This is a genomic window from Nocardia uniformis NBRC 13702 (assembly GCF_001613345.1).
In the GTDB taxonomy this organism is placed as follows: domain Bacteria; phylum Actinomycetota; class Actinomycetes; order Mycobacteriales; family Mycobacteriaceae; genus Nocardia; species Nocardia uniformis.
The window spans coordinates 1-51,831 of record NZ_BDCE01000003.1 but is presented as its reverse complement, the minus strand read 5'-3'; the positions used below and the strand labels follow the sequence as shown (position 1 = coordinate 51,831).

Sequence of the window (51,831 nt, the reverse complement as noted above, 5' to 3'; positions counted from 1 at the left end):
TGGCGGATATCCGCCCGCACCGCCCGGCTGTGGAGCCCGTCGAGTCGGCTCGGCACCCGGTCCCGGACGACCGGCAGCACCGGGCTGCCGTCCCGGTGGCGGTCCGGCCGGTCGCGGCGGCGGGTAGCCGCCGGGACCGGGTTGGGAACCACCACGCTGGGGGCGGCCGCGGGGCGGTCCGTCGTCATAGGGCGAATTCACAGCCTGGATCTCCAATAACTCGACTATTTCGGGTAGCTCGGGCGGTCGCGCGCGCGTAGGTCATTGCCGCTCGCGCGCGTTGCTCCGCGGTCAGCGGTCTGCGTGGCCTTTCATTCGGCGGCGGTACGACGAGTACCAGCGCGTCGACGGCCTGCGGGCGCTGGGGCGCTGCCCAACACATAGGACTGCACCAAATGGTTCCAGCTACAGGTCCGGCATACCTCGACGACGTGTACCGAGAACTCTTCGCGAGATTCGGCCATGCGGACCAGTTCCTCGGGCGTCCGGGCCGAGCCCGCGACAGGTCCCAGCCCGTCGCCGAAGACCCACGATACGAGAGTCAGCTGCTCTTTCCTGCAAATCGGGCATGTGACCTCGCTCCCCCGCCCGTGAAACTTTGCCGCACGCAACAGGTACGGATTGGCATCACACACCTCGGCGACGGCGATTCGGCCCGCATAGACGTCGGCCAGCAGCGACCTACGCCGAAGCGCATAGTCCACTACCTGCCGCTGAATTCGCACGGGACCCAGAGTACTTGCTCTCGACGCCCACTCGCCGGGCCAGTTTGAGACGTCCCTTACCTCGACCCCGCTTGTTCGCGGCCCGCCCCGTTCTGGACTGAGTGGAGCGGGGGAGCGAAGCGGAGGAGCGGAGGGAGGGAAGAACGGGGTTACGAGGGCCGCGAACCGCCCGGAGCGAAGCGGAGGGCAATCTGACACAGCGCTAGATGTATCGGTCCGATATAGTTTGGAATCGCATCCATCGGTTAGGTCTGAAAAGAACAGTCAGGAGGGGGTGAGGCCCGGTGCTCGAGTTGGCAATCCTCGGGCTGCTCCTCGAATCGCCCATGCACGGCTATGAGCTGCGCAAGCGATTGACCGGTCTGCTGGGTCCGTTCCGGGCCTTCTCCTACGGGTCGCTGTATCCGACCCTGCGGCGAATGCAGGCCGACGGTCTCATCGCGGAGGAGACCCCGCAGGGGATGGTCACCCGTCGTGCCAGGCGGGTCTACCAGCTGACTGACGTCGGGCGGGAGCGGTTTGCCGAGCTCCTGGCCGATACCGGACCACAGAACTACACCGACGACGGCTTCGGCGTTCATCTGGCCTTCTTCAATCGCACCCCCGCGGAAGCGCGGATGCGAATTCTGGAGGGGCGGCGGAGGCAGGTCGAGGAGCGCCGAGAGGGACTGCGGGAGGCGATAAAACGAGCCAGCGGGCAGCTGGATCGCTACACCCGCCAGCTCCATCAACTCGGTCTCGAATCAAGCGAGCGCGAAGTGCGCTGGCTCAACGAGTTGATTGCCGCAGAGCAATCGACGAAGGCGGCACCACAGAAAGAGGGAAACACCGGCCATGAGTGACATCAATACGGCTGAGGGCGCCACCGAAGTTCGCGTGGCCATCGTAGGCGTGGGCAACTGTGCATCTTCTCTGGTTCAGGGCGTGCAGTACTACAAGGACGCTGACGAGACCGCGACCGTTCCCGGTCTCATGCACGTCAGGTTCGGCCCCTACCACGTGCGTGACGTGAAGTTCGTCGCCGCGTTCGACGTCGACGCCAAGAAGGTCGGATTCGACCTGTCCGATGCGATCTTCGCGAGCGAGAACAACACCATCAAGATTGCCGACGTGCCGCCGACCGGTGTCACCGTGCAGCGCGGTCCGACCCTCGACGGCATCGGCAAGTACTACGCCGAGACCATCGACCTGTCCGAGGCCGATCCGGTCGACATGGTCAAGGCTCTGAAGGACGCCAAGGTCGACGTGCTGGTCTCCTACCTGCCCGTGGGTTCGGAAGAGGCCGACAAGTTCTACGCGCAGTGCGCCATCGACGCGGGCGCTGCCTTCGTCAACGCGCTGCCGGTCTTCATCGCCTCCGATCCGGTCTGGGCGAAGAAGTTCACCGACGCCGGTGTCCCCATCGTCGGTGACGACATCAAGTCCCAGGTCGGCGCGACCATCACCCACCGGGTGATGGCCAAGCTGTTCGAGGATCGCGGCGTGCAGCTCGACCGCACCATGCAGCTCAATGTCGGCGGCAATATGGACTTCAAGAACATGCTCGAGCGCGACCGCCTCGAGTCCAAGAAGATCTCCAAGACCCAGGCTGTCACCAGCAACCTGAAGAAGGACATGGGCGAGGGCAATGTGCACATCGGCCCGTCCGACCACGTCGGCTGGCTCGACGATCGCAAGTGGGCGTACGTGCGCCTCGAGGGCCGCGCCTTCGGTGACGTGCCGCTGAACCTCGAGTACAAGCTCGAGGTCTGGGATTCGCCGAACTCGGCGGGCATCATTATCGACGCCGTGCGCGCCGCCAAGATCGCCCTCGATCGCGGTATCGGTGGACCGGTCATCCCGGCGTCCGCCTACCTGATGAAGTCCCCGCCGAAGCAGCTGGCCGACGACGTCGCCCGCGAGCAGCTGGAAGCGTTCATCATCGACAGTGTCTAATTTGCCTCCGCTTCGCTCCGCCGGTTCGCGGCCCTCGTAACCCCGTTCTTCCCTCCCTCCGCTCCTCCGCTTCGCTCCCCCGCTCCACTCAGTCCAGAACGGGGCGGGCCGCGAACAACGGGGTTGGGGCGGCGCGGAGAGGGCAGTGAGGCAAGAGTGCGTAAGGGCGGGCCTGCGAGTCAATCGCGGGTCCGCCCTTAACGTTTCGACTGCTGAGTCAGTCGAGAGAGACGTACACCTCGACCGAGGCCGGTCCGGTGTAGCGCTCGATCTCCGCGGTATGCGAGCGCGTAATCGTCCCCGCGCTCTCGGCCTTGGACACCTTGGCCCACGCCGTGCGCAGCAGATCGTAGGGCTTGTCCGTCACAACGAATTTCGCATAGCGACCCGACGGAATCCGGGTCATCACATCGCCGGTGTCGAGTTCGTCGAGGTCGGTCAGTTCATAGCCGAGGACGGCTACCGCGTGGTCGTTCTGCCCGATATACGCGGCGACGCGGGGAACGGCCTTCTCCCGCGACAGATACCGGTCCCAGGTGAAGTTGACCAGATCGAGGTCGCGGGCGGTGACCTCGCGTCCGGCGAGCGGGACGGTCAGACCGCCGACGAGCGATCCGTCCAGGGTCACGATTTCGAAGTCCACAGCCAGCCCCCTACGCCTTATCTCGACTATCGGTCGAGCTCGGATCCAGTGCCACGAACACTTCCACCGTGCGGGAGTCGGGATAGTGCTCGAAATCCCCGGTGTAGGCGCGCACGATCGCGCCGGTCGCCTCCAGATCCCACACCGCCCGCCAGATCGACACAATGGTGTCGCCCACATTGTCGCCGCTGCGGGTGAACCGCGCGAAGAGACCGGCGGGGATGCGGGCCAGCACATCACCGGGCAGTAGGTCGTCGAGGCTCGCGCAGCGGTAGCCGACGATATGGGTGAGGTATGAGCCGATCTCGGGTGCGTGATCGACGTATGCGGTGGCTGGAGGTCCGGGCAGGCTGCGCGTGAGGTTGCGTTTCCACGCCTCCTCGACCTTGGCGCGGCGCGGTCCCTCGACCGCGAGCGCCGGGCTGCGTAGCACCGTTCCGGCTACCAGCGTTTCGTGGCGTTCAACGACATTGAAATCCACCGGCGTCGCCCCTATGTCTCGCGTTGTATCCCACCCGCATCTGCTCCCACCCGCATCCTGCCACCGCCCCGTCGAGTAGCTGGCACCGGTGGCCGGTTCCCACCATATCGGTGGGCGGGCGCGGATGGGTCCGCTAACCGTTATTCATGATCAACAGTAAACCGGGTTTCAGCCGGGAACCGGGATGCTGAGTCCGGGGAAGATCTCCACCTGCCGCGGCGGCGGGGCGGGCGGGATGATCACCACGGGCTCCTGCTGGGCCCCGGGCTGTGGGTTGAGTATGTCGAAACCGCCCGACGACGAACTGTCGCTGACCGGTTCCGGATTCGGGAATTGTTCCACGGGAGTGCCTTCCAACGCACCGTCCATGGTCTGCTTCCAGATATCGGAGGGTAGTCCCGAACCATAGACGCGCGCACCACCCCTGGTCCGAATCGGTTGCGATTGTTCGGTTCCCACCCAGACCGCGGTCGACAGCGACGGGGTGAAGCCGACCATCCAGGCATCCTTGTTCTGTCCGGTCTCACCGAGCTGGGTGGTACCGGTCTTGGCGGCCACGGGCCGACCACCGGCCAATCCGTGGCCGTTGGAGTAGGCCGCGATGGGCAGCATGGCCTGGGCCGTGGTGTCGGCCACCTTGGCCGGGAACCGTTGCTGCGCCGGCTCGGCGCCGTCCTCGCGATCGAGCAGTACCCGGCCGTCACCGGTGATCACCTTCTGCACGAAGTACGGCTTGCGGTAGGCGCCGTGCGCGGCGATGGTCGCGTACGCCGACGCCATATCGATGGGGCGCACCGAATACGCGCCCAGCACGATGGCGGGCAGCGGCAGCCCGTCCTCCTCGGTGAGGGTTTTACCCGGCACCCCGGGAATCCGGTCCGGGATACCGGCCTGGTGCGCGGCGTCGGCAATGCCCTTGGGCCCGGAGAAGAGGGCTTGGGACAGTCGGTAGAAGCTGGTGTTGAGCGACCGTTTGAAGGCCTCGGCGAGAGAACAGGTGCCACACGATTCGTCGTTGACATTGGTGATCCTCTCGCCGTTCACCGTGATCGGCGCGCTGTCGAGCTTGTAGGACAGCGTAATTCCCTGTTGCAGCGCCGAGAGGACCGCGAAAGTCTTGAAGGCCGAACCGGTTTGCAGTGGGGCCTGCGCGAAGTCGAAGCCGATACCGTCCGAGCCGCCGTAGTAGGCGCGCACCGCACCGCTGCGCGGGTCGATGGACACCACCGCCGTGCGCAATTCGGCGGGCTGTCCGCCGAGAACATCGCCGACCGCTTCGAGCGCCGCCTGCTGGGCCCGGGCATCGATGGTCGTGATGATCTGCAGCGCACCGGTATCGAGCTCGTGCTCGGAAATGCCGGAGGCGCGCAGTTCCCGCAGCACCTGGGTTCGGATCAGGCCCTCCGGTCCGCGAGCGGAGTTATCGTCGACGAGCTCGGTGATCGGCCGGATATCGGGGAATACCGCCGCGGCCCGCTCGGTGCGCGACAGCGCGCCCAAGTCCACCATGCCGTCGAGTACGTAGGCCCAGCGGAACTTCAGGTCGTCGAGATGGGTTTCCGGATCCAGTGCCGACGGGGTCCGCACGAGGGCGGCCAGGACCGCACCCTCGGCGAGGGTGAGTTCCGGGACCGGTTTGGCGAAGTACGCCTTGGCCGCCGAGCCGATGCCGTACGCGCCGCGACCGTAGTAGATGGTGTTCAGGTACGCGGCGAGAATGTCGTCCTTGGACCATTCGCGCGCCATTTTGGCGGAGATGATGAGCTCGCGCATCTTGCGGTTCATGGTCCGCTCGGAGGTCAGGAAGGCGTTCTTCACATACTGCTGGGTAATGGTGGAGCCGCCGCCCGCATCCTCGCGCCCGGACAGATTGTCGCGGGCGGCGCGCAGGAACGCCGTCACCGAATAGCCCGGGTTGGTATAGAAGTTGCGGTCCTCGGCCGAGAGCATGGCCAGCCGCACCGGTTCGGGCACCTCGGCGAGCGGTACCGGGATCCGATTACCTTCCGGCGGAACGACCTTCGCGATGACCGTGCTGCCGTCGGCGGCGACAATGGTGGCGATCTGATTGGTCTGCACCGCGGTGGGATCGGGAATCTCCGCGCTCCAGTAGGCGAGCCCCAGAATCAGCGACGGGACCGCCACGAAGATCAGGAAGAGTGACAGCAGCACCCGGCGCAGCCGTTGTGCCCGGGTGCGGGTCGGACGTCGCGAGTCACCGTCGCGATCGGCTGGTTTCGTGCGCTTACGCGGCCGACCGCGGGGTTCGGACTGCCGCGGCAGCGGTGCGGTATCCGACTCGTTCCATCCGGCCATGCTGGAATATGGCGGGGGCTCCGATTGGCGCCGCTTTCGGAACGAGCTCACGAGCATCTCCTTCTGGAGCGTCGACACAGCTTGCGTAGGAAGAAACAGCTTGCGTACGGGCGAAATGCCGGGCCCAACACTCGGTTTTCGCGAGACGCCGGGCGGCGCGACCCATGCTAGTGGAACGACCCCTTCAGACCGGAGAATTGGCCACCGTCGCTCCCGTCATTCCGGCCCCGGGATGACGAGGGCTGAGCGCGCCGGGACGACGAGAATTCAGTGCACCGCGATGACGAGGTTCAGCTCTTGACGCCGCCCGCGGTGAGACCGGAGATGATCCGGCGCTGGAACAGCAGCACCATGATCACCAGCGGGATGGTGACGATGGTGCCCGCCGCCATAATCGCGGTGTAGGGCTGGACCTGCGGGTCGTTACCGGAGAAGCGGGCCACCGCGACGGTGACCGGTTCGGTGCTGTCGGAGGACAGCAGGCGGGCCAGCAGGTACTCGTTCACGGCGGCGATGAAAGCCAGGATGGCCGTGGTGAATACGGCGGGTGCGGCCAGCGGCAGCATGATCAGGCGGAATGCCTGGAAGCGCGACGCGCCGTCGATGCGCGCGGCTTCCTCCAGCTCCCAGGGCAATTCGGTGAAGAACGACGCCAGGATGTACACGGTCATCGGCAGCACGAACGAGATATTCGGAATGATCATGGCCTGGTACTGCCCGATCCAGCCGATATCGGTGAACAGCTGGAACAGCGGCGTCACCAGCACCACCACGGGGAACATGGAGGCCGACAGGATCAGGCCCGAGATGACGTACTTGCCCTTGAAGGTCAAGCGCGCCAACGCATATGCCGCCATGACGCCGATGACGAGCGCGATCACCGTGGTGCAGGTGCCGATGAGCACACTGTTGCCGAGCGCCCGGCCGAAGTTGTTGCCGCGGCTGGTGTCGAAGGCATTGCGGAAGTTCTCGAACGTCACGTGGGTGGGCCACGGTGTGTTGTCGAAGGTGTAAGCCGGATCGCGCAGCGCCGTGACGACCATCCAGTAGAACGGGCCGAGTCCCCAGATGAGGATGATCAGCGCGCCCAGGTAGACGCGCCCGGAGGCGAGTCGTTTGGTCCACGGAATCCGCTGCGTCATGGTCTTTTCCGGCGCGGCGGACGGTTTCGTCGTACCGGTGCTCATCAGTGCGCCTCCCGCTGCTCTTCCTGGGTGCGAACCGCATTGGCTCCCAGCACCTTCACCAGTACGAACGCAACCGAGAAGATCAACAGGAAGGTGAGCACCGACAGTGCCGCGGCACTATTGGAGCCCTGGCGCACCTGGTCCACCACCAGCATGGAGATGGTGCGGGTATTGGGGTTGTTGGCCGTCATGATGGCGGGCAGGTCGTACATGCGCAGCGCGTCCATGGTGCGGAACAGCACCGCCACCAGCAGCGCCGGTTTCAGCAGCGGCAGCGTGATACTGGTGAATCGCTGCCAGGCCGAAGCGCCGTCGACCCGGGCGGCCTCGTACACATCCCCCGGAATGACCTGGAGTCCGGCGAGGATCAGCAATGCCATGAAGGGTGTGGTCTTCCACACGTCGGCGGTGATGACCGCGAATCGGGAGGCCCATTCGTCGGTGGTCCACAGAATGTTGGTGCCGAGCACGCGGTTCACCACGCCGTCGTACTGGAACATGAACTCCCACAGGCGCGCGGTCACCGCGGTGGGGATTGCCCACGGGATCAGCACGGCGGCGCGCAGCAGCGCCCGCCCCTTGAAGGTCTTGCCCATGATCACGGCCATACCCAGGCCGAGCGTCGCCTCCAGGGTCACGGTGATCACCGTGAAGAACAGGGTGACGCCGATGGCCAGCCAGAACTGCGAGCCCAGATTGCCGGTGGGGCAGGCGACCATCTCACCGCCGGGCATGGCGCACTGCTGCAGCAGCCAGTGCGTGTAGTTGCTGAATCCGGCGTTCCCGCCCTCGACGAACATGCCGGTGGCCGGATCGAGTCCGGAGTCCTTCTGGAAGGACATGATCAGCGCCTGGACCACCGGGTAGCCGATCACCACGGCCAGCGCGATCAGTACGGGGGTGACGAACATCCACGCCTTGCCCGACCCGGCGAAGGCGTTGCGGCGGGGCCGCTTCGACTTCGGCGACGGGTCGGTGGGCGTATCGCCGCGAGTCTGCGCCGCGACGTCGGACGCTCCCGAAGGACGTGACACCGTTTCTCTCTCCTACGGGACTGACTGGGGTGGGCGGATCCGTCCGGTGCTACGACCCGGCGGTTTCGATGCCCTTCTGCATCCCCTCAATCGCCTCGTCGACGGAGATCTTCTTGTTGTCGAGGGCAGCATAGGCGTTGTCCTGCACGGCCTTCGAGACGGCCTGATAGTACGGCGTGACCGGACGCGGCACCGCGGAGGCGATGGATTCCTTGAGTGCGGGCAGGTACGGCATCTTGGCGATGAGCGCCGGATCGTCGTACATGGAGGCCCGTACCGAGGGCAATGCGCCGGAGGCGACGATGTGCTGGGCGTCCTCGCTGATCAGGAAGCGCAGGAAGTCCAGCGCGGTGGCCTTGTTCTTGGAGTAGGCGCTGATGGCCGCGTTGTAACCACCGAGGGTGGAGGCGCCGACGCCGTCCTTGCCGGGCAGCGGGGCGACATTGAACTTGCCGGCCACCTGCGAGGCCTCACCGGCGGCGGGACCGTAGAAGGACGGCCAGGTGCGCAGGAACAGCAGCTTGCCCTGGGCAAAGGCGTTCTGCGACTGCGGCTCCTGGTAGCCGATGGCCTCCTTGGGGATATCGCCGCGGTCGTACGCGTCGACGAGCACCTGCAGGCCCGCGCGGGACTGCGGGCTGTCGACGGTGGGGGTCTTGCCGTCCGGACCGACGAAGGTGCCGCCGTAGGCATTGATCACTTCGGCGACATTCACGGTCAGGCCCTCGTACGGGGCGAACTGCCCGGCGTAGCAGCCGAGGTTGTTCTCCCGCGCGATCGGGCACATGGACAGCATTTCGTCCCAGGTCTTCGGCGGGTTCGGCACCAGGTCGCTGCGGTAGAACAGCAGGCCGCCATTGGTATTGCGCGGCGCGGCGTAGAGGGTGCCGTTGTAGGTGGCGCTCGCGACCGGCGGCGACAGCAGCGTCGAGGTGTCGATGGCGAAGGAGTCCTGCAGCGGTTGCAGCCAGCCCTTGGCGGCGAACTCCGCGGTCCACGGCACGTCGAGGGCGATCACGTCGTAGTCGGACGACTTGGCCTGCAAATGCTGCTTCAGGTCGTCCTGCTGCTGGGAGGCGTCGTTCGACTGCTCCTTGAACGTCACCTGCTCATCCGGGTGCGCGGCGTTCCATCGGTCGATGAGCTGCTTGACCGCACCGGTTTCGGTGGTGTCCTTGCCCTCGACATAGGTGATCGGGCCACGCCCCGTGAGGTTTTGAGAGGTGGGGTTGCTTCCGCTGTCGCTGGAGCAGCCGGTGGCGAATGTCGCCGTCAGCAGCGCCGTAGACGCGGCCGCGAACATCGCTCGGGACAGGAGCGACGAACGTAGGGACGTCACCTTCTTCAAAGCCATCGCGGAAACTCCAGGGGTCGAGACGTGAGCGGCAGCACACCCAGCCGGTTGCACAAGGGAAGATACATGGTTGATTGGTCCTGTGCCGGAAGTACCTCGGCGATCTGAGCCGTGAGCACCGGTGATAGCGCCCGCTAGGCTGGGCTGGATGTCTTCCCCAGACAAAATGTTGACGCGTATCGGTGGTTTGCTGCGCCAAGCGGAATCGACCGAGAACGAGCACGAGGCCGAGGCCTTCATGGCCGCCGCCCAGCGGTTGGCGACGCGGTCGTCGATCGATCTGGCGGTGGCTCGTTCGCATGTGGCGGGCCGGGAGCGGCGGCCGGTGCCGGTGCAGCGGGTCATTCCCATCGGCGATCCCGGTAAGAAGGGGCTGCGCACGTTCGTGCAACTGTTCGTGGCGATCGCGTCGGCCAATGATGTGCGCTGCGATGTGGCGCGTACCTCGACGCAGGTCTACGCCTACGGATTCGATACCGATATCGACACCTGCGCGGCGCTGTACACGAGTCTGCTGGTGCAGATGGTGCGGGCGTCGGATCAGTACATCAAGTCCGGGGCGTACAAGACCGGGACCGTCGAAAAGGTTGTCACCGAAACCCGTTGGGGTCGAAAGGTGCAGCGCCGCGTGCAGGCTCCGGTCGCCGCCGTGACGGCGCGATTGAACTTTCAGATGGCCTTCGCCGCGCGTATCGGGCGGCGATTGGCCGAGGTGAAGTCCGAGGTGGAGACCGAAGCGGTGCGGGCCGACGCTGTCGACGCCGCGCCCACCGGTACCGCATTGGTATTGCGCAATAAGGAAATCGAGCTCGTCGACTTCTACAAAAGTACGTCCGAGGCGCGCGGTACCTGGCGTGGTCCGGAAGCATCGGCGGGGTATTCGTCTGCCGCCCGGCGGGCCGGAGATCGTGCGGGTCGGGCAGCGCGACTGGGGAATTCACCCGAATTGGGAGCGGCGCGTGGACAATTACCCGGTGGAGGGTCGTGACCCGAGATTCGCAGCGGGCGCGCGTATATGACGCGGAAGCATTGGTGCGCGGGGTATTCGAGCGTGCCGACGCGCATGGCGCGCGGACCGTCGAGGTGCATGGTTCGCAGCTCACGCTGCCGATCGAGCGAAAGTTCGCCTCGGTGGAATCGGTGCAGACCTATGTGGACCGGGTGCTCGCATTGAATTGGGTTCGCGCGCAGTGGGAATGCGCCGCGAGACCGGTGATCGTCCGTGCTCGGGCCGGTTCCAAGGCCGCGCATTACGAATCCGAAGGCGCGATTCTGGCGGTGCCGCTACATGTTCACGGAGCAGCCTGGGCATTGCGAGAATTAGTGGTTCTGCACGAAATCGCACACCATCTCGACCCCGTTCCCGCCGAATCCGCGCCGCACGGTCCCGAATTCTGCGAACGGTATGTGGAATTGATCGATGGCGTGATCGGGCCCGAGGCGGCGCTGCTCATGCGCACCACCATGCTGGGGTGTGGCGTTCGAATCTGAGGGGTTGCCAGGGGTAGGTACGGCCTGTCATGCTCGGAACATGATCTCCTTCTCTGGAAAGGCGTCCGACGCCTCCAAGCGGTGACCGCCGCTAACCACCCGCGGAAGTCGCATTCCCGCGGGTTTTCCCTGGTAGAACGTGTTGAAGCCGCAGTCCTGATGCGGGATGAATGGTTGCGCGTGGGATTATCCACCGAACCTGCCGATCGGGATGGGGCCGAGGGCGCGATAGCCGAGCTGTACCGGTTGCTCGGGGAACCTCCACCGGAAATCGTCTGGGTGCCTTCACCTACCGCCGCCGTAGAGATACTGCGAAGCGATTCCCATGGTCCTCCCGAAGGATTCGGGCTATTGCCGGACGGCAGGCTGCCTCGGGAATGGCCTTTCCTGCAACGCTTCTCGGCATCGAAGGTCGACTCGCGGCAGCGCCTGCTGGCGCAGTCGGAACCGGATGAACACTTCTGGTCACCCCGCGGTGTCCTCGGAGTCCTCTTCCCCGATCGTGGATGGGCAACCCTGCCGCCGAGCGAACTGCTGGAGGCGGGTGCGCCACCCAGGTGGATTCTCGACGTTCGCGTGCGTCGACCACTAGAGGACTCGTTGCGTGCCAATATGTATCGCCACCTGCGCGATACCTTCCTGAACGATATCGGGGACCGGGCCAGGGTGGCACGTTTCGATCAGTACGACATCTGGACCACCGGCTTCCATCAGCTGCTTCGGACGGCCGGTCTGCTGCGGTGTCGCGGCGATGACGCGCACCAGCTGGACCAGTGGGCGATCCTGGCTCGCTCGGCCGGGTGGTGGTGGCCCGGGCAGCATCGCTGTGTGATCTCCGAGCGGCCGATCGCGGTGCATACCGAACCACAGCCCGGGGCGCTGTACGGCGAGGTCCGTTTGCACAACCCGGATGATCGGGCGGTCGAATTCTCCGACGGAACAGGCATTTTCGCGCTGCACGGGATCAGGGTTCCCGATTGGGTGATGGCTACGCCGACGGTCGACGAGATTCTGGCCGAGCGCAGCGTAGAGGTCCGTCGAGCGGCTATCGAACGTCTCGGTTGGGACTCCTATATCGAGCAGGCGGAACTCACGCTGGTCTCGGCTGCCGCCGACCCCGGTAACCCCGGCGCTGAGCTGCGGCTCTACGACGTGCCGTCCCGGCACTGGGGCTTCGATACCCGAGTCGTACTGGTGGTCAACGGTTCCCGCGAGCGCGATGGCACCCGCCGCCGCTACGGGATCAATGTGCCCGCCGGTATCGACGACCCCCTCGCCGCCGTCGGTTGGTCCTACGGCCTCGACGGCTCGCAGTATGCGCAGTTGCTGCGCCGTACCTGAAACTTCGACCTATCCAAGGTGATTCATATGACTACTACTGTTGCCGAACTGACCGCTCGTACCGGTGTCGACGTACTCGACCACCTGGAGCGCGAAACCGCCATCGCCGTTCTCGACGGCGTACAGGCCCAGGGTGACCTGATCGTGGTGCCCTTCCACCTGCTCACCGATACCCGCTTCCCCGATCTGGGCTGGCATGATGTCCCGGCCCAGGGCATCGAGGTCATTCGCGGTGTGGCGGGCGCGAATCCGCATGTGCTGGTGGCGGATCCGGGCGTTTGTCGTTGGACCACTCGGATGCTCGATCCAGCGGGTCTGGGGCTGGGCTGCCTCGAGACCACCGGTCCGGCCTATCTCTTCCATCCCGAGCACGGTGGTAGCGGCATAGCGCCCGGCCGCTACCTCATTCGCCGTCAACGGGAAATATCGGCGTCCTTCGGTCACTCGAGTTTCGGGCTGGTCGAGGACTGATCAGTCGAGTAGACGGCTGACCCGGAGGAGGCGCTCCCGCCACCACACCGTGCGTTCCGGATCGGGGTGGCGGTAGCGCTCCAGCAGTTCCGGATCGGGCGTCGGCGGCGTCCGGGGGACGGGCAGATACCCGTTCTCCGGACGTAGTGAATCGCTGACCACATCGCCGGTCAACAGGGAGAGAGTGCCCAGACCGCAGGCGAATTCGAGCTCGGGAAGGGCCCCTGCCAAGGCCAATTGGGCGGACAGTCCGACGCTGGTTTCCAGCGCGGAGGACACCACGGTCGGGAGTCCGGCGGCCGCGGCGACCTGCAGTGCACGGCGAACGCCACCGAGGGGAGTGCATTTCAGGACGGCGATATCGGCCGCTCCCGCCACCGCGACCCGCATGGGATCGTCGGCACGCCGGATGGATTCGTCGGCGGCGATCCGCACATCCACCCGGCGGCGCACGGCGGCAAGTTCCTCGACGGTGCGGCACGGCTGTTCCACATATTCCAAACCGCCTGCCGCACGGTCAATCTGCTTGATGTGGGCGACGGCGGTATCGACATCCCAGACAGCATTGGCGTCGACCCGAATCGCGCCGTGCGGGCCGAGTGCGTCGCGGACCGCCTCGACCCGGGCGAGATCCTCGCCCAGCGAGTCGGGGTGGTCGGCGACCTTTATCTTGGCGGTGCGGCAGCCGGAGGCGGCGACGATCTCGCGGGCGCGGTCCGGGCCGACGGCGGGGACGGTGCAGTTGATCGGCACCCGATCGCGGACCGGTTCCGGCCAGCCGATCGTCATCTGCTCGACGGCGGTAGCCAGCCAGGATGCCGCCTCGCGATCGTCATATTCGGGAAAGGCGCAGAATTCGCCCCACCCGAGCGGCCCGGGAATCAGCATGCCCTCGCGAACCGTGATCCCGCGGAATCGAGTTCGCATGGGAATGGCGTAGACAATGGCGGAGTCGAAGTCCGGGGCACTGGGGCGCTCGCTCACCACCGGGAGCCTACCCACCTCATCGGCGCGCTCGAGGTGACGGCGGGGAACGGAGTGGCGACCGAACCCGGTCCCGACCAGAATGCCGGATAGGACAGATCTACCGGGGGGAGCCCAGTAATCATGAATTCGCCAGAAGAGCCGCGACGTCCCGGTCCGGACAGCGGGCCGCCGAGCCCGCAGAATCCGCAGAATCCGCAGAATCCGGGGTACGGACCGCCGCCGCAGCATCCGGGCGGTCCGGGTCGGCCCCCGCAGCAGTCGGCTCCACCCCGAAACCCCGGTGGCCCAGCGGGACTGGACGCGGGACGGCCACCTCATCCCGGGGGCGGTAGGAATCCTCAGGTCGACCCGACCGTGCCCGCGCCGTTCCGCGACGACCGCTCGCTCCCGCCGCGCGGATCCGGTGCGGGAGGACCTGGCGGTCCCAGTGGTCCGGGGGGCCACGGTGGGCCCAATGGTCCTGGCGGGCCGGGCGCTCCGGTCGGCCCAGGGCCGAGACCGGGAGCACCCGGGCCGCAGCGTGATTCGAGTGGGGACCGTCGTCCGCCGCCGCGTGATTCGGGTGGGGATCATTGGCCGCCGCCACCGCGTGATTCCGCCGGGGATCATCGGCCACCACGCGGCGAGTCGAGTGGGGACCACCGGCCGCCGCGCGATGCGGGCACAGTCGTGGACGCGGCACCGCATCCCGGGCTGCCCGGCCAATTCCGTGACGAGCGAGTATTGCCACCACGCAACCCCGGCGGCCCGGACTCGGGGACGTATTCACCCCCGCCCGGCCCGTTCCGCGATGACCGCCCGCCGGGCAATCCCCAGCCACAGCACGGGAATTCAGCCGAGTCAGTGCACGCGCCCGGTGCACCGCTCGATGGCGGCGCGAGCCCGGAGTCATCCGGTGAACCTGCCCCCGTACCACCGCTGCACCGCAAGAACGTGCTCATCGCCGTCGGTGTGTACGCGGCCGGTGTGGCGGTGGCGTTCCTCTGGGCCTTCGACCTGTTCGGCAAGGTATTCGAGCTGATCAGCAATAAGTGCGCGGCCAAACGGGATTTCACCGTGGAGTGCGAGGTGGTCCCGCCACCGAGTTCGGCGCTGTGGGGATTGTTGATCGCCGGTGGCGGAATGACTCTCGCCCTGGTGTGCGCCCTGGTGATCGCCGCTGCGGCCGCCGTAACGCGACGCAATGCCTGGATATGGCCCGCCATCGCACTGCCGGTAATCCTGGTGTCCGGCGCGATCGGGCACTTCCTGGTGAACAGCGCCATCGCGGGTTAGCGCTTTCCGGCATTCTGGAGGTATGGCGGAATACCGGCGTCCGCCGCTGAGCGGCGCGGATCTCCTTGCGACCGTGGTGATCTACGCGGGAGCCTGCGGTATCGCATGGATCGCGGTCGAACTCGTCTCGCTCTACGACTTCGCGGTCCCCGAATCCGGGGACCGCCAATACCTCCCGCTGGCCTACGCCGTCTCCTGGGCGGGAATCGTGCTGGCGCTCATGGTGGTCGCCCTGTGGATGGTGCGCGCCCTGCGCTGGGGCCAGCGCATCTGGTCGGTAGCGCTGGTCGCCTACCCGCTCATCGCGCTGGCCTGGGTCCTGGGCTTCCTGATCGCCATCGCCGCGGGCTAGGTCGCTACCGACTGTCAGTGCGCTGTCAGCCCACTGTCAGTGACCCCCGGCATTGTCATTCCCAGAGCAAGCGCAGGCCCCGAAACCAGGGACAGCCTGCGGAAAGCATTATGGAAAGGGCTACCAGAATGTCGGAGTACACGCTGCCGGAGTTCGTCCAGGCGATCGCCACCGAGTTCGAGATTCCCGGTGTGTCCGTCGGGGTCTGGGCCGACGGACAGGAGAGCTACGCGAGCCACGGTGTGACGAATATCGACCATCCGCTGCCCGTCGATCAGGACACCATGTTCGTGCTGGGTTCGGTCACCAAGCCCACCACGGCGACCGCGATCATGCGGCTGGTCGCCGACGGCCGCCTCGAGTTGGATGCGCCGGTGCGCCGGTACGTCCCGGAGTTCACGCTCCCCGATGAGCGGGCAGCCGCCGAGATTACCGTGGCGCAGCTGCTCAACCACACCGCCGGACTGGATTGGCGGCTGAGTGCCGATACCGGCGAGGGTGACGACGCCCTGGCCGAGAACGTCGCGAAAATGGCGGAGTCGGAGCTGATTTCGGAACCCGGCGCGCGGGCTTCCTACAGTCAGCTCGGCTTCAGCCTGGCCGGACGGATTATCGAGAAGGCGACCGGCCTGACCTATGAGCGGGCCATCTCGGAACTGGTGTTCGAGCCACTCGGGATGTCGCACAGTGCTTTTGCCCTCAATGACGTCATTACCCAGCGGTTCGCGGTCGGCCACAATGCCGGCGAGAACAGTGCGCTGTCGGTGGTACGGCAGTGGAAGGACAACCGTGGCAATAACCCCGGTGGTGGTCTGGTGTCCTCGGTGGCGGATCAGATTCGGCTGGCTCGTTTCCATCTCGATGCGGGTCGTACGCAGGGCGGTACGGAATTGCTGCCCGCCGAGCTGGTGCGTCAGATGCAGCAGCCGACAGTCGAATTGAAGGCCAGCACCCTGGGCGACGCATTCGGCATCTGCTGGTTCCTCCGCGAGGTGAACGGTGTGGCGACCGTCGGGCACGGCGGTTCGGCCAATGGCCAGTTCGCCGACCTGCTCATTGTTCCGGAACGGAATTTCGCGGTCGTTGTCATGTCCAATGCGGGTCCGGACAGTGGACTCGCCGCCAACCAGATGGTGGTGAAGTGGGCGCTGGAGCACTACCTCGGGGTGGTCGAGCAGGCTCCGGAACCGCTGCCCTATGACGCCGCGCTGGCGACGGAGGTCGCGGGGGACTACTCGAACGAGATCATGATCATTGCCCTGCGCACCGACGGGTCCGGGCTGACGATCGAATGCTTCATCAAGCCGGAGGTCCGCGCGGCCTCGGATACCGAAATGGCTCCCGATATGCCGGTCGCGGACTTCGGTCTACTTCCCGACGATGAATTCATTGTCACCAGTGGCGGTTTGGACGGACAGCGGGGCGCGTTCACCCGCGACGAAGGGGGCGCGATCATCGGACTCGATCTCGCCGGACGGTTCTTCGGCAAGGAATCGGTCACCGTCTGATCCCACCCTCACGACAATTCAATCGTTATGACGCGACCGGTTGGCCGGATATCTCGGCCAACCGGTGCAGCACGTCCCGTCGCGGTGTATTCACGCCGCGGTTGTACGCATCCTGGAAGTCCCGCTCGCCGAGACGTGCCGCGAGCGCGTTCCCGAGTTCTCGCAATTCCGGCTCGCCGTCATCGAAGACACCGCGAATGACCGCGCTTGTTCCCAATGCGATAGCCGCGGCGGCCGGATCGTGCTCCAAGAGCAGCAGTCTCGCGAGCAGTTCAGCGGCCTGCGCGATGGCGTCGACGTCACCCAGGGCGAGTGCGCCGCGCACGGCGTCGGGCAGCAGCCGCCGCGCCTGTTCGGCATCGCCCGCCGCCAACCGATTCGCCATGCGAGCGGCCGCGATCTGATCTCTGGCAATCGATTCGGGGTACGGGAGCCGGTGCGCGCGCTGTTCCAGCTGGTCGAGGGTGTGGTCGGAGCCCGCTAGATCGCCCGAGCGGCGTTCCAGTTCAGCGACACTGAACAAGATGACGGTCGCCATCCGGGTGAAGCCCCGCTCCCTCGACTGCCGCCCGGCGGCTGCGATATCCCGTGCGGCGCTGGCGAGATCGCCGCTGCGCATGCGCTCGGATACCAGAAGGACCCGGCTGGTGAAGATATCGTCCTCCATCCCCAACTCGGAGCCGACAGCAACAGCGCGCTCGAAAGTGGCTATGGCACGGTCGTATGCGCCACGCAGTGAGTGGTCCCGGCCGACGGACAACAGGGCCATCCCGATACCCCAGCGGTCGCCCGCCGTTTCGAAGTCGTGCAGCGCCGCCCGCCGATCTGCCGCACCGGACCGCTGATCGCCGCTCTCGACGAGGACATGGTTCCGCGTCCAGTGCGCGCAGGCCCGCACCCACGGATCGTTGTGGTCCAGCGTCTTTCGCAGTTCCTGTTCCCCGAGGTCGGCGTTGCCGGTGGCAGCGGCCAGCATAGGAATCCACAGCGGCAGTGCCGGATGGAATTGCGGTGCGCACGCCGCGATACCGTCCTCGATGAGGGTGCGTACCGCCGCGGAATCGGTATCCGGGCCGGCCGCGCCACTTCCCGACATCGACCGCATTACGCGGAATGCGGCCCGTGCCGCCCTCGGCAGGGCATCGCCGAACCGCTGCACGTCGGCAAGGAAGGTTTCGAACGGCGTGCTCATACCGCGCATACCCCAGTACCAGAACAACGCGCCGATAAAACGGGCGCAGAGTCCGGTGTCACCGGTATCGACCGCGCGCCGTAGCGCGGCGGCCATATTCTCGTGCTCGGCATCGAAAAGAGCTATGGCACTGAGCTGTTGCTGTGTGCGCAGCTGAGGTTCGTAACCTTCGGCCAGGGTTACGAAGTAGTCCGCGAATCGCTCGGTGAACGTTTCCCCCGAGCGGGTGAGCTGTTCGGCGGCGTAGGCGCGGATCGTTTCGAGCATGCGGTAGCGCGGCATCTCCTCGCCCGTGGTTTGCGCAATGGACTTCTCTACCAGCGAACTCAGGACGTACAGGACATCGTCCGCGGGTAGCGAGTCGTCCGAGCAGATCGCTTCCAGCGCTTGAATGCTCGCGCCGCCGGGAAACATCGACAGCCTGCGGGCCAGTATCCTTTCGGGCTCCTCCAAAAGGTCCCAACTCCACTCGACCAGGGCGAGCAGGGTGCGTTGGCGCGGTAGCGCGGTGCGGCTGCCGGACTCGAGCAGCCGGAACCGGTCATCGAGGCGGCGCGCGATCTGATCGACACTCATGGCTCGCAGTTTGGCGGCGGCCAACTCCAAAGCCAGTGGTATGCCGTCCAATTGACGGCAGATCTCGACGACCGGCGTGACGGTGCGCTCATCGAGCGTGAAGTCGGGCCGGATATCGCGGGCCCGGTCGAGGAACAGGTGCACCGCAGCCGACTCCGCCGCCTCCGTCGGATCCGGGATCCCGGTCGGGAGGGTGAGTGGTCCGAGATGAAACAGTCCCTCACCGGTAATCGCGAGCGGTTCTCGACTGGTGGCAAGAATTCTCAAAGACGGCAGTCGGTCGAGGAGTTGCTCGGCGAGTTGCGCGGTGGCTTCGATGAGATGCTCACAATTATCCAGTACCAGCAGCCCATCGCCGATATCCAGCCTTCCGATGAGCCGGTCGACCGCTGTGGCACCGGGGTTTTGGTGTCCGCCCGATCCCTGGAGGTCGCGGCCGTCGAGGGTGCGAGCGACAGCATCCACCAAATGCTCCGGCGTGCGCACCGCCGCCAGCGGCGTGAACCACACCCGTCCACGCTGATATGCCTGATCGAGGCTCACCGCCTCCACCGACAACCGGGTTTTACCCGCACCACCGGGGCCGACAATGGTGATCAGCCGCGACCCGACCAGCAATTGTGCGAGTCGTGCGAGTTCGCCATCACGCCCGATGAAACTCGTGCGCCGCCCGGGCAGTCGACTCGCCATCGGCTCCGGCCGCACAGCGGGACGCTCCAACTCCCCACGCAGCAGCGCCAATTGGGCTTCCCGCAACTCCGTCGATGGGTCGATGCCGAGCTCGTCCCCCAACCGCTCACGCATCTCCTCGTACACGGCCAACGCATCCGACTGCCGCCCCGCCGCCGCCAGCGCCCGCATACGCAATGCCACCAGCCGCTCGTTCAATGGACGTTCCACCGCAACGGCATCCATCGCGCTGAGTACGTCGGCATGACGTCCGCGCCGAATCTCGGCATCGAACAGATCCGCGGTGGCCGCAATCCGCAGATCGTTCAATCTGGTGGCGGTCGATTGCGCGAACGGCGCGTCCAACACATCCATCAGCGCCGGACCCCGCCAGAGCGCCAGCGCCGCACCCAGTGTCGAGGCCGCCGCCCCCAGCCGATCCTCCGCCAATTCCCGCCGCCCCCGCACGGCCAACTCTTCGAAGCGCCGAGCATCCACCTCGACGTCCGACAGCAAATACCCCGCGGTCGTGAGCTCCACGGTCCCCACTCCGTGCAGCGCCTTCCGCAGCCGCGAAACCACTGCCTGCAACGCGTTGCCCGACGGCGGTTCCTCCCCCCACAGCCCGTCGATCAGCGCGTCAGCGGACACCGCCCGCCCACCTGCCAACGCCAGCCGCGCAACCACCATCCGCGACCGAACTCCACCCACCTCGACCGGCACCCCGCCCTCGGACAGCACCCGTACCGAACCCAACACACTGACCCGCACGTTTCGAGTCTTACAGAGACCCCCTGTTAAAGTTCCTCCCGCACCGCCCAGCGGAGCACGCGCCATTAGCTCAATTGGCAGAGCAGCTGACTCTTAATCAGCGGGTTCGGGGTTCAAGTCCCTGATGGCGCACCACAATGTGGCCCTTGACCAGGTATTCCGGTCAAGGGCCACATTTGTTCCACCTGTCCCGCCGGGTGATTCCCAAAGAAACCCCAAGAATTCAGCACTGCCAGGTTCCGCTGGCTGGTAGTCCCGCCAAACCTCCATTCCAGCACCGCAAATGAGCCTGACGCCTGCCCGGGTGACGCCGCCGAGATCGACCCCCGCTGGCGGCCGACGGCAAACTCGCGTTGACCTCCCTCGGCGATATTCTGCCGATTTCCTTCCTTGCGACGGTGAGCGTGGGCGATATCTGCAAAATCGGCGATATTCTGCTGATTTAGGTATTGGTTCGGGTAGTCTGATGGAATCCGCACGGTATCGGCAGAATATTGCCGGTTTATGGAGGTGATGCGATGACCGTGGTATCGAGCATCGGCGACGCCATTCACGCGGCACGCCGCCGCCATCGCCTGACGCAGGAGCAGTTGGCGGAGCTGGCGGGCACCTCCACTCGCACGGTACGCGAGATCGAGCACGGCAGCGGCTCGACCAGTATCGCCACTGTCGCCGCAGTGGCCGACGTGGTCGGCCTCACCCTGGGTGTTGTCGGTTGAAAGATCTCGAGGAGCTTCGGCGGGTCGCCCGAGCGGATGTGTACAAGGCTGGTCGGCGCGCCGCTGTTCTGAAGCGGACAGCGGAAGGCGGGACCGAATTTCGCTACGAGAAGGACTACCTCACCAACCACGGTGCGCCTGTCGCCACGACGCTCCCGCTGGGCCCGGATCCGGTACGCAGCATCGCCGGCGCGGTGCCGCCCTTCTTCGAAGGTCTGCTGCCCGAGGGACATCGGCTCACGGTGTTGCAACGTGCGGTCAAGACCAGTATCGACGATGAATTGAGCCTGCTGCTGGCGGTGGGAAGCGATGTGCCCGGAGATGTGCAGATCATCCCTGCCGATCAGCCACTCACCGAGTTTCCGCCGTTGGTCGAGGGAGACTCGCCCGCCGAACTCGAATTCGCGCGATTCGTAGACGAAATCGATACTCATGCGCTGCCGGGAGTGCAGCGCAAAGCCAGTGCGTCGATGATCAGCGTGCCGTTTTCGGCTCAGTACGGCCGGTTCATTCTCGAGCTCTCACAACCGGAGTACCCCCATCTGGTGGAGAACGAAGGGGAGCATCTGAAAGCGGCGAGGTTGATGAAGATCCCTGTAGCCGAGGCGAATCTGGTGACTGACCGTATTGGCGACACCGGTCTGCTGGTGCGGCGTTTCGATCGAGTGCGCGAGGGTCAGTCGTGGCGACGCTTGGCGTTCGAGGACGCGACACAGGTATTGGGCTTACCTCCGGCGTCGAAGTATCAGCCCGATGCGGCCACCGTGGTCAACGAACTCGCGCAGATCACAGAGGCTCCGACCGTGGCTCGCCGAAACCTGTACTTGCAGTTTCTCTTTGCCTGGCTCACCGGAAACGGTGACCTACACGCGAAGAACGTCGGTGTAGTCGAGGGGCCCGGCGGGAAATGGGGTGTCGCACCGATATTCGACATTCCGTGCACTCTGGTCTACGGAGATGACTCGATGGCACTGCCGATCTCCGGCCGAACCCGCAAGTTACGCGCCCGTGACTGGGCTGCGTTCGCCGCAGAGATCGGACTCACCGAGCGAGCCGCGGTTTCGGCGCGCACTGTCGCACTCCGAGCGGCCGCGGCAGTCGACTATGCCGCCCTGCCGTTCTCTGGATCGCCCGTACACCAAACGGAGTGCGAACTACGTTGGCGGCGCGCCGAACTCGGCCGCTGAGGGCTGAATCGAGCGATTACCGAATGCCGCCACGTCAAGGCCGGGCGCTGACGTTCGCGCCGAAGCTACGAGCGATGCCGACAAGCGCCGCTGGCAGCCTTCGGGGACCTGGCCGGAGGTGAGATCTGGCATCAGTAAGTACTGACCGAAGTTGTCGGGTCGCGGGTGAGGAAAGAGGTCCTGGACGTCAGGGTTCCTGACGTCCAGGCATACGAACCGCGAAATCCCGGTCGCTGGGCCAGAGATCGCCGTTCGGCCGATCGCGACGCTGGTGCGATAGATCCCCGTCTGTCGCGGCGGTCGACGGGGGCTTGGTCGCTGACCCTAGTGGACTGAAGTGCGCGCTCATGCCGAATTCAGGACGTCTCCACCTCGCGTCTTGCCGCCGACTATCAGGTGTATCACCGTGCGCTCTGGCCTAGTTCGCAGCGATGCGACCGAGCCTGCTCGCCGAGCCGACGATCACGCCAGCCGGCAGAGGGTCAGTTCGCACCCGGGTGGCCCGACTGCCGGACACCCCGTCGCCACACGTCGACGATCTCGGCGCTGGAGGCGATGTCTGTGGTCGGGTCGCCCGCGACGAGGACGAGGTCGGCGCGCAGCCCCGGGGCTATGCGGCCACGATCGCGCAAGCCGAAGTGGTGGGCGGGCAGGCTTGTGGCGGCAGCGAGAGCGGCCTCGTTGCTCAGGCCCGCCTCGGTGAGTAGCACCAGTTCCCGGTGCATGGCCCCACCGTGCTGTGGGGCGAACGGGGTGGCGTCGGTGCCTGCCAACAGTGGGACACCGGCGCGATACAGCGCTCGTGCCGCCGCCGTGGCATTCGGGCCGCAGCCCGCCCCGGCACACCGGTCCACCGTCTGCGCCTGCGGGTCATCGAGGGTTTCGAAATAGGCGAGGGTGCTCACCACGAAGACGCCCTGCGCGCGGACCCGCTCCGCCAGCCGCTGCCCGGCGGGGTCGTCGGGAGCCAGGTCGGTCCACACGTGAGCCAGGCCATCGACGCCCGCATCCAGTGCGATCGCCGCCTCCCGTGCAGTGATCGCGTGCGCGATGACCGACAGACCGGCCGCATGCCCCGCCTTGGTCAGCGCTGCCACGGTCTCCGGCGCCAACACCGGGAAATCCCCGCCGTGCACCGACCCGTCATCGACCACGACCTTCAAATAATCGGCCCCCTCGGCCAATCGGGCCGCGACGAATGCCTCGGCCTGCTCGGGACCGGCAACCATGTCGAACGTGGTGCCGGGATCGACGCCGGGTATCCCGGCCTGCCCTACCGCCGCGATCAACTGACTCGGATGCCCATCCGGCGCGGTCGCCAGGGTGCCCGCACTGCGGAAATCGGCCACATCGTCGCGTTCGGCCGCCAGCTTTCGCTGCTCGGCGAGTATGCCCGGTAGGCAGAACATATCGAGTTCGGTGGTCACCCCGGACTGCAGCGCCTGCGCGAGACTGCCCTCGAAGATGTGCGTGTGACCGTCGATCAGGCCCGGTAGCAGGGTCATTCCCGCGCCGTCGATCTCCACCTCTGCCTTTTTGCCGTCGGCAGCGTCGGCGATGGTGGCCCCGTCGAGCAGCACGTCTGTTTTCGGTATCGTCCGCTTCCCGTCGAACACCCGGACGTTGCGAATCAGTGTCCGACTCGAATTGTCCTCTGCCGTAGCGCATCCCAGGGATAAGCCGGTCGCGGCGATCCCCGCCGTCGCCGCGGCGATGCCGAGGAAACCGCGGCGGCTCGTATTGAAGTTCATCGAGTTCTCCTTCGGTGCCATCTCCCCGGGGTTCGGGGTTGCACAACCGAAGAGGGCAGCCTGCGCCAGGCTGTGACATCCAGGCCGCCAAAAGTGATGTGGCTCACCTGGCGCACCCGTTATGTCACACTCCGAGGACTCGGCGACTCTTCGGTCATAACCGATCAAGGAGAGAGCAGATGACAGCTACCCCGCCGGATGCGGCCGACGACCAAGCCACGCAGGTATTCGTCGACCATCGCGAACTCCTGTTCGCTGTGGTCTACAACATGCTCGGCAGCGTCACCGACACCGAGGACGTCCTGCAGGAGGTGTGGCTGTCCTGGTCGCCGCGGCGGCACCGCACCGCCGACGCGCAGCCCATCGACAACGCGCGCGCCTACCTGGTTCGGATCGCGATGAATCAGGCCCTGGCGCGCCGCGCGGCCATCAGCCGCCGCCAGGAAACCTATGTGGGCTCATGGCTGCCGGAGCCGATACTCACTCCGGGTCCGGACGGCGACGACCCCTCCGAGACCGCCGTCCGCACGGAATCGTTCTCCATGGCGGTGCTTGTCGTGCTGGAAACGCTCAGCCCACTGGAGCGGGCGGTCTTCGTACTGCACGAGGTGTTCGGATACCCGCACACCGAGATCGCCGACATTCTCGACCGCTCTCCCGCCGCGGTTCGCCAGCTCGCACACCGGGCACGCGGGCACGTTCAGGCGCGCCGCCCACGTCACCAGACCGATCTGACCGTGCGTGCAGAGGTCACCAAGCGGTTCGCCGACGCTGCGCTCGGCGGCGACCTGCCCGCGCTGCTGGAGATCCTGGCCCCGGATGTGACCCTGTGGACCGACGGCGGTGGCAAGGGCCCCGCCGTGAGCCTGCGGCCCGTGCACGGCCCGAACAAGGTCGCGCGGGTGTTCGGCCTCGTCGCCGCCGGCCTGACCCCCGGGGAACTCGATCTTCGCTACCGCTACGTGAACGGAGACCCGTCCGCACTCCTCTTCTCCGGCGACTGCCCCATCGGCGCGGTGGTCCTCGATCTGACCCCCGACGGCACGCTGATCCAGGGCATCTACTCCGTCACCAACCCCGACAAGCTCCGCGGTCTCGCACCCCACCCGGAACCGCCATCCGCCGACCTCTGAGCCGCACATCCGAACCGACCAGGGGAACTCCGTCCCGCACCGCTACTGGCCGGGACCAGCCCCGCTGACGGGCCACGCGCTGATACGTCGACATGCCCGCGGTGTTCCCGAACAGACCCTCGTCGGCACCTGTCATGCCGTGCCACCTGGTAGCACCGCATGGCACATCGCGCTACGATTGATCTATGTCGGGACAGCCTGAGATCACCCAACGCGACCTGCGGAATCGGTCGAAGGAGATCATGGATGCCGTCCAGCAGGGACAAGCGTTCACCGTCACGCGGGATGGGCATCAGATCGGCGAGTTGATCCCCTTGCGTCGGCGCAGGAGGTTCGTTTCCCGCGCCGAGTTCGCCGCGATGTCACGTAGTGCGCCCGACATCTCGATCGAGGCTTTCCGGGCCGATCAGGACGTCACCGCCGATCAGGAGGCTGACGATCCGTATGCCCGCTGACCACGAACAGGGCCTGCTCGACACCAACATCATGATCCTGCGCCGATGGATCGACCCGGAACAGTTACCGGCGGCCATGGCCATCAGCGCGATTACGCTCGCGGAACTGTCGGCGGGGCCGCACGAGGTGCGTCGAAACGACGAACAACACCAGTACGACGAGCATATCGAGCGTGCTCGTCGCCTGGATGTGCTCCAACGTGCCGAGAACGAATTCGATCCGATCCCCTTCGGCGTGGAAGCCGCCCGGATTTACGGCAGAGTATGTGCCGGTGTCATCAGCGTCGGCCGCAAACCGCAGCGTCGTATCGCGGATCTGATGATCGCCGCCGTGGCCATCGCTGAAGGGCTGCCGCTGTTCACCACGAACCCGGACGACTTCCGCGGCTTGGACGAACTGCTCACCCTGGTTCCCGTGACGCGACCCGACGTGCCGAGATCCGGATAGCGCACCACCGATCGACTACCTGAGGCATCCGCTCGTATCGACGATCGGATCGGAGCGGGCGAAGGCTGCCACCTCGCCCGCCGCGATCACCGTCTATTCCTAGAGCCGCTCGTAGATGGTGGCGTTGGCCAATCCGCCTGCCTCGCACATGGTTTGCAATCCCCAGCGGGCACCGCGCTCCTGCATGGCGTGGACCAGTGTCGTGGCCAGGCGGGAGCCCGAGGCGCCGAGGGGGTGACCGAGGGCGATGGCTCCGCCGTTGACATTCACCTTCGACAGGTCCGCGCCGGTGTCCTGTGCCCAGGCCAGGACCACCGAGGAGAAGGCCTCGTTGACTTCGAAGAGGTCGATATCGGAGAGCTGGAGACCGCTGCGCCGCAGCACCTTTCGGGTAGCGGGGATGACCGCGGTCAGCATGAGCAGCGGGTCGTCACCGGCTACGGCGAAAGTGTGCAGGCGGGCGAGCGGGCGTAGGCCGAGTTGCTGTGCGCGTTCGCTGGTCATGATCAGGACGGCGGAGCTGCCATCGTTGATCTGGCTGGCATTGGCCGCGGTCACCTGCCAGCCGATTTCGGGGAACCGGGCCGCCATGGCGTCGCTGTAGTACGCGGGGCGGAGCGCGGCGAGGGTTTCGGAGGTGCTGCCCACTCGGATGCCTTCGTCGGCGGTGAGACCGGCCAGGGGTGTGAGCTGGGATTCGAAGGAGCCGTTCTTCGTTGCCTGCGCGGCCTTTTCGTGGCTGGAGAGGGAGAATTCGTCCAGTTGGGTGCGGGAGAGGTTCCAGCGGGCGGCGATCAGTTCGGCGCTGATGCCCTGGGGGACGAGGCCGTCGGGGTAGCGCTCGGCGAATGCCACGCCGGTGACATCCTCGGCGCCGACCATATTGGCTCCCATGGGAACTCGGCTCATGGATTCGACACCGCCCGCTACGGCGATGTCGTACGCACCGGCGATGACACCCTGGGCGGCGAAGTGAATGGCCTGTTGGCTGCTGCCGCACTGGCGATCCACGGTGGTGGCGGGGACCGATTCCGGATATCCGGCGGCGAGGGCCGCCCGGCGGGTGAGGTTGGATCCCTGCTCTCCCACGGCGGTGACGATGCCGCCGATTACGTCGTCGATGAGTTCGGGGTCGATCCCGGTGCGCCGCACTACTTCTCCCAGGCTGTGTGCGAACAGGTCGACGGGATGGGTGCCGTGCAGCGCACCGTTGGCCTTGCCCTTGCCGATGGGGGTGCGGACGGCCTCGACGATTACCGCGTCTCTCATGGCGAATTCCTTCCGGGGGCCGCGTCGCTGCGGCTGACTAAGTCTCTCTAAAGCCAGGGTAGGAGCTGGCGATAGTTGGCACAAGTCAGCTTGGGTATGATGAGCGTCATGTCGTTCGTCTTGGAAGGACCGCTCAGCGATCTGGGCGCATGGAAACCCGAGGGCTGCTCCATAGCCAAAGCCCTCGATATCGTCGGCACCCGCTCGGCGATCCTCATCCTGCGCGAGGCGTACTACGGCACCCGCCGCTTCGACGGCTTCGCCACCCGGGTGGGCATAACCGACGCCGCCGCGTCGAGCGCGCTGCGCAAACTCACCGCCGCCGGACTCCTGGAGAAACGCCCCTACCAGGAGGAAGGCCAGCGCACCCGGCACGAATACGTCCCGACCCGCATGGGGTTGGACCTCATGCCCGTCGTACTGGCCCTCTGGCAGTGGGGCGACAAATACCTCCAGGACGGCACCCCGCCCCTGGAACGGGTGGAAGATTCCACCGGCGAACCCGTGCGGGTCGAGGTCGTCAGCGCCTCGGGCAATGAAGTCCCGTTGGAGAACCTCCGCGTCCGCGTCAGCAAATCCTGGCTCGGCAAACAGCGTGCGAGGCCCTGATACTGCCAAGGCCCCGCGGCCCCGCGTCACCATCACCGCGTCACCATCACTGCCTCACCGCGTCACCGTCATTCCGGCGCGCTTTTGGCCGGAATCCACACGATCCGGTGCGGTACATCGATGTGGATCCCGGCCGAAAGCATGCCGGGATGACGAGACGAGAGCATGCGCGACGAGAGCATGCGCGACGAGAGCATGCGCGACGAGAGCATGCCCGGACGACGAATGGTGAGCGGAGTGCCGCCGCAGTGCTAGTTCAGCCGGCTTCCATCAGCCGGGTTGAAGAAATAGATGTGCTCCGCGTCGGCGGTAAGCGTGAGCCGGGCGCCCTTGGCGGGCGGGTTGCGCCAATCCGCCCGCGCGACAATGGTTTCGTTGCCCTTCTTATCGAGGGCGCGGCCGTAGACGTAGGCGTCGGAGCCGAGTTCCTCGACCACGTCCACCTCCATCTCGATACCGGTGGACTCCTTGCTGAGTCCGTTCGCCGCACCGGCGATCTCGAAATGCTCCGGTCGGATACCAACAACCACCGTGCCATTCGAGGCGTCGGTCACCGTGCGCGGCAGCGGCAGTCGGTGGCCGCCGAGGAAAACCCCGTCGCTCTCGATGGGGAGGGTGAAGAGGTTCATGGCGGGGGAGCCCATGAATCCGGCGACGAACAGATTGGCCGGGTTGCGGTACAGGTCGCGCGGGGAGTCGCACTGCTGCAACAGACCGTCCTTGAGGACCGCGACACGGTCGCCCATGGTCATGGCCTCGACCTGGTCGTGGGTGACGTAGACGGTGGTGGTTCCGAGGCGGCGCTGCAACTGGGCGATCTGGGTGCGGGTCTGGACCCGGAGTTTGGCGTCCAGGTTGGACAGCGGCTCGTCCATGAGAAACACCTGCGGCTGCCGAACAATGGCGCGGCCCATGGCAACTCGTTGACGCTGACCGCCGGACAGCGCCTTGGGCTTGCGGTTCAGGTACTGCTCGAGATCCAGCAGTTTGGCCGCCTCGAGAACGCGCCGCTCCCGCTCGTCCTTCGCGACCTTCGCCATCTTCAGCGCGAAGCCCATATTCTCGGCGACGCTCATATGCGGGTACAGCGCGTAGTTCTGGAACACCATGGCGATATCGCGTTCCTTGGGCTCGGCGTGGGTGACATCGCGGTCGCCGATGAGAATGCGACCGTCACTCACCTCCTCCAACCCGGCGAGCATGCGCAGCGAGGTGGACTTGCCGCACCCGGACGGCCCGACGAGAACCAGGAATTCGCCATCGGTGATCTCCAGATTCAGCTGGTCGACGGCGGGCTTGGTGCCGCCGGGGTACATCCGGGACGCGCGATCGAAAGTGACTGTAGCCATGGTGAATAGATCCCTTCACCGGCAGGAACGTGCCGGACGATCCGAGTAGAGGGGTGGTGAACCCTGCGGGTCCCCGGCACGATGCTAAGCGGTCGTCGATCAGAGCGCAGGACCTGTCCGCCGACGATGATCACATGCGTAGGGGTGCATCAGTTCTTCCCGGAGCGAACGCGACCTGGTTCGCCCGGCGTGTTCATCCGGGCATCGGTAGCCTCGGTAAACGACGGGACAGTCACTTCCGCGACGAGGAGAGCCACGTGAGCCGACCGGTTCGTATCGGAGTCCAGCTACATCCACAGCACGCACCGAAATACGGTTTGATCCGCGATGCTGTGCGGCGCGCCGAGGATATGGGCGTCGATGTGGTCTTCAACTGGGACCACTTCTATCCGCTCTACGGCGATCCCGAGGGCGCGCACTTCGAGTGTTGGACCATGCTCGGCGCGATCGCCGAACAGACCGAGCGCGTGGAGCTCGGCGCGCTGGTCACCGGAGGCGGCTACCGCAATCCCGACCTGCTGGCCGATATGGCCCGCACCGTCGACCACATCAGCGACGGCCGCCTCATACTCGGTATCGGTGCGGGTTGGTTCGAGAAGGACTACCAGCAGTACGGCTACGAATTCGGCACGGCCGGAAGCCGACTCGCACTCCTGAAGGAGTCGATGGCCCGCATTGCCGATCGGCTCGCCAAGCTCAATCCACAGCCGGTCCGGGATATCCCCATCCTCATCGGCGGGGGCGGCGAGAAGAAGACGCTGCGGCTGGTCGCCGAGTACGCCGATATCTGGCACAGCTTCGCCGACCCCGACGCGCTGCACCGCAAGTCGGGCATCCTGGCGGAGCACTGCGCCGCGGTCGGCACCGATCCAGCGGCCATCGAGAAGTCGGTGGAGTGGCCGGGCGCGGATAAGGCCGCCGAATTCCTCCCGCTGGGCGCGACCCTGTTCACCGTCGGAGTCGGCGGCCCGGATTACGACCTGGGCCCGGTCGAGGAGGCCATCCGGTGGCGCGACTCGGTCAACCCGGAGTCGGTCGCGGGTATCTCTTGAACTCAGGCTGACCGCAACTCTGGTCCCGCCAAAGGGCCCTACTAGGGTTCTTTGTCATGGTTTGCTTGCGCACGCCCGCGCCCCCACACCCCCGACGTCGACACCGCTTTTTGTCGGTCGCGGGGGTGTTGCTGGTCACACTCATGGGTACGGTTGCCCTGGGCGCGGGTCCGAGCGCCGCGGCACCGGACGATCTGTGTTCGCCGCCGGGCCTGTCGGCCGCCACGGCACTGCCACCCAATCTGACGAGTGCGCAGCAGGGTGCGGCGTCGGACAAGTACACGACGCCCAATACCGAGCCGCTCAGCACGATCGATATCGGCAGGCTCGGGTTGCTCACCCCGGGCAAGCTCAGCGTCGGCACCCTGTCCGATGCCCCGCCGAGTATTTGCGTCAATTCCGAGGGCCGCTTCACCGGTTTCGACAATGAGCTGCTGAAGGCCGTTGCCGCCAAGCTCGGTCTCCAGATCGAGTTCACCGGAACCGAATTCGCGGGTCTGCTGGCGCAGGTGGCCAATAACCGCTTCGACGTCGGCTCCTCGAATATCACCACCACCGATGCTCGCCGCCAGCTCGTCGACTTCACCAATGGCTACGACTTCGGCTACTTCTCGCTGGTGGTGCCGACCAATAGCGCCATCGAGGCGTTCGGCGACCTGAGCGGCGGCAGCCGGGTCGGCGTGGTACAGGGCACCGTGCAGGACGAGTACGTCACCAATGAACTGCATTTGGATCCGGTGAAGTTCCCGGATTACAACACCGCCTACGCCAATCTCAAGTCCGGTCAGATCGACGCCTGGGTGGCCCCGTCGGCGCAGGCCGTGGGCGCGATCAAATCCGGCGACGCGACCCATATCGCGCAGAACACCTTCAGCCTCAACAACTTCGCGGCCTGGGCGGTGCGCAAGGACAATCAGCCGCTCGCCGACGCCCTCAATGCCGGGTTGGACGCGGTCATCGCGGACGGCACCTACGCCGCGCTCTACCAGGACTGGGTCCCGCGTGAACTGCCGCCGGGCTGGAAGCCGGGCTCCAAGGCCGCGCCGCTGCCGCAGCTGCCCGACTTCGCGACGATTGCCGCCGAGAATACGGCGAACAATGGCGATCGGGCCGCGGTGCAACCGAAGTCGACGCTGCAACAGTTGAAGGACACCTTCTTCGATTGGTCGCTGTATCAGAAGGCCTTCCCCGACCTGATCAAGACGGGTCTGCCGAATACCCTGATCCTGGCGCTGGTTTCGGGCGTAATCGGCACCGTGATCGGCATGCTGCTCGCGGTGGCCGGGATTTCGCGCACCCGCTGGCTGCGCTGGCCCGCCCGCGTCTACACCGATATCTTCCGCGGCCTGCCCGCCGTGGTGATCATCCTGCTCATCGGCCTGGGTGTCGGCCCGGTGGTCAAGGGCATAACCGGCAATAATCCGTACTGGCTGGGTGCGGTGGCGTTGGCGCTGCTGGCGTCGGCCTATATCGGCGAGATCTTCCGCTCCGGTATCCAATCGGTGGAGCCCGGACAGCTGGAAGCCGCCCGCGCCATCGGATTCGGCTACCACCAGGCCATGACCCTGGTGGTGATTCCACAGGGTGTGCGTCGGGTGCTGCCCGCGTTGATGAATCAGTTCATCGCGCTCATCAAGGATTCCTCGCTCATCTACTTCCTGGGACTGCTCGCCTCGCAACGGGAGTTGTTCGCGGTCGGTCGAGATCTCAACGCGCAGACCGGAAATCTATCGCCGCTGGTCGCGGCGGGCCTGATGTACCTGGTGCTGACCGTCCCGCTGACCCACCTGGTGAACTACATCGATAAGCGACTGCGCACCGGCCGCCCGGATCCGACCGATCCGATCGAGCAGGCCGTCATCACGGAAGGACGTGGAGCGTGAGCGCCTCCCTCACCGGTACCGATCTGCATCTGACACTGGGCAATACGCATATTCTGCGGGGCGTCGACATTCATGTGGATGCGGGCAAGACCACCACGGTGATCGGCCCCTCGGGTTCGGGTAAGTCCACGCTGCTGCGTGTGCTCAACCGGCTGCACGAGCCGGATAAGGGCGACATTCTGGTGGATGGGAAATCGGTGCTCACCGAGAACCCGGACCGGCTGCGCCAGCGCATCGGCATGGTGTTCCAGCAGTTCAACCTCTTCCCGCACAAGACGGTGGCGGAGAATATCGAACTCGGGCCGCGCAAACTGCACGGACTGTCCAAGGAACAGGCGCGCACCCTCGCGATCGAACAGCTCGAGCTAGTCGGACTCACCGGGAAAGCCGATGTGCGCCCGGCCAATCTGTCCGGTGGCCAGCAGCAGCGCGTCGCCATCGCGCGGGCGCTGGCAATGAAGCCACAGCTCATGTTCTTCGACGAGGCCACCTCGGCGCTGGACCCGGAGCTGGTGAAGGGTGTGCTGGCGCTGATGGCCGATCTCGCCGCGGGCGGTATGTCCATGGTTGTGGTGACACACGAAATGGGTTTCGCCCGTTCGGTTTCCGATCGGGTGGTGTTCATGGATCACGGGCAGGTCATCGAAACCGGCACGCCGGACCAGCTTTTCGACAATGCCGAGACGACGCGCCTGCGTCAGTTCCTCTCGCAGGTGCTCTAACCCTGAGGTTGCTGTGGCAAACTAAGGGCAACCTAATTGGGTGGTTGTTAACCTGCTGGCTGCCTCCGGCTCTTTTGGCGTCGTTACCGTGCGCCCGACAGACCGAACCCGGGAGCCCGCAGTGTTGAAACCCCTTGCCCTTTTCGTGAAGCACGACGGCGCGTCCTCGCGCGCCTCCGTCACCTGCCGATACAAGTGCGGCAATGCGTGCGCCCACGAGGTCCCCAATAAGTCGGCCGGGGAGTACTTCGGCGATATCGTCGCGTCCATGTCGCGGCGGCGCATGCTGCAGGGCAGTGCTGCCGTGGTGCTGGCTACCGGCACCGCCGGTTTGCTCGCCGCCTGCGGCGATGACACGGCGGATGCCGCCGAGGCGAACCCGGGCACCGGTACCGGCACCGATTTCACCCCCGTCGCGCCCAATAAGGAGGACGCGCTGGTCGTGCCCGAGGGCTACGAGCAGGGTGTGGTGATTCGCTGGGGCGACCCGGTGCTCCCGGACGCGCCGAAGTTCGACTTCGACAATCAAACCGCCGCCGCGCAGGCCAAGCAGTTCGGTTACAACAACGATTTCGCGGCGCTGCTGCCCATTGAGGGCGAGTCGGACAGCTTCCTGCTGGTGGTGAGCCATGAGTACACCACCGGGCCGTTCATGTTCCCCGATTACAACCCGGACGAGCCGACTCGGGAGCAGTTCGAGACCGAACTCGCCGCCCACGGTCTCTCGGTTGTGGAGGTCAAGGGTGAGGCGGGATCCGGCAAGCTCACCCCCGTCCTCGGCAAGTACAACCGCCGTATCACCGGCACCACGGAATTCCAACTGATCGGTCCGGCCGCGGGCAGCGATCTGGTCAAGACCTCCGCCGACGCGTTCGGTCTGAAGGTCGCGGGCACGTTCAACAACTGCTCCGGCGGTACCACCCCCTGGGGCACCGTGCTCTCCGGCGAGGAGAACTTCAACCAGTACTTCGGCGGCGAGATCGCCGATCCGGTCGCCAAGGACCGGGCCAAGCGGTACGGCTTGGGCACGAACGATGAGCCCCGGCACTGGGAGCGCTTCGACAAGCGCTTCGACTTGGCCGCGGAACCCAATGAGGCCAACCGATTCGGCTGGATTGTCGAGGTGGACCCGTGGGATCCCGCCTCCACCCCGGTGAAGCACACCGCGATGGGCCGGTTCAAGCATGAGGCGGCCACCATCCACGTCACCGCGGACGGCACGGTCGTCGCCTACTCCGGTGATGACGAGCGATTCGATTACATGTACAAGTTCGTCTCCAGCAAGAAGATCGAACAGGACGGCACCGCCGCCGCGCGCAAGCACAATATGACCATTCTCGACGAGGGCACCCTGTACGTCGCGAAACTGTCCGGCGACCACCCGGATCAGATCGACGGCAGCGGAAAGGTGCCCTCGGACAATGGATTCACCGGTTCCGGCCAGTGGATTCCGATCCTGGAGACCGGTGCGGACGGCAAGGGCCGGTCCCTGGTCGACGGTATGAGTGCCGCGGAGGTCGCGGTATTCACCCGGCTCGCGGGCGATGCGGTCGGTGCCACCAAGATGGACCGCCCCGAGGACTTCGAAACGAATCCGAAGACCGGCAAGGTCTATGTGGCGCTGACCAATAACAAGAACCGCGGCACAGACGGCAAGCCCGGTGTCGACGAGGCGAATCCGCGCAACCAGAACAAGAACGGCCAGGTGCTCGAGCTGGTCGACGACCACGCGGGCACCGCGTTCACCTGGTCGCTGCTGCTGGTCTGCGGTGACCCGGCGACCGCCGACACCTATTTCGCCGGTTTCGACAAGTCCAAGGTCAGTCCGATCTCCTGCCCCGACAACCTGGCCTTCGACCCGCACGGCAATCTGTGGATCTCCACCGACGGCAATGCGCTGAAGTCCAACGACGGCTTGTTCTCGGTTGTACTGGAGGGCGAACGTCGCGGTGAGACAAAGCAATTCCTGACCGTGCCGGTCGGCGCGGAAACCTGCGGCCCGATCGTCACCGCCGATCGTGTCCTGGTAGCCGTGCAGCACCCGGGCGAGCTGGACGACCATACCTCCGCGAACCCGGCCTCGCACTGGCCGGACGGTGGCACCGCCCAGCCGCGCCCGTCCGTGGCCGTGGTGTGGAAGAAGGACGGCGGCACGATCGGCGGGTAATTCGCGAACTCTCAGGGCCCGCCCTCCATCAAGGACGAGTCCTGATCCCCCAGGGCGGGCCACTGGTTACCGGTGGCCCGTCCTTCTCGTTGGCCGGAATCCACACCCGATATGAACTCCCTTAGCCGCTGCCGCTGAACGGGATTCGCGCGAATGTCCCGAGATCGCCCTGGGCGCCGCTGTATACGTTCATATCGGTGGCGGCGGGGATGCCCGGGATGCTGCCGGAATCGGTGTACTGCCAGAAGGTCCAGGTCGGCCAGCCGCCCGGCACCTCGGGGCGGTCGTTACCGCGATAGTCCGCGATCCACAGGGGGTATCGGGTGAACTCGTTGGAGTCGGCCATGGCGGTCTTCCAGAAGTTCACCCCGGTGTAGATGATCGGCGGCCGCCCGGTGAGCGCCTCCACCGTATTCAGATAGCGATGGGTCCAGTCGATGAGTGCCGCGGGCGCGAGGCCGCCGGAATCCTCCAGGTCCAGCACCGCGGGCATATCGAGCGGGCCGTTCTGGCCCAGCACCATGGTCGAATAGAAGATGGCCTGCGGTTCAGGGGGTAGCGCGGGGCGCGCGAAATGGTACGTACCCCGGGCGATTCCGGCTGCGCGCATGGTGAGACTGTCGGGGACGAAGTGGGGGTTGACGTAACTCAGCCCCTCGGTGGCCTTCACCATGGCGAAATGGTGTCCGGCCCCGCGTACGGCGAACCAGTTGATGCCGCTGCCGCCGGGATGCTGCCAGGAGGATACGTCGGGACCTTCGGGCGCGGCGGCGGCCGTTCCGGTGGCCGACAGGATGCCCGCCAGGGCTGCGGCGGAGCTGATGAGGTACCTGCGACGAGCTTTACGGGGGTCGTTCGAGCGTCGGTACATGGATTTCGACAGTAGCGGTGCCTGTTGCTGCGGGGCTGGAACCGCTACTGCTGTGTTGGCTGCCCGAGTAATACAGCCTGGGTAGGTGGATTCCGGCCAAAAGCGCGCCGGAATGACGGGAGGGACAGGAGGGACAGGAGGGCGGGAGGGATGGGAGGGACGGAATGACGGGAGGGACGGGGGCCGGGGGGTCAGCCCAGCCAGTCGAGGACCGACGCCGCCGTCCACGACTGCTGCATACTGCCCAGCGGTTCGCCCGTGAACGGTTCGTAGTACTCCGCGAAGGTGCCGTCGCTGGCCTGGCGCAGCCCTTCCGCGCGCAGCATGAACGATCGCTCCGCCCAACCGCGCCGGGCGAAGACCCACGAGAACAGCCAGCTCATTACCGGCCATACCGGCCCGCGCCAGTACTCCCGCGGTCGAAAGTCCTTGGCCACCGGTGAGGTCGACGGTGGTAGCGCGTACCGCAGGTCCGGATGGCCGCAGTACTTCGGCCCCTCGAACAGGCGCAGCAGCCGTCGCTCCGCGTCCCGTGACAGCCCGCCGGACAGCAGCGGTGCGAAGACGGCCAGAGTGTCGGTTTCGATCCAGCGATCGGCCCGTACATCGAAGTCCTTGGCGGCCCCACTGCGCGCATCGGTGGTGGCGATGACACCGGCGCGGAAGTAGTCCGACCATTCGTAGAGTTCGCGCACATCGGCATGCGGCAGCCGGTGCTCCTCGCCGATATTGGCCAGCACCTCACAGGCCAGCGCGAAGATGGCGGTGACGAAGACGTCCTCCACCGCGAAACTCATGGTCGAGGCCAGTTGGTAGTCGTCGTAGCTCGCGCGGCGCATCTGCTCGACCAGCCACATGTACCGGTCGTATTCGCGATCGGACGGACGCTGTGTCGGATCACCCACCACGTGCAGATCCTCGCGCTCGTACGCGGGCAGTTCACCGGGAATCACATTCGCGTAGGCCCGATCCCAGCGCGGCGAATTGTCCATTCCGGATTCCCACCCGTGATAGATGGTGATGCGTCCGTGCTGTTTCGGATCGCGGGCGTAGGCGAGCCAGCGATGCCAGCGCATAAGGTCCGGCCAGCGGCGATGCAGGAAATCCTCGGCGACCGCGCGGGTACTGCGGCCGTGGCGGCGGGAATGGTCGAGGATGCGCTGCACCGCGATGGCGTGCACGGGCGGCTGGGTAATGCCCGAGGTATCCGGTCCGTCGGGTGCGTCGGCCGCGAGCCGTCGACATTCCCAGGCGGCCGGGCCGGGGAAGTACCCGTCCACCCCATTGGCGAACACAATGTGCGGAATCATGCCGCTGCGCCACTGCGCCGACAGCAGCGTATCCATCTCGACGACGGCCCGTTCCACGCTCAGCGGGGCCAGGCCGACCGCTACGAAGGCGGCATCCCAGCTCCACATGTGTGGATACAGCTTGGGGGCGGCGGTGGTCATGGTGCCCAGATCATTGCCGCGCAGCAGATAGGCGGCGCGCGCCGCGAGCTGGGTCGGCGTGAAACCCGGGTGTGTCATCGCCCTATTCTGCGACGGCACCGGCAGGTATGCGCGCTGGGAGGGTGGTTCGGCGGTGCGGGGTGGGGCGGGATCCGGTTCGACAGATGTCACCCTGGCTGGCCTTTCTGACCTGATACGAACGGACGATGCCGTTGACCGGAATCATCGCCCGGTGCGCATCCCCGTTACGGTGATCACATGGCCAATTCGGACGCGACCAGCAACGACCCGGTGACAGTCCAGCCGACCGCGCTCGTCACCGGTGCCAGCCGCGGGCTCGGCGCCGCCATCGCACGCGAACTCGCACCCACCCATCGGCTGCTGTTGGGCGCTCGCACATCGCAGGCGCTCGAGCCGATACTGAGCGAATTGCCCGGTGCGACCGGATTTCCCGTGGAGCTGACCGACTACGAGGCGGTAGCCCGTGCGGTGGAACCGGTCGAGCGGCTGGATGTGCTGGTCCACAATGCCGGGGTCGCCGACCTCGGCACCATAGCCGATTCGTCGGTGGCGCAGTGGCGGAATACCTTGGAAGCCAATCTGATCGCTGTCGCCGAGCTGACCCGGCTGCTGCTGCCCGCCCTGCGCGCCGCGAACGGGCATGTGGTGCTGATCAATTCGGGTGCGGGGCTGCGCGCCAATGCCGGGTGGGGTGTGTACGCGGCGAGCAAATTCGGGCTGCGCGCCTTCGCCGACGCCCTGCGATCGGAGGAGACCGGGCTGCGCGTCACCTCGATCCATCCGGGCCGCATCGACACCGATATGCAGCGCGAGATCGTTGCTGGTGAGGGCCGCGACTATCGGCCACGGGATTTCCTGGCCGCGTCGACGGTGGCGCGGGCGGTGCGCAATGCTGTCGAGACGCCGCGCGACGCGCATCCCACCGAGATCGTGCTGCGGCCCATTCCGCGCTGATCGGACGCGATTGCGCGCACGCCGCGCGTTCTCCGCAACAGGTGCACCCGTTGCGGATATAACTGTGGAATTGCCGGGGGACCACGCGATATCCACGGAGTGAGTCACATCGATGATGCACAGACGACAGCTGCTCGGCCTGCTCGCGGCGGGTACGGCCTTCGCCCTCACCGGCTGCACCAGGGCCAATAGCGGGATTCTCGAATTCGGCACGGACGATATCCCGCCCACCGTCAATTTCCCCGAGGTGGTGCCCAGGACACTGCCCGCACCGCCGACCGGGCCCAAGACGGCCATTCCGGCGGGCACCATTACGGCGCTCCCGGGTAACGGCACCAGCATGGCACTCACCGTCGATGACGGCGCGAGCCCGGAGGTGGTCGGTGCGTATATCGAATTCGCTCGCCATACCGGCGCCCGCTTCACCTTCTTCGTGACCGCCTATTACGACTCCTGGACCACGCACCGCGATGCCCTGCGTCCGCTGGTCGATTCCGGCCAGATCCAGCTCGCCAACCACACCTGGGACCACGCCGATCTGACCAGCCTGTCCGAGGCGGGGATCGCCGCCCAGCTGAACCGGGCGAAGACCTTCCTGCGCAATAATTTCGGCGTGGACGGCACCCCGTACTACCGCCCCCCGTTCGGCCGTCACAATGCGAGGGTCGACAAGGTGGCCGCCGATCTCGGCTACACCGTCCCGGTCATGTGGTACGGCTCCCTCTCCGACTCCGGGGTGATTACCGATGAGTATCTGATCGAGTGCGCCCACAAGTACTTCCACCCACAGACCATCATTATCGGCCACGCCAACGCCCCCGCCGTAACGCACTGCTACGGCCAACTGGTGGACATCATCTGTGAGCGCAACCTGTCGATGGTGACACTCGACGACGTACTGCTTCCGCCCGCTTAGCGGAGGAACCGGCATCGAGCGCCGCCGTGCCATTATCGCGGCGGATATCGAGCTCGTCATGGTGCTGGCGGGGGGAGCAGCCGATGTTGGAGCGCGTCATGACGATTCATGTCGCCGAGGAAGCGCGCCACATCAACTCATGAACCCCATCGCCCGCGTGCTGTGGAAAATCTGCCGCATCGCCGGCAAGCCGTCGCGCTTCCGCAGCGAACCGGCCCGTGCGCACTGAGTAGGCGGCCTCGACAACGGGCCCGGTGCGCGGTGCGCACCGGGCCCGAATACTTCGCGCCGAGGTCAGGCGACGATATTCACCAGTCGGCCCGGGACGACGATCACCTTGCGGGGATCCTTGCCGCCCAACAGTTCCGCGACCTTCGGGTCGGCCAGGGCGGCGGCCTGGACCGCGGCATTGTCGGCGTCGGCGGGGACGCTGACGCGACTGCGGACCTTGCCGTTGACCTGGATCGGGTACTCCACCGAATCGGCGACCAGCAGGGCCGGGTCGGCGGTCGGGAAGGGGCCGTGCGCCAGTGATGCGGTGTGGCCCAGGCGTTCCCACAGCTCTTCGGCAATATGCGGGGACATCGGGGCCAGCATCAGGACCAGGGGTTCCGCCACGGCGCGGGGGGTGCCGTCGGGGTAGTTCTTGGTCAGGTGGTTGGTCAGCTCGATCAGCTTCGCGCCCGCGGTGTTATCGCGCAGGTTGGCGTAGTCGTCGTCGACACCCGCGATGGTCTTGTGCAGCAGGCGCAGTGTGTCGCTGGACGGTTCGTCGTCGGTGACCCGGGTCGTGCCGGACTCCTCGTCCACCACCAGTCGCCAGACGCGCTGCAGGAAGCGGTGCGCGCCGACGACATCCTTTGTCGCCCAGGGGCGGGAGGTATCCAGGGGGCCCATGGACATCTCGTAGAAGCGGAAGGTGTCGGCCCCGTACAGATCGCACATCTCATCGGGGGAGATGGCGTTCTTCAGTGACTTGCCGATCTTGCCGTACTCCTGGAAGACCTCGATCTCGGTGCCGGAGGTATTGGTCCAGAAGAACTTTCCGTCGCGCTCGGTCACTTCGGCGGCCGGAATGTACGCGCCGCGCTCATCGGTGTAGGCGTAGGCCTGGATGTAGCCCTGGTTGAACAGGCGACGGTAGGGCTCGTAGCCGGAGACGTCACCCAGATCGAACAGCACCTTCTGCCAGAAGCGCGCGTACAGCAGGTGCAGTACCGCGTGCTCGACACCGCCGACATACAGGTCGACACCGCCCGGATCCTTCGCACCGTGTTCGGCGGGACGCGGGCCCAGCCAGTACTTCTCGTTCTCCGGTGCGCAGAAGGCCTCCGGATTGGTCGGGTCGGCGTAGCGCAGCTGGTACCAGGAGCTGCCCGCCCAGTTGGGCATGACATTGGTGTCGCGGCGGTACTGTTTCGGGCCGTCGCCCAGATCCAGTTCGACGTGTACCCAGTCGGTGGCCTTGGCCAGCGGCGGCGACGGTTCGGAGTCGGCGTCGTCGGGATCGAAGGTGACGGGGGCGAAGTCCTCCATCTCCGGCAGTCGCACCGGCAGCATGGATTCCGGCAGGGCGTGCGGAGCGCCGTCGGAGTCGTAGACGATCGGGAACGGTTCACCCCAGTAGCGCTGGCGGGCGAACAGCCAGTCGCGCAGCTTGTACTGGATCTTGCCCTGACCGTGGCCGTCGGCCTCCAGCTTGGAAATGACCGCGGACTTGGCGGCTTCGACCGCCATGCCGTCCAGGAATCCGGAGTTCACCAGGGTGCCGTCGCCGGTGTGCGCGCCCGTCGAGATATCGCCGCCCGCAATGACTTCCACAATCGACAGGCCGAAGGCGGTGGCGAAGTCCCAGTCGCGCGGGTCGTGTCCGGGTACCGCCATGATCGCGCCGGTGCCGTAGCCGCTCAGTACGTAATCGGCGATGAAGATCGGCACTTGCGCGCCGTTCACCGGATTGGTGGCGTAACTGCCCAGGAAGACGCCGGTCTTCTCCTTGTTCTCCTGCCGCTCCAGATCCGATTTGGCGGCAATCGACTTGCGGTAGGCCGCAACGGCTTCCGTCGGGGTATCGGAGGAGAAGGTCCAGCGCGCGTCGACGCCCGCCGGGTATTCGGCGGCGGTCAGTCGATCCACCAGCTCGTGCTCCGGCGCCAGCACCACGTACGTCGCGCCGAACAGGGTGTCGGGGCGGGTGGTGAACACCTCGATGGTGTCGACCCCGGCCTCGAACTTCACCTGCGCGCCGCGCGATCGCCCGATCCAGTTGCGCTGCATGGCCTTGACACTCTCCGGCCAGTCCAGCTCGTCCAGGTCGTCGACCAGTCGATCGGAGTAGGCGGTAATGCGCATCATCCACTGCCACAGGCGCTTACGGAACACCGGGAAATTACCGCGCTCGCTGCGGCCGTCGGCGGTGACCTCTTCATTGGACAGCACCGTGCCCAGCCCCGGGCACCAGTTGACCATCGAATCCGTCTGGTAGACCAGGCGATACGAGTCGATCAGGGCATTGCGCTCCGACACGCTCATATCCGACCAGCCGCGCCCGTTGTCGGACCGTTTACCGGCCTCGAATTCGGCGATCAGCTCGCTGATCGGGCGCGCTTTGCCCTGCACTTCGTCGTACCAGGCGTTGTAGATGCGCAGGAAGATCCACTGCGTCCATTTGTAGTACTCGGGGTCGGTGGTGGCGAAGGAACGTCGTCGATCGTGGCCCAGGCCCAGCCGATCCAGCTGGCGCTGCATGGTGGCGATATTCGACTCGGTGGTCACGCGCGGATGCGCACCGGTCTGCACCGCGTACTGCTCGGCGGGCAGGCCGAAGGCGTCATAACCCAGGGCGTGCAGCACATTCCGGCCACGCATGCGGTGGAAGCGCGCGAAGACATCGGTGGCGATATAGCCCAGCGGATGGCCGACGTGCAGGCCCGCGCCGGAGGGGTACGGGAACATGTCCTGAATGAACAGCTTGTCCGGCGGGGTCTCGCCCGCCAGCGGGCCCACCGGATTGGGCGCGAAGAACGTGCCGCGCTCGGTCCAGTTCCGCTGCCATTTGGTTTCGACCCGACCCGCGAGGTCGGCGTTGTAGCGGTGTGCGGGCACGTCGCTGCTCCCGGACTCGGTGGTGCCGGTGGTGTCGGTTGCACGAGTGTCCTGCACGGTCCTGCCTTCTGGTCTCTCGCCGATCGGAGATAACGTCGCTCACCAGGGTAAAGCGTGCCGCCCCCCGTACCCAAAAAGGGTCCAACCGTCCGGTCCGGTGCTGAGCCCCAGGTCACACGTGGTGTGACGCGCCGACCGGGCCCGCAACGTGCGAATCGGACTGGGCTACGCTGCCAGGGTGCTTGTTGTGGCGTTGATCCTGTTCGTGCTGGCGGCCATTGCCGTCGTCACCGGGGTGCTCGGTCTGACCGGCAAACTGCCCGGCAACCGTTACTTCGGAGTACATACCCAGGAGGCGCTGGCCTCCGAGGAAGCCTTCCGCCTGGCCAATCGGGTAGCCGGCCCCACCTCGGTCGGCGCGGGCATTCTGCTCGCGGCGGGCGGTGTGGTGGCGCTCGTCGCCGGTGGTATCGCCGCGGTCGCGGTCCCGATCGTCACCGTCGTGATCGGTTTCCTCACCCTCGGCGCGGGCGCGAATGCCGCTGCCCAGGCCATCGCGGGCCTCGCCCCCGCCGCAGAGGTCGGCGGCTGCGGCAGCGCCTGTGGTTCCTGCTCGCTGCGCGACGCCTGCGAACCCGCCACCAACTGATCGTCCGGTCCTTCCGGGCGCTGACCGTCCCCGTCATTCCGGCGCGTGGTCGTCCGGTCTTTCGGGTGTACCGATCATCCCGTCATTCCGGCGTGCTTTTGGCCGGAATCCACCGATATCAGCAGCCAAGCCCCTTCCGCATCCAGATGTGCTCGATGCCCGCGTCCCAATCGGGTTCCCCGAACGCCGTATATCCGAGCCGCTCGTAGAAGCCGATCGCCTGGGTCTGGGAATGCAACTCGACGGCTGTCAGACCCCGTTCTCGTGCCCGCTCCTCGATGGCCCGCACCAGCGCCGCGCCGAGGCCGGTACCGCGCGACTTCCCCGATACGGCCAGTCGGCCGAGCACACCGATATCCGCTCGGACCGTCAGCCGACCGGTCCCGACCGGCTGCCCATCGAGCCGGGCGAGCAGGTGGTCGGCGGTCCGGTCCAGCTCATCGATTTCGATCTCGGCCGGTACGCCCTGTTCCTCGACAAAAACCTGCATCCGAATGGCGAAGGCATCGGCCAGGTCCGCTTCGGTCGAAACGGTGACGATTTCGATCATGTGGTTCAGCATGCCGCAGGTGAGATGCTCACCGCGCGCACGGCGGCGGATCTATCCCGCGTGCCAGCGGGCTACCGGCCGGTTTGATGTACAGCACCGTCAGTTTCACCGGCGTCGCACCGAGATTGCGCGCCAGGTGGGCGTGCGCACGCCCACCTGGTTCGCGAAAGATCCGGCCCCGCCGATGGGTGAGTGGTACGCAATCGGTCCACGGATGGTCGAGATCGCCCCCGGTGACGAGCACCCACAGTGTGCCGTCGTGATAGTGCCAGCCGCTCTGCCCGCCCGGCTCGATCACCGTCCGCCGGAGCACGAATTCGCGCCCGGCGACGGTGAAACGAATCAGGACCCGACTGGCAGTGCCCGTCGCCGGTGCCGGGTTCGGGCGGTAGCCGCGCTGTGGATCACGTCGGAAGAACGCCACCTCCGCCATCTTTCCAGCCGCGGGTCACCCGCCAACTCGGCGGATGCGCGGGAGGGATGTGCTCAGTGATCGTCGTAGTGCCCGTTATGAGCGGCGTGGCGGTGACCGTCGTGGACGTAGTCGACGTGGTCGCCGTGCTGGACGGCATCGTGGCCGCAATCGGGGCCGTGCACGTGGTCGTGGCCCTCGTGGGTGACGTGGCCTGCGGGCTCGCACTCGTCGTAGTGGCCGTCGTGGGAGCGGTGCAGATGGCCGTCGTGGGCATAGTCGGTGTGGTCGCCGTGCGGAACGGCTACGTGGCCGCAATCCGGGCCGTGAACGTGGTCGTGCGTCTCGTGAACTGCGTGAGCGGTGGTCATAGAACGTTCCTTTCGAAGCGGTCAGGACTCTCCAGCTAACTCATGTTCACATTAGCACCCACGCATTGGTTCACGTCCTCGGCCCTCGTCGAATCAGCGAAGGGTGCACGTCACCGCCGCGGGTATCCGTGGCGCGGGCCACTGTTCGCCGCCAGGAATTCCAGGGGCGGACCAGGCGGTACTAACCTCGACAAGTGCGATTTCTCAGCAAGTTCTACATCGACGGATTCATTCTGTCGATTCTCGCGGTAGTCGTCCTGGCCAGTATTTTCCCGGCCCGGGGCGACGGCGCGGAGGTAGTGGGCTGGCTGACGAAAATTGCCATCGCTTTGCTGTTCCTGCTGTACGGCGCGCGACTGGCTCCTCGGGAAGCGGTTGCGGGCCTCACTCATTGGCGGCTGCACCTCACGGTATTGGTCTGCACCTTCCTGCTGTTTCCGCTGCTCGGGCTGGCCGCGCACGTGCTGGTGCCGCGGGTGCTCACCGATGATCTCTACACCGGTCTGCTCTTCCTGACGCTGGTGCCGTCCACGGTGCAGTCCTCGATCGCCTTCACCTCGATCGCCAAGGGCAATGTGGCGGGCGCGATCGTGAGTGCCACCCTGTCGAATCTCCTGGGGGTCTTCCTGACCCCGGCACTGGTGCTGCTTTTGCTGAACACCACCGGGCAGACCGAGGTCGACCCCTCCGCGATTCTCGATATCGTGCTGCAGCTCTTGGTGCCGTTCATTGCCGGTCAGCTGTTGCGGCCCAAGGTTTCCGGGTGGATGGCGCGGCACGGGGAGTCGACGAGACTGGTGGATCGCGGTTCGATTCTGCTGGTCGTCTACAGCGCGTTCAGCGCGGGCATGGTGGAGGGCATCTGGCATACCATGTCCCCCTGGCGAATTCTCGGGCTCACCGCGGTGTGCTGCGTCCTGCTCGCGATTGTGCTGGGGGTGACGAGCTTCGTCGGCGACCTCGCCCACTTCGATCGGGCCGACCGCATCGTGGTGGTGTTCTGTGGTTCGAAGAAGAGTCTCGCCACCGGTCTGCCCATGGCCGCCGTACTGTTCGCGGGGGAGCCGATCGGGCTGATCGTCTTGCCGCTCATGATCTTCCACCAGGTGCAGCTGATCACCTGTGCGGCCTTGGCGCAGCGCTGGGCTCGGGCCGCGCCGTGAGCGCCCGCACGCTGTCGTCGTGGCCCAGCGGCCTGCGTGGCGCGCCCGCACCCCGGGTCACCGCTCGCAGTACCGCCCGCCCGGCCGCCGGGTCGCCGACCGCTATCCGGGCGCTGCCGTCCGGATAGTTCTTCGCCGCTATCCCGGCTCGCGCCAGCGCCGCCGACATGCCGCCGCCGGGCAGGTACAGGAAGTTGCCGCTACTGCGCGGTACCCGGATTCCGGCCCGCCGCAATGCGGTTCGCAGCAATTCGCGTTCGGTGGTGATTCGCAGAATGCGCATCCCCAGTTCGGCTTCCGCCGCATAGCAGGCCGCCACCGCCGCCACCGAACTCGTCGGTACCCCGAAGGGCAGCTGTAGTCGCCGCACCCGCCGGATCAGGTCCGCGGATCCGAGCGCATAGCCGATACGCAGCCCCGCCAGGCCGTACGCCTTGGAGAAGGTACGCAGTACCAGCAGGTTCGGATGGCGGCGAATGAGCTGCACCGGGTCCAGAGTTTTCGCGGCCCCGAGGAATTCGACATAGGCCTCATCGAGCACGATCGGCACCCGCGACGGTATCGCGTGCAGAAATGCCTTCAACTCGCTGGCGGGTGCGACGGTGCCGGTGGGATTGTGTGGCCGGCATACCGCAACCAGCCCGGTGCGTTCGTCCACCGCCCGCGCCATCGCCCAGAGCGGCTGTCGGCCGGACGAATCCAGTGGCACGCCGACGGGTTCCAATCCGGTCATGGACGCCATGATCGGATACCCGTCGAAGGTGGGCGTCGCGAAAACCATGCGGTCGCCGGGTGCGGTCAGCGTCTGCATGATCTGGAGCGTCACCCCGGTCGCGCCGGATCCCACCGCCACCTCGTCCGTACCGACTCCGATATGGCCGGCAATGAGTCGGGGCAGCCGCCGCGGTTCGAATTCCGGATACCGATTCGCGTGCGCCAGCGCCTCTTCCATCGCCCGCAAGACCGAGGGCAGTGGGGGAAACGGATTCTCGCTCAGTCCCAGGTCATAACGCCGGGGTGCGAACTCGGGCCACGCCGCTGGGAGCGACTGTGCGGCAGCGGTGTGCGTGGTCATCTGACCGCACCCCAGCGCACGGCTGCCGCACCCGCGAAGTCACCGGCATGCGCGAAGGCGGCCATGAGCACCACCGACCCGTCCGTCAACCGTCCGGCCCGGTGTTCGGCGTCGAGGGTGACGGGAATGCCTGCGGCGAACAGGTTTCCGCACTGATCGAAGGTGTCGGGATGGCGTTCGGCGGGCAGTTCCAGCGCGTCGTGCCAATTGCGCAGGAACAGCCGATTGGGCTGATTGGTGACGAAGGTGTCGATATCGCGGCCCTTCACCCCGATCCGGTCGCAGACCACCGCGGCCACCTCCGGTACCAGTCGGTTACCGCGGGCGAATACCTTGGTGATCTTGGATTCGCTGAAGCTCACGCAGGCCTGTCCGGCACCCGGTTCCCAGTACTTGCGGTCGGAGCCGGTGGAAAAATCCATATCTCCGGCGAACTCGGGGTAGGTGCGGCATTCGATATCCAGTATCGGCGCGCTGTTGTCCTTCACGAGCAAGCCGACGCCGCATCCATCGCCCGGTACCGGGGCCTGCGCCAGTCCGCGAATCTCGGACTGGGTGAATACCGGTCCGGCACAGTTCTGCGCTACGGCGATGAGCGCGGTCCGAGCGGCGGTGCCGCGCAGGATGGTTCGCGCCAGCTCCATCATGTGGATGAATGCCGCGCAGCCGCCATTGTGCACATCGATCACATGGGTGGGCTTCATTCCCAGCCGCCGCGCTACCTGCGGTCCGGCTCCGAGTACCGGATTGGTCGGCAGCTGGGTATGGGTGAGCAGTACATCGATCCCGGAAATGAATTCGCGCCCATGGCGTTCGATGAGCGGCTGCACCGCGCGCTCCACCATATCGACCTCCGTCTCGTCGCGACCCACATGGTGGCGGGTCTTCGGTGAGCGGAACATGACGTTCTTGGCCATGCGATCGGAGCGGGAGTACTGCGTGAAGTATTCGGTTCCGACGGGTTCGCCGGGCAGATAGCTCGCGATATCCACCAGGCTGACCGGCGGCAATGCCAGAGCGGGGTCGGTGAAATCCATTGTGGTGCCTCTCACTTCATCCAGTCGGGCGTGAGCGGCAGGCCGTGCGCGGCCCGGTACTCGCAGATCGCCTTGAGGTTGTCCAGCTCGATGCGGTGTCCGGCGGAGAACATCTCCCAGAAGTCGCCGACCCAGACCTTGCGCCCCGGGGGCGCGGCCTCCGGATAGGGGTTCTCGTCATAGAAGGGGTGACGGCAGTTCGTCCACAGCACCACGGATCCGGGCTTGTCGAACACCACCTGTGCATCGACTACCCGCATGAGATAGACCATCCACAGGTGTTTGCCCTGATCCCACGCACAGTGGTAATCCACGGTCATGGCGTCCGGATTGGCTACGGTGCGCGTGTAGATCTTGGTGTTGGGCCCGAGCCGGTCCGCGGATTCCCACAGCCCGGGTTCGTCGGTTTCCACGAATCCGCGCAGGCTGTAGGTCCACTCCTCCAGAGACCGGGTGTCGGAGAGGTATTCGTACACCTCACGCGGCGGTGCGGCAATGTAGTCCTGGACCGGACAGAACTGCCCGAACATCTGATCATGCGGATACACCGACCGCAGCATGTCCATGATGATGGGCGTGCTGGCCTCGCGGTCGGAGGTCTCGATCCGCAACACCCCGGGCAGTACCTCTTCCGGAATATCACTGAGAGCGGGCAGGGCAGTGGTCACGGGAGCCTCCTCGATGCCGTCAGGAACGGCGTGAACGGTGGGACCTCGTCCGGATCGCAATCCACGGAAATGAACGAGGGCCCCTCGGTATCGGTGCAATGCCGCAGCGCCGCGGTCAATTCGGTGAGCGTGGTCGGGGTGTGCGCACACAGGCCCGGGAACATGGCGGCCATACCCGCGCCGGGGTGGGCGGGCTGGAAGCGGTTGTAGCTGTAGCGATCTCCGTAGAAGAGCTGTTCGCGAGTTATACACATGGCATGTGCGTTGTTGTTGAGAACTATGAAGGTGATCGGTAGCCGGTATTCGATGGCGGTGTGGACCTCCATGCCGTGCATGAAGAACGCGCCGTCACCGGCGATTACGAAGGTGCGCCGCAGCCCACCCTCCGGGCGCCGCCCACGGGCGAAGGCGGAACCGATTCCGGCTCCGAAGGCGTAGCCCATACCGCCCATGCCGAGTGCGACGGTGAACCGGCCATCGCGCGGTACCCGCAGGTGGTGGACCACGGACGCACCGGTATTGCCCGCATCGGCGAAGACATCCGAACCGTCGGGCAGGGCGGTGTCGATGGTTTCGACAATGGTCCGGTACCGCAGGCCGGGACCGTCCGACGGTGGTACGTCCAGTGCGGTGAGTTCGTTCGCAGCCGACGGTTGCCTTAGCGGCGCTGCGGGTTCGAAGACGGAATCGACGGGGGTGCTGTGCAATTCGTCGCACAGTGCGGTGAGCGTGGCGGCCAGGTCGGTGCTGTCCGCGTGCAGGCTGGGTAGAAAGGGCGGCTCCGCGCCGATACTGGCGACGGTGATCGGGGCGAGTGCGTCATCCATTCCGGCTCGTGCCGTGACCGGTAAACGCGTGCCGATCAGCAGACACAGCGCGGCGCGATGGACCGCATCGAGGAGTTCGGGATGGCCCATGCTCCCCGCCACGCCGCAGCAGCCGGATGCGGACTGGTCATAGACGTCCTTGGCGTCGGGAGCGACCCCGACGGCGGCATCGAGAATGGTTGCGAGCCGCGCCAATTCGGTGCGCGCGTCATCGCGCGCGACCTGATCCCCGGCGATTATCACCACCTTGCCGGTGGCGCTTGCGGTGCGCAGTGCCTGCCGCACCCGGGCAATCCCGCTCAGGTCGTGGCGATGGATGGGTATCGGCGGCTGGAAGTCGGGTACGGCGGGCATTTCGGCCTGCTGAATATCCTTGGGCAGCAATAACACGGACGGCCCACCGGCGCGGGCGGCGGTCACCGCGCGGTGCAGGTGAGCGGGCAGGTCGGCGGCGGATTCGACCCGTGCGCAATAGCGGGTGATCGGGGTGAACAACCGCACCGCGTCGAAGGCCCCCGCGCGACCACTGGAGTCCTGGAAGGCGCCCTTGCCTTCCAGGACCGTCGGGGGCTGCCCGACGATTGCGAGGACGGGGACGCGGGAGGCGAAGGATTCGGCTAGCCCGGCGACCAGATTCACGGCCCCGCCGCCGGAGGTCGCCATGACAACGCCGAGTCCGGCGGTGGAGCGGGCGTAGCCATCGGCCATGGTGGCGGCGGAGAACTCGTGTTTGGCCACGACGGCGGTGATCGGTTCGTAGTCGAAGGCGGCGTCGTAGAGATCTTCGATATTCGCGCCACCGACGCCGAACACATGCCGCACATTCAGTGCGGAAATCGCTCTGACCAGATAGTCGACCACCCGCGTCTCGCTGTGCATGCACGCTCCCTTCGGGCCCCGGCCGCCGGATGCTGGAGCCTTGCCACCTGTGATGGGAGATACGAATCCGACCCGCCGACGGTTCAATCGGCAGGAAATGAAGGCCAGGGCTTGTGTGTACGTATACGTCTACGTATAGTGAAGTCATGCCGAACAAGACGATCTATGTATCCGATGAGGATCTGAAGCTGTTCACCCGCGCGCAGGAGCTGGTTGGCGGCAATCTCTCCGGGGCGATCGTGACGGCGCTGCGCCGCTACATCGAACTGGAGGAGGGGCGCATCGAGGGCTTCGAGGAGATTGTGCTCCCCGTCGGGCACAACGGTGTTCGTCAGGTCCGCTTCTCCGGTGCGCTGCTCGGAGAATCACGCGACTTCGACGCCGAAGGCAACGTCCAGACGCATATTCAGGTCTTTCGCAGCCGGAAGGGCAAGTTCGTACTGCACATCCACGCCGCCGACTGGAACGACTACTCCGCGAACTTCAACTGGCTCAAGGAAATGAAGAGCTGGCGCGGACTGCTCGGCGTCGGCGATCCGAGCTGGGGTGATTACACCCTGACCATCGTGGACACGATCGAGGAGCTGCAGGACTCCATACCCGCGAAGCTCTATGAGCGGGTCGCCGATATCGCCGACCGACCGGCGGTCGAAGACCTCGACATCTAGTTCGAAAACCTGCACCCACAACTGAATAAGTAACTTCGAAAAACCATGACCGGCCCCCTGGCTGTCACGGACTACCTGACGCATGCATTCATTCGTATCAATGCACCTATTTCGTAGATGAGAGGAAACCCCATGAACACCGGATCCCGCGCCTCGGCCATAGCGGTCGAAGGGTTGTGCAAATCCTTCGGTGAACACGTAGTGCTCGACCGGATCGATCTGAATGTCGCTGAGGGCACCATCTTTTCGCTGCTCGGCCCCAACGGTGCGGGTAAGACCACCACCGTCCAGATCCTCGCCACGCTGCTGGGCGCGGATGGCGGCGATATCAGCGTCGGTGGGTACGAACTCGCCACCGAACCCGCCGCGGTACGTTCGGCGATCGGCGTGACCGGTCAGTTCTCGGCCGTCGACGACCTGCTCACCGGGCGCGAGAACATCATCCTCATGGGCGATCTGAACCACCTGCCCCGCCGTGAAAGTATCGCTCTCGCAGAGGAATTGCTGACGCGTTTCGATCTGGTGGATGCCGCCGACAAAATGGCGAGCAGCTATTCCGGCGGTATGACCCGGCGACTCGATCTGGCCATGACCCTGGTCGGCAATCCGCGCATCATCTTCCTCGACGAACCCACCACCGGTTTGGATCCGCGCAGCCGCCGCGTGGTGTGGGACATCGTTCGCGAATTGGTCTCCGGTGGCGTCACCGTCTTCCTCACCACCCAGTACCTCGAGGAGGCCGACCAATTGGCCGACCGCATCGCGGTACTGCACGGCGGACGCATTGTCGCCGAGGGCACCGCGGACGAACTGAAGCGGCTGGTACCGGGCGGCTACATCAAACTCGATTTCGCCGATCGCAACGCACTGGCCACCGTCGCCCAGGCGTTCGGCGGGGCCGCGCAGGTCAACGGCGATCTGACGCTGGCCATTCCCAGCGATGGTGGCGTCCGCGCGGTACGGGAGGTCATCGACCGTCTCGATGTGATCGGTATCGAACCCGAGGGCTTGTCCGTCCACACACCCGATCTCGATGATGTCTTCCTCGCGCTCACCGGATCCGACCAGACCGGCTCCGCGTCCGCCCGCACCGAAAAGGAGTCCGTGCGATGAGCACCGCGACCTATGCCCTGGCCGATACCAAGACGATGCTGCGCCGAAA

48 protein-coding genes and 1 tRNA gene are annotated in these 51,831 nt (G+C 65.9%); 26 read left to right on the top strand and 23 right to left on the bottom strand.

Features of this window, described 5'->3' with window-relative positions; all coding sequences use genetic code 11:
- Both NU1_RS00595 and NU1_RS39905 read right to left on the bottom strand, forming a co-directional pair.
- The coding region (locus tag NU1_RS00595; protein ID WP_157551909.1) for a hypothetical protein at positions 1-188 on the bottom strand (188 nt) is incomplete at its 3' end.
- Positions 189-311: 123 nt separating this feature from the next.
- On the bottom strand, positions 312-725 hold the full coding sequence (locus tag NU1_RS39905) for a DUF5318 domain-containing protein (RefSeq protein ID WP_084520855.1): 414 nt from the start codon (positions 723-725) through the stop codon (positions 312-314).
- A gap of 284 nt (positions 726-1,009) precedes the next feature.
- Here NU1_RS39905 and NU1_RS00590 point away from each other — a divergent pair, with 284 nt between their 5' ends.
- Together NU1_RS00590 and NU1_RS00585 are read left to right on the top strand one after the other, a co-directional pair.
- Positions 1,010-1,567: a PadR family transcriptional regulator gene (locus tag NU1_RS00590; RefSeq protein WP_067516189.1), complete on the top strand. Its 558-nt coding sequence runs from the start codon at positions 1,010-1,012 to the stop codon at positions 1,565-1,567.
- The gene (locus tag NU1_RS00585; RefSeq protein ID WP_067516187.1) at positions 1,560-2,660 is read left to right on the top strand and encodes an inositol-3-phosphate synthase; all 1,101 of its coding nucleotides are present in this window, start codon (positions 1,560-1,562) and stop codon (positions 2,658-2,660) included. Before NU1_RS00590 ends, NU1_RS00585 begins: the two co-directional genes overlap by 8 nt.
- A 217-nt stretch (positions 2,661-2,877) precedes the next feature.
- On the opposite strand, the gene NU1_RS00580 is transcribed toward NU1_RS00585, so the two are convergent.
- The 6 genes from NU1_RS00580 to NU1_RS00555 form a co-directional block, all read right to left on the bottom strand.
- Positions 2,878-3,303: a GyrI-like domain-containing protein gene (locus NU1_RS00580; protein WP_067516185.1), complete on the bottom strand. Its 426-nt coding sequence runs from the start codon at positions 3,301-3,303 to the stop codon at positions 2,878-2,880.
- 10 nt (positions 3,304-3,313) lie between these two features.
- Positions 3,314-3,784: a GyrI-like domain-containing protein gene (locus NU1_RS00575; RefSeq protein WP_067516183.1), complete on the bottom strand. Its 471-nt coding sequence runs from the start codon at positions 3,782-3,784 to the stop codon at positions 3,314-3,316.
- A gap of 168 nt (positions 3,785-3,952) precedes the next feature.
- Entirely contained in the window at positions 3,953-6,157 is a 2,205-nt protein-coding gene (locus NU1_RS00570; RefSeq protein WP_067516209.1) for a transglycosylase domain-containing protein, read from the bottom strand.
- Positions 6,158-6,390: 233 nt separating this feature from the next.
- Positions 6,391-7,287 (bottom strand): carbohydrate ABC transporter permease, encoded by an 897-nt coding sequence (locus NU1_RS00565; protein ID WP_084520854.1) that lies wholly within the window; start codon positions 7,285-7,287, stop codon positions 6,391-6,393.
- The gene (locus NU1_RS00560; protein WP_067516181.1) at positions 7,287-8,198 is read right to left on the bottom strand and encodes a carbohydrate ABC transporter permease; all 912 of its coding nucleotides are present in this window, start codon (positions 8,196-8,198) and stop codon (positions 7,287-7,289) included. Before NU1_RS00560 ends, NU1_RS00565 begins: the two co-directional genes overlap by 1 nt.
- Positions 8,199-8,370: 172 nt before the next feature.
- Positions 8,371-9,675, bottom strand: coding sequence for an ABC transporter substrate-binding protein (locus NU1_RS00555; protein WP_067516179.1), 1,305 nt, complete (start codon positions 9,673-9,675; stop codon positions 8,371-8,373).
- A 148-nt stretch (positions 9,676-9,823) separates the two neighbouring features.
- Here NU1_RS00555 and NU1_RS00550 point away from each other — a divergent pair, with 148 nt between their 5' ends.
- The 4 genes from NU1_RS00550 (at position 9,824) to NU1_RS00535 (ending at position 12,978) form a co-directional block, all read left to right on the top strand.
- Positions 9,824-10,663, top strand: coding sequence for a DUF2786 domain-containing protein (locus NU1_RS00550; RefSeq protein WP_174565929.1), 840 nt, complete (start codon positions 9,824-9,826; stop codon positions 10,661-10,663).
- Positions 10,660-11,166 carry a TIGR04338 family metallohydrolase gene (locus tag NU1_RS00545; protein ID WP_067516175.1) on the top strand — a complete coding sequence of 169 codons (507 nt, stop codon included), beginning with the start codon at positions 10,660-10,662 and terminating at the stop codon, positions 11,164-11,166. The genes NU1_RS00550 and NU1_RS00545 overlap by 4 nt, the downstream gene beginning before the upstream one ends.
- A gap of 351 nt (positions 11,167-11,517) precedes the next feature.
- Positions 11,518-12,507 carry a DUF6745 domain-containing protein gene (locus tag NU1_RS00540; RefSeq protein WP_169814979.1) on the top strand — a complete coding sequence of 330 codons (990 nt, stop codon included), beginning with the start codon at positions 11,518-11,520 and terminating at the stop codon, positions 12,505-12,507.
- Between the two features lie 27 nt (positions 12,508-12,534).
- On the top strand, positions 12,535-12,978 hold the full coding sequence (locus tag NU1_RS00535) for a DUF8820 family protein (protein ID WP_067516171.1): 444 nt from the start codon (positions 12,535-12,537) through the stop codon (positions 12,976-12,978).
- On the opposite strand, the gene NU1_RS00530 is transcribed toward NU1_RS00535, so the two are convergent.
- Complete coding sequence (locus NU1_RS00530) at positions 12,979-13,962, bottom strand: o-succinylbenzoate synthase (protein ID WP_067516205.1); 984 nt, start codon at positions 13,960-13,962, stop codon at positions 12,979-12,981.
- An 846-nt stretch (positions 13,963-14,808) separates the two neighbouring features.
- Between NU1_RS00530 and NU1_RS00525 the strand changes: the two genes are divergently transcribed.
- The 3 genes from NU1_RS00525 (at position 14,809) to NU1_RS00515 (ending at position 17,100) form a co-directional block, all read left to right on the top strand.
- Positions 14,809-15,240 (top strand): hypothetical protein, encoded by a 432-nt coding sequence (locus tag NU1_RS00525; RefSeq protein ID WP_067516169.1) that lies wholly within the window; start codon positions 14,809-14,811, stop codon positions 15,238-15,240.
- Positions 15,241-15,262: 22 nt separating this feature from the next.
- Entirely contained in the window at positions 15,263-15,592 is a 330-nt protein-coding gene (locus tag NU1_RS00520) for a hypothetical protein (RefSeq protein WP_067516168.1), read from the top strand.
- A 128-nt stretch (positions 15,593-15,720) separates the two neighbouring features.
- Positions 15,721-17,100, top strand: a complete 1,380-nt coding sequence (locus tag NU1_RS00515; protein ID WP_067516166.1) for a serine hydrolase domain-containing protein — start codon at positions 15,721-15,723, stop codon at positions 17,098-17,100.
- A gap of 25 nt (positions 17,101-17,125) precedes the next feature.
- On the opposite strand, the gene NU1_RS00510 is transcribed toward NU1_RS00515, so the two are convergent.
- Positions 17,126-20,308, bottom strand: a complete 3,183-nt coding sequence (locus tag NU1_RS00510) for an ATP-binding protein (protein WP_067516164.1) — start codon at positions 20,306-20,308, stop codon at positions 17,126-17,128.
- Positions 20,309-20,367: 59 nt separating this feature from the next.
- On the opposite strand from NU1_RS00510, the gene NU1_RS00505 reads away from it, so the two are divergent.
- From NU1_RS00505 to NU1_RS00495, 3 genes are all read left to right on the top strand, one after another.
- Positions 20,368-20,443 (top strand) — tRNA-Lys (locus tag NU1_RS00505).
- Between the two features lie 383 nt (positions 20,444-20,826).
- On the top strand, positions 20,827-21,027 hold the full coding sequence (locus tag NU1_RS00500; protein ID WP_067516161.1) for a helix-turn-helix domain-containing protein: 201 nt from the start codon (positions 20,827-20,829) through the stop codon (positions 21,025-21,027).
- Positions 21,024-22,214 (top strand): type II toxin-antitoxin system HipA family toxin, encoded by a 1,191-nt coding sequence (locus tag NU1_RS00495; RefSeq protein WP_067516160.1) that lies wholly within the window; start codon positions 21,024-21,026, stop codon positions 22,212-22,214. The genes NU1_RS00500 and NU1_RS00495 overlap by 4 nt, the downstream gene beginning before the upstream one ends.
- Positions 22,215-22,696: 482 nt before the next feature.
- Here the strand turns inward: NU1_RS00495 and NU1_RS00490 are convergent, their stop codons facing one another.
- Positions 22,697-23,965 carry an amidohydrolase family protein gene (locus NU1_RS00490; RefSeq protein WP_084520856.1) on the bottom strand — a complete coding sequence of 423 codons (1,269 nt, stop codon included), beginning with the start codon at positions 23,963-23,965 and terminating at the stop codon, positions 22,697-22,699.
- 179 nt (positions 23,966-24,144) lie between these two features.
- Between NU1_RS00490 and sigJ the strand changes: the two genes are divergently transcribed.
- The 3 genes from sigJ to NU1_RS00475 all read left to right on the top strand — a co-directional run bounded on the left by sigJ (position 24,145) and on the right by NU1_RS00475 (position 26,001).
- Entirely contained in the window at positions 24,145-25,098 is a 954-nt protein-coding gene (sigJ, locus tag NU1_RS00485) for an RNA polymerase sigma factor SigJ (protein ID WP_067516158.1), read from the top strand.
- 185 nt (positions 25,099-25,283) lie between these two features.
- Positions 25,284-25,553 carry a type II toxin-antitoxin system Phd/YefM family antitoxin gene (locus NU1_RS00480; protein WP_067516156.1) on the top strand — a complete coding sequence of 90 codons (270 nt, stop codon included), beginning with the start codon at positions 25,284-25,286 and terminating at the stop codon, positions 25,551-25,553.
- Complete coding sequence (locus NU1_RS00475; RefSeq protein ID WP_067516154.1) at positions 25,543-26,001, top strand: type II toxin-antitoxin system VapC family toxin; 459 nt, start codon at positions 25,543-25,545, stop codon at positions 25,999-26,001. Before NU1_RS00480 ends, NU1_RS00475 begins: the two co-directional genes overlap by 11 nt.
- A gap of 99 nt (positions 26,002-26,100) precedes the next feature.
- On the opposite strand, the gene NU1_RS00470 is transcribed toward NU1_RS00475, so the two are convergent.
- Positions 26,101-27,270 (bottom strand): thiolase family protein, encoded by a 1,170-nt coding sequence (locus NU1_RS00470; protein ID WP_067516152.1) that lies wholly within the window; start codon positions 27,268-27,270, stop codon positions 26,101-26,103.
- A gap of 96 nt (positions 27,271-27,366) precedes the next feature.
- On the opposite strand from NU1_RS00470, the gene NU1_RS00465 reads away from it, so the two are divergent.
- On the top strand, positions 27,367-27,879 hold the full coding sequence (locus NU1_RS00465) for a winged helix-turn-helix transcriptional regulator (RefSeq protein ID WP_157551911.1): 513 nt from the start codon (positions 27,367-27,369) through the stop codon (positions 27,877-27,879).
- A 251-nt stretch (positions 27,880-28,130) separates the two neighbouring features.
- Here the strand turns inward: NU1_RS00465 and NU1_RS00460 are convergent, their stop codons facing one another.
- Positions 28,131-29,228 (bottom strand): ABC transporter ATP-binding protein, encoded by a 1,098-nt coding sequence (locus NU1_RS00460; RefSeq protein ID WP_067516150.1) that lies wholly within the window; start codon positions 29,226-29,228, stop codon positions 28,131-28,133.
- Between the two features lie 257 nt (positions 29,229-29,485).
- Here NU1_RS00460 and NU1_RS00455 point away from each other — a divergent pair, with 257 nt between their 5' ends.
- The 4 genes from NU1_RS00455 (at position 29,486) to NU1_RS00440 (ending at position 35,052) form a co-directional block, all read left to right on the top strand.
- Positions 29,486-30,280 (top strand): LLM class F420-dependent oxidoreductase, encoded by a 795-nt coding sequence (locus tag NU1_RS00455; RefSeq protein WP_067516148.1) that lies wholly within the window; start codon positions 29,486-29,488, stop codon positions 30,278-30,280.
- Positions 30,281-30,345: 65 nt separating this feature from the next.
- A complete protein-coding gene (locus NU1_RS00450) occupies positions 30,346-32,163 on the top strand; it encodes an ABC transporter substrate-binding protein/permease (RefSeq protein WP_371859745.1) in 1,818 nt (605 codons plus the stop codon).
- Positions 32,160-32,885, top strand: coding sequence for an amino acid ABC transporter ATP-binding protein (locus NU1_RS00445; protein ID WP_067516145.1), 726 nt, complete (start codon positions 32,160-32,162; stop codon positions 32,883-32,885). Before NU1_RS00450 ends, NU1_RS00445 begins: the two co-directional genes overlap by 4 nt.
- Before the next feature lie 124 nt (positions 32,886-33,009).
- The gene (locus NU1_RS00440; protein WP_067516197.1) at positions 33,010-35,052 is read left to right on the top strand and encodes a PhoX family protein; all 2,043 of its coding nucleotides are present in this window, start codon (positions 33,010-33,012) and stop codon (positions 35,050-35,052) included.
- A 121-nt stretch (positions 35,053-35,173) separates the two neighbouring features.
- On the opposite strand, the gene NU1_RS00435 is transcribed toward NU1_RS00440, so the two are convergent.
- Together NU1_RS00435 and ggh are read right to left on the bottom strand one after the other, a co-directional pair.
- On the bottom strand, positions 35,174-35,923 hold the full coding sequence (locus NU1_RS00435) for a glycoside hydrolase family 25 protein (protein ID WP_067516142.1): 750 nt from the start codon (positions 35,921-35,923) through the stop codon (positions 35,174-35,176).
- Between the two features lie 191 nt (positions 35,924-36,114).
- On the bottom strand, positions 36,115-37,452 hold the full coding sequence (ggh, locus tag NU1_RS00430; RefSeq protein ID WP_067516195.1) for a glucosylglycerate hydrolase: 1,338 nt from the start codon (positions 37,450-37,452) through the stop codon (positions 36,115-36,117).
- A 180-nt stretch (positions 37,453-37,632) separates the two neighbouring features.
- Between ggh and NU1_RS00425 the strand changes: the two genes are divergently transcribed.
- Positions 37,633-38,349 carry an SDR family oxidoreductase gene (locus NU1_RS00425; RefSeq protein ID WP_067516140.1) on the top strand — a complete coding sequence of 239 codons (717 nt, stop codon included), beginning with the start codon at positions 37,633-37,635 and terminating at the stop codon, positions 38,347-38,349.
- Between the two features lie 115 nt (positions 38,350-38,464).
- Positions 38,465-39,265 carry a polysaccharide deacetylase family protein gene (locus tag NU1_RS00420; RefSeq protein WP_067516138.1) on the top strand — a complete coding sequence of 267 codons (801 nt, stop codon included), beginning with the start codon at positions 38,465-38,467 and terminating at the stop codon, positions 39,263-39,265.
- A gap of 294 nt (positions 39,266-39,559) precedes the next feature.
- Here the strand turns inward: NU1_RS00420 and leuS are convergent, their stop codons facing one another.
- On the bottom strand, positions 39,560-42,427 hold the full coding sequence (leuS, locus tag NU1_RS00415) for a leucine--tRNA ligase (protein ID WP_067516136.1): 2,868 nt from the start codon (positions 42,425-42,427) through the stop codon (positions 39,560-39,562).
- A gap of 190 nt (positions 42,428-42,617) precedes the next feature.
- Here leuS and NU1_RS00410 point away from each other — a divergent pair, with 190 nt between their 5' ends.
- Positions 42,618-43,019, top strand: a complete 402-nt coding sequence (locus tag NU1_RS00410) for an SdpI family protein (protein WP_307642509.1) — start codon at positions 42,618-42,620, stop codon at positions 43,017-43,019.
- Between the two features lie 118 nt (positions 43,020-43,137).
- On the opposite strand, the gene NU1_RS00405 is transcribed toward NU1_RS00410, so the two are convergent.
- From NU1_RS00405 to NU1_RS39900, 3 genes are all read right to left on the bottom strand, one after another.
- Positions 43,138-43,569, bottom strand: a complete 432-nt coding sequence (locus NU1_RS00405) for a GNAT family N-acetyltransferase (RefSeq protein ID WP_067516193.1) — start codon at positions 43,567-43,569, stop codon at positions 43,138-43,140.
- A 28-nt stretch (positions 43,570-43,597) separates the two neighbouring features.
- A complete protein-coding gene (locus tag NU1_RS00400; protein WP_245719884.1) occupies positions 43,598-43,993 on the bottom strand; it encodes a cupin domain-containing protein in 396 nt (131 codons plus the stop codon).
- Positions 43,994-44,055: 62 nt separating this feature from the next.
- Complete coding sequence (locus NU1_RS39900) at positions 44,056-44,352, bottom strand: hypothetical protein (protein ID WP_084520851.1); 297 nt, start codon at positions 44,350-44,352, stop codon at positions 44,056-44,058.
- A 194-nt stretch (positions 44,353-44,546) separates the two neighbouring features.
- On the opposite strand from NU1_RS39900, the gene NU1_RS00390 reads away from it, so the two are divergent.
- The gene (locus NU1_RS00390) at positions 44,547-45,515 is read left to right on the top strand and encodes a bile acid:sodium symporter family protein (RefSeq protein ID WP_067516131.1); all 969 of its coding nucleotides are present in this window, start codon (positions 44,547-44,549) and stop codon (positions 45,513-45,515) included.
- On the opposite strand, the gene NU1_RS00385 is transcribed toward NU1_RS00390, so the two are convergent.
- From NU1_RS00385 to NU1_RS00370, 4 genes are read right to left on the bottom strand one after another with little or no spacing between them, the layout of a single operon-like run.
- Positions 45,469-46,590, bottom strand: coding sequence for an aminotransferase class I/II-fold pyridoxal phosphate-dependent enzyme (locus tag NU1_RS00385; protein ID WP_084520850.1), 1,122 nt, complete (start codon positions 46,588-46,590; stop codon positions 45,469-45,471). The two genes, NU1_RS00390 and NU1_RS00385, sit on opposite strands and share 47 nt — an antisense overlap.
- Positions 46,587-47,627, bottom strand: coding sequence for a 3-oxoacyl-ACP synthase III family protein (locus NU1_RS00380; RefSeq protein ID WP_067516129.1), 1,041 nt, complete (start codon positions 47,625-47,627; stop codon positions 46,587-46,589). Before NU1_RS00380 ends, NU1_RS00385 begins: the two co-directional genes overlap by 4 nt.
- 11 nt (positions 47,628-47,638) lie before the next feature.
- Positions 47,639-48,295, bottom strand: a complete 657-nt coding sequence (locus NU1_RS00375; protein ID WP_067516127.1) for an SRPBCC family protein — start codon at positions 48,293-48,295, stop codon at positions 47,639-47,641.
- Entirely contained in the window at positions 48,292-50,001 is a 1,710-nt protein-coding gene (locus NU1_RS00370; protein ID WP_067516125.1) for a thiamine pyrophosphate-binding protein, read from the bottom strand. Before NU1_RS00370 ends, NU1_RS00375 begins: the two co-directional genes overlap by 4 nt.
- Positions 50,002-50,147: 146 nt before the next feature.
- Here NU1_RS00370 and NU1_RS00365 point away from each other — a divergent pair, with 146 nt between their 5' ends.
- Positions 50,148-50,669 carry an EXLDI protein gene (locus NU1_RS00365; RefSeq protein ID WP_067516123.1) on the top strand — a complete coding sequence of 174 codons (522 nt, stop codon included), beginning with the start codon at positions 50,148-50,150 and terminating at the stop codon, positions 50,667-50,669.
- A gap of 132 nt (positions 50,670-50,801) precedes the next feature.
- On the top strand, positions 50,802-51,782 hold the full coding sequence (locus NU1_RS00360; RefSeq protein ID WP_067516121.1) for an ATP-binding cassette domain-containing protein: 981 nt from the start codon (positions 50,802-50,804) through the stop codon (positions 51,780-51,782).
- Positions 51,783-51,831 lie beyond the last annotated feature (49 nt).

Bases quoted from the DNA above. Each gene is read 5' to 3' on its own strand.
- NU1_RS00585 (WP_067516187.1), top strand. From the start codon at position 1,560: ATGAGTGACATCAATACGGCTGAGGGCGCCACCGAAGTTCGCGTGGCC.
- NU1_RS00570 (WP_067516209.1), bottom strand. From the start codon at position 6,157: ATGCTCGTGAGCTCGTTCCGAAAGCGGCGCCAATCGGAGCCCCCGCCA.
- NU1_RS00565 (WP_084520854.1), bottom strand. From the start codon at position 7,287: ATGAGCACCGGTACGACGAAACCGTCCGCCGCGCCGGAAAAGACCATG.
- NU1_RS00560 (WP_067516181.1), bottom strand. From the start codon at position 8,198: ATGTTCGTCACCCCCGTACTGATCGCGCTGGCCGTGGTGATCGGCTAC.
- NU1_RS00555 (WP_067516179.1), bottom strand. From the start codon at position 9,675: ATGGCTTTGAAGAAGGTGACGTCCCTACGTTCGTCGCTCCTGTCCCGA.
- NU1_RS00550 (WP_174565929.1), top strand. From the start codon at position 9,824: ATGTCTTCCCCAGACAAAATGTTGACGCGTATCGGTGGTTTGCTGCGC.
- NU1_RS00535 (WP_067516171.1), top strand. From the start codon at position 12,535: ATGACTACTACTGTTGCCGAACTGACCGCTCGTACCGGTGTCGACGTA.
- NU1_RS00520 (WP_067516168.1), top strand. From the start codon at position 15,263: ATGGCGGAATACCGGCGTCCGCCGCTGAGCGGCGCGGATCTCCTTGCG.
- NU1_RS00515 (WP_067516166.1), top strand. From the start codon at position 15,721: ATGTCGGAGTACACGCTGCCGGAGTTCGTCCAGGCGATCGCCACCGAG.
- NU1_RS00500 (WP_067516161.1), top strand. From the start codon at position 20,827: ATGACCGTGGTATCGAGCATCGGCGACGCCATTCACGCGGCACGCCGC.
- NU1_RS00490 (WP_084520856.1), bottom strand. From the start codon at position 23,965: ATGAACTTCAATACGAGCCGCCGCGGTTTCCTCGGCATCGCCGCGGCG.
- sigJ (WP_067516158.1), top strand. From the start codon at position 24,145: ATGACAGCTACCCCGCCGGATGCGGCCGACGACCAAGCCACGCAGGTA.
- NU1_RS00480 (WP_067516156.1), top strand. From the start codon at position 25,284: ATGTCGGGACAGCCTGAGATCACCCAACGCGACCTGCGGAATCGGTCG.
- NU1_RS00475 (WP_067516154.1), top strand. From the start codon at position 25,543: ATGCCCGCTGACCACGAACAGGGCCTGCTCGACACCAACATCATGATC.
- NU1_RS00470 (WP_067516152.1), bottom strand. From the start codon at position 27,270: ATGAGAGACGCGGTAATCGTCGAGGCCGTCCGCACCCCCATCGGCAAG.
- NU1_RS00465 (WP_157551911.1), top strand. From the start codon at position 27,367: ATGATGAGCGTCATGTCGTTCGTCTTGGAAGGACCGCTCAGCGATCTG.
- NU1_RS00460 (WP_067516150.1), bottom strand. From the start codon at position 29,228: ATGGCTACAGTCACTTTCGATCGCGCGTCCCGGATGTACCCCGGCGGC.
- NU1_RS00435 (WP_067516142.1), bottom strand. From the start codon at position 35,923: ATGTACCGACGCTCGAACGACCCCCGTAAAGCTCGTCGCAGGTACCTC.
- ggh (WP_067516195.1), bottom strand. From the start codon at position 37,452: ATGACACACCCGGGTTTCACGCCGACCCAGCTCGCGGCGCGCGCCGCC.
- NU1_RS00425 (WP_067516140.1), top strand. From the start codon at position 37,633: ATGGCCAATTCGGACGCGACCAGCAACGACCCGGTGACAGTCCAGCCG.
- NU1_RS00420 (WP_067516138.1), top strand. From the start codon at position 38,465: ATGCACAGACGACAGCTGCTCGGCCTGCTCGCGGCGGGTACGGCCTTC.
- NU1_RS00405 (WP_067516193.1), bottom strand. From the start codon at position 43,569: ATGATCGAAATCGTCACCGTTTCGACCGAAGCGGACCTGGCCGATGCC.
- NU1_RS39900 (WP_084520851.1), bottom strand. From the start codon at position 44,352: ATGACCACCGCTCACGCAGTTCACGAGACGCACGACCACGTTCACGGC.
- NU1_RS00385 (WP_084520850.1), bottom strand. From the start codon at position 46,590: ATGACCACGCACACCGCTGCCGCACAGTCGCTCCCAGCGGCGTGGCCC.
- NU1_RS00380 (WP_067516129.1), bottom strand. From the start codon at position 47,627: ATGGATTTCACCGACCCCGCTCTGGCATTGCCGCCGGTCAGCCTGGTG.
- NU1_RS00370 (WP_067516125.1), bottom strand. From the start codon at position 50,001: ATGCACAGCGAGACGCGGGTGGTCGACTATCTGGTCAGAGCGATTTCC.
- NU1_RS00365 (WP_067516123.1), top strand. From the start codon at position 50,148: ATGCCGAACAAGACGATCTATGTATCCGATGAGGATCTGAAGCTGTTC.
- NU1_RS00360 (WP_067516121.1), top strand. From the start codon at position 50,802: ATGAACACCGGATCCCGCGCCTCGGCCATAGCGGTCGAAGGGTTGTGC.